Genomic DNA, 57671 nt, shown 5'->3' on the forward strand with positions numbered 1-57671 from the left:
CATCGCCCTTGGTCACGGCATCGCCGGGCGCTTTGAGCCAGGCGACGATCTTGCCCGCGTCCTGCGCCATGCCGAGTTGGGGCATTGTCACATCACGCGGCATCTATCATCTCCCCCGCGCAAAGCCTGCGGGCATTGGCGGCGACAGTTTCGGGGGTGGGCACGGTCACGTCTTCCAGCGCGGGCGAGAACGGGACCGGCACATCCATCGCGCCCATGCGTAGGACGGGTGCGTCCAGATGATAGAATGCCTTTTCATTCAGACGTGACGCGATTTCGGCGGTCACGCCATAGCTTTGGTGGCCTTCGTCGATGACGATGGCGCGGCTGGTCTTGCGCACGCTTTCGATCAGCGTCGCCTCGTCCAGCGGCACGATGGTGCGGGGGTCGATGACCTCTGCGCTGATGCCTTCCTTCGCCAGAATGTCGGCGGCTTTTTCGGCGACCTGCACCATCGATGAGGTGGCGATAAAGGTGATGTCGGTGCCGGTCCGTTTGATATTCGCCACGCCGAAGGGGATCAGATATTCTTCTTCCGGCACCGGGGCCTTGTCCTGATACATCAGCTTGTCTTCGAAGATCACCACCGGGTTGTTGTCGCGGATCGCGGTTTTCATCAGGCCCTTGGCCTCGTAGGCCGATGACGGCATCGCGACCTTCAACCCCGGAATATGCGCGACCAAAGCCTGCAAGGATTGGCTGTGTTGTGCGGCAGATCGGCGGGTAGCGCCCATATTGGTGCGCAGGACCATCGGGACGGAGAGTTTGCCGCCCGACATATAATGCTGTTTGGCTGCCTGATTGCACAGCTGGTCCATGACCAGATAGATGAAATCGCCGAACATCAGATCGACAATCGGGCGCGCGCCGGTCATCGCGGCACCGACGGCGAGGCCGACAAAGCCGGGTTCGGAAATCGGGGTGTCGATGACGCGGGCGGTGCCGAATTCCTCGACCAGACCGGACAGGACCTTGAATGGGGTCCCGGCCTCGGCCACGTCTTCGCCCATGATGAAGACGGTGGGGTCACGGCGCATTTCTTCGGCGATGGCTTCGTTGACGGCTTGGGATAGGGTGATCTCTCTCATGATTGGCTCTCTCCTCAATCCGCGTAAACATGCATGTCCACTTCGGACACATCGGGGTATTTGGCAGCCTCGGCATAGGCGACGGCCTGGGTCGCATCTGCCTCGATCTCGGCGTTCATCGCCTCGATCTCATCCTCCGTGGCGATGCCCTGATCGACCAGCCAGCCCCGGAACCGCACGATAGGATCGCGGTTTTCCTTCCAGTCCTTTTCTTCATCTTTGGACCGGTAATATTCGCGGTTGATGTCGCCGACATGGTGGCCGTGATAGCGATAGGTTTCGAGTTCGATAAAGAACGGCCCTTCGCCCTTGCGACAACGCGCGACCAGCGTCTGGGTCAATTCATTGACGGCCAAAACGTCCTGCCCGTCGACCTTGAACGCTTCGATCCCGAAAGCCTCGGCGCGGGCGGTGATGGACCCGGCGGCGATTTCCTCGGTCTTGGTATATTCGGAATAGCCGTTGTTTTCGCAGGCATAGATCACCGGCAGGTCCCAGAGCGCGGCCATGTTCATGACCTCGTAGAGCAGGCCCTGTGCGGTGGCCCCGTCACCAAAGAAACAGACGGTGACATCGTTCTGGCCCAGCAGTTTCGCGCGCAGGGCCGATCCGGTGGCGATCCCCATGGAGCCGCCGACGATGGCATTGGCACCCAGATTGCCGTGGCTTTGGTCGGCAATATGCATCGACCCGCCCTTGCCGCGGCAATAGCCTTCTTCCTTGCCCAGAAGTTCGCAGAACATTTCCTTGAAATTGGCCCCCTTGGCGACGCAATGGCCGTGGCCACGGTGGGTGGATGTGATGCGGTCGTTGTCGGTCAGCGCCTCGCAGATGCCCACCGCCACGGCCTCTTCGCCGGAATACATATGCGTCAGGCCGGGCATTTGGGCCGACAGGTAAAGCTGGTTGGCGTTATCCTCAAACGTGCGGATGCGGACCATCTGGCGATACATGCGCAGGTAATCTTCGGTGTTGGTTTTGGTCTTGGCCATGGGCATGTCCTTTCGGGGGTGGCGGGGTGAACCCCGTGCCTTAATAACGGTTGGCGATGGGCAATTCTTCGGCCGGAAACAGGCTGATGACCTCGCATCCGGTTTCGGTGACGACCACCTCTTCCTCGATCCTGGCAGCGGAATAGCCGTCGGAGGCGGGGCAATAGGTTTCCAGCGCAAAGACCATGCCGGTCTTGATCTCCATCGGGTGATCGAGGCTGATCGCGCGGCTGATGATCGGGCGTTCATGCAGCGCCAGCCCCAGACCATGGCCGAATTGCAGACCGAAGGCCTGATCTTCATTCGCAAAGCCAAGGCTTTCGGCGGTGGGCCAGACCTCGGCCACTTTGTCGGTGGTCACCCCCGGTTTGATCATCGCGATCGAGGCGTCGATCCATTCGCGCGCTTTGACATAGGCGTCGTTTTGCGACGGTGTCGCGCGGCCCACGTTGAAGGTGCGGTAATAGCAGGTGCGATAGCCCTGATAGCTTTGCAGGATATCGAAAAACGCCTGATCGCCGGGGCGGATCAGCCTGTCGGTGAAATTATGCGGATGCGGGTTGCAGCGTTCGCCGGAAATCGCGTTGATCGCTTCGACGTCATCCGATCCCATTTCGTAAAGCATCTTGTTGGACAGAGCGACGATATCGTTTTCACGCACACCCGGTTTCAACTCTTCATAGATCATGTGGTAGACGCCATCGACCATGGCGGCGGCCTGGGTCAGAAGCTGGATTTCATCCCAGTTCTTGATCTCGCGCGCCGCCAGCATGATCTGCTGGCCGTCGACCACGTTGATGCCGGCTTCTTTCAGCGCGTGGAACATGGCGGTTTCGGCGTAATCCACGCCAACCGGCATCCCGGCCATCCCGGCATCCTTGATCATCTGTGCGATCATTTTTGCGTATTTCTGCATCAGGCCGAAATCGGGCGGGATCGTGCCCCGCATGCCGACAACACCGGCAAGGCAATGGTCGGGTTCGAGCCAGTCGGAATGGCGTTTGTGATGCACGGCGGCAGAGCCGAAATCCCAGACATAGGGCGAATCGTCGCCGGTCAGCAGGCAGAAACGACACATCTTGTCGCGTTCCCATTCACCGATCTTGGTGGCGGTCACATAGCGGATATTGTTGATGTCGAACAACAAGAGCGAGCCTGCCTGCGAGTTCTGAAGCGACTGGCGGGTGCGGGCCAGACGGTAGCGCCGCAGGCGGTCATGGTCGATCCGGCGTTCGAAATCGACCGACATATGACCCCAGGCGGGAATACGTTCGCGCCATTCCCAATTCGGTTCAAGATCTTTTGGCGTCAGCAGGTTGGGCATCAATGCGCGGGACATGGCTTACTCCTTTTCGGTGCGGGCTGCGCACCAAATCATGTGAAAATATCGTAGGAAAATCAGGCTATTGGATGCACCAACCGCCATCGACATGGATCATCTGGCCTGTCATGTAATCGCTGTCGTCACTGACCAGGAAAGACGCGGTGCCGGTGATATCCTTGGGGTAGGAGACGCGTTTGATCTGCAGCGCATCGCGGACGATATCGTCATAGGCCTGACCTTCCTTTTCCTTGAAGCCGATCTCGACCAGATCTTTGTCAAGCTGTTCCCAAAGCGGGGTGACCACCACGCCCGGCGCATAGCCGTTGACGGTGATGTTGTGTTCGGACAGGCCAATCGCGCCGCAATGGGTCAGCGCAAGGCAGCCGTATTTCGAGGTGCAATAGACCGTCACATCGACCAGCGGCTTTCGCGAGGCGATGGAGCCGACGTTGATCAGCTTATAAGGATGATCCGGCATCGGGCCTTGCGCGATCATCTGGCGGGCGGTTTCCTGCATGCCCAGCCACATCGCCTTGGTATTGACGTTCATGATCAGGTCCCAGTTGTCTTCATCGATATCCATGAAGAAACGGGGTTTGTTCAGACCGGCGTTGAACACGCCGACATTGATCGATCCGAAGGCTTCCACGGTCGCAGCGACTGCTGCGGCATTGTCTTCGCGCTTGGTGACATCCATCCGCACAGCAATCGCCTTGCCATTGCCTGCAGCGTTGATTTTGGCGGCGACCTCTTGTGCCGCCTCTAGATCCAAATCGCCAAGGCAGACATTCGCGCCTTGCGCGGCGAAGCTTTCGGCATTGGCAGCCCCCATGCCGCGTGCGGCACCGGTGATCAGGATATTCTTGCCGTTCAGGCGATTGGTGTCCATGGTTTCCTCCCTTAGGTGTTCTCATGTCGTAAGATGACTTCGGCCCGGGCCTGTACCCGGTTGAGTGCGTCACGCGGGCTGATGATCCCGCGCAGCATGTCGTGAAGCTCGTGGCCGCAGATATTGATGATCTTGGAAATCTGCGGGATCGGTGGGCGCGGCCAGAATTGCAGCTCGTCACGCCATGACATTTCGTCCAGCAGGCCAAAGATGGGCGAAAGCCGCCGCACTTCAGGGTCCGCGCCGACGGAATAGCGCGGCTCGGTGCGGCTTCCGTTCTGGGCATAAAGCTTTTGCGCGCCAGGTGATGTGAATGTCACCAGTGCCTCGATCGTATCGTCCAGCCTTTCTTCGGGCAGGTTGGTCGGGATGCAGAGAACATAGCCACCGACAGGCGCAATCGGCGCACCTTGTGGGCCGTGCGGATGCGGCACATAGCCGGTATTGCCATGCGCCGGGCTGTTGGGGTCCAGTTCGAAATACGGCGCCAGCAGCGTATAGCCATAGGCCATTGCAACCTGACCCGCACCATAAGGGCGCACCCGTTCATACCAGGACATCGAAAGAATATCAGGCGGCGAATAGGCCAGCAATTGCATCAGGTAATCCGCCGCTTCCAGCGCGCGGTCGGTGTTCAATGTGGGCGTAAAGCCGCCCTGCGCCAGCTTGTCGGTGTCAAAGCCGCCTGCGATGCGCGGAATGTCGATGATCGGCTGACCAAAGGCGGCGCAGGTCATCATGAAAGTATGGCCAAGTGCGGTGCCGCGCGCCGCATTCCACGCCACACCGTAGCGCCCGCGCTGCGGGTTGTGGAAATGGCGGGCCGCCTCGATCACAGTGGTGGTCGTGGTCGGCGGGACCAGATTGTCGTTGGCGAACCAATCCTTGCGGTAGAACAAAAGTTCCGGCGTGGTCTGGCTCGGTACGCCATATGGCCGCCCGCCCCAATGCGCGGCGCGCCAGCCGGCTGTGTGGAAATCTGCCGGATCCAGTCGGGCGACATCCATCACCGCATCCAAAGGTCGGATGGCTCCTTTTTCAACGAATTCACCAACCCAAGGCAGATCGATGGCGATCAGATCATAGCGGCTTTTGGGGCGCTCGGCGTTGCGCAAAGCCTCTTCACGCAGCCGGTCGATCGAGAAGGCGCGCTGATGGATATTCGTGCCGACGATCTGTTCGAACTGCCGCTTCAACCCTTCCATCACCATGAAGGTCGGATCGCCATGCACCAGAATCCGAAGACCACCGGCCAGCTTTAACGGCTGCGACAGCGCGCTTAGCGGCGGGATCGCGGCGCGCCCGGGCTGATAGGACCCGCCAAAGTAATAATCGGTCGTTTCGGGCGATGGTGCTGCCACTTCAAAAGACGTGCGCACCAGCCGGTCGATCCGGTCAGCCAGTTGGCTGAACCCTTCGAGCAGATCAGTGCTCGGGTGCAGCGAATAGGTCTTGCCGGTTTTGGTCCGCGCACGGCGCTCGATCAGCCCGGCCTCGTGAATTTCCGCGAGTTTGCGGGTCGCTGTCGCATAGGGAACGCCTGAGGCAGACACCATCGAAGACGGCGACACGATACGCCCCTCTGCATGGCTTTGCAGCAAATGCAGCACCATGTTAAGATGTGGATTGGGGGTGTTGGGTTCCAGCGCGTTGTCAATTTCCATGGTCAGGCTGTTCAGAAACTGCACGACCCGGTCCAGGTCAGGTGCCGCCATCATTGCAGACAGTTTCGCAAGGCCCTTTGGCCCTGCCTGTCCGGAATGAATATTTTGAGCGACAGCTTGTTGCATTGAACCTGATTTTTTGGGGGCGGCGATGTGCCGACGGTGCAGTTTCATGATCTTCCCTTGCAAATTAGCCAAAATGGTAGCTGGCAAATATTGTCATAAAATTCATTATGAACAAAATTATATCCATATCGGACAATTATACGGCGTCATTTTTGACGGGAATCGCGCCAGTTAACGGGGTCGATTGCATCGGGCGCAAGTCCATGGCTGGGAGGCTGCCTGCAATCGCTCCAGATTAATCCACGGGAGGAAATTATAATGAAAATAACAATGACAGCGGCACTTGCCTGCACCACCGCCATGTTCGGTGTTGCGGCATCGGCGCAAACAATGACCATCGGCATCACGCAGAACAACGTCGGCGTGGACAGCTATCAGACCACCTATGAACGCGCCTTTATCGCAGCGGCAGAGGCCAACCCCGATGTGAATGCGGTTGTGCTGGACGCCGGGGGCGACGTCGCCCGCCAGCTCGCGCAGATGGAGGATCTGATCCAGCAGGAAGTCGATGCCATCATCATCTGGCCCACCAATGGCGAGGCAGTGATCCCTGCGGTGCGACGCGCCCATTCCGCTGGTATTCCGGTCGTCGTGACCAATTCCAACATTGCCGAACAGGGCTTTGACTTCATCACGTCCTTCTCTGGCCCTGATAACGTCACGCAAGGGTCCCGGTCTGCCGAGATCATGTGCGAACGGTTTACCGAACTGGGCATTCAGGACGAAGCGCGCGTGGTGCAGATTTCCGGCCAGCCCGGCTACACCACCGCGATTGAACGCCAGCAAGGCTTTGACGAGCGCCTGCCAGAGGTTTGCCCGAACGTGACCCTGGTTGAAACCCAGCCTGGTGACTGGAGCCGTGAAAAGTCGCAGCAGGTCATGGAAGCCTTCCTGGTCAAATACGACGACATCGACGGCGTCTATTCCGGCGATGATAATATGGGCATCGGTGCGCTGAATGCTGCCCGTTCCGCCGGACGTGAAGGGATTGTCTTTGTCGGTGCCACCAACTTTGCCGTGGGTTACGACGCAATGGCCGAAGGCGATTACTGGGGCTCGATCTATCAATCCCCTGTCGATGACGCCGAAGCCGCGTTGCAGACCGCCATCGACATCCTGAACGGCGAAGAGGTGCCGTTCCTGAACTATTTCGACACGCCCAAGATTACACAAGACAACATGGAAGAATTCACCAAACCGGTGTTCTGATTTCCTCCCCCGAAAGGCGGCGCGGGGCAGGTCCGCCTGCCCTGCGCTTTTGAGGCATGATTTGATATTTTCGGCAGCGGCCAGATCCGCGTCGGTGCCGATACGATCTCCGGACCAACCAGTCCGGCACCACAAGGGAGGGGAACATGATGTCCGTATTGACGCGGCAGAAAATGGCGCCATTTCTGGCAAAGCAGGGGATTTTGATCGCCTTTGTGCTGTTCATGGTCGGTTTTGCCATGGTGAACCAGCGGTTCATCGCAATCGACAACATCTCTGGCGTGATCCGGTCATCGGCTATTTTGGGGGTGATTGCCATCGGCGTCACCTTCGTGGTGATCGGCGGCAATCTGGACCTGTCGGTCGGATCGATGATGTCATTCTCGACCATCGTCGTCCTTGATCTGCATGACAAGATCGGGCCCGGTCTGGCGATCCCTGCGATGTTTGCGCTGACGCTGTTGCTGGGTGCTTTCATCGGCTTTCTGGTCGGTTATCTGAAGCTCAATTCGCTGATCGTCACGCTGGGCATGCTGTCGGCCATTCACGGGCTGACCCTGACATGGTCCGGTGGCAAGAACATGGATATCGCCGATAAATCCGGCACCTGGTTTTCATTCTTCGGACAGGACCGCATTCTGGGTATCCCCGTGCCGATCCTGATTTTCGCCCTGCTGGCGGCGGTGCTTGCCATGGTGCTGTCGCGCACGTCCTTTGGCCGCAAGGTCTATGCCGTGGGTGGCAACGGGCAGGCCGCGACCTTTTCCGGCATCCCGCGCGCACGGATTGTATTCATGACTTACCTGGTATCCGCGTTTTGCGTGGCGGTGGCCGGGTTATTGCAGGCCAGTCGCAGTCTTGGCAGCCAGAACACCGTCGGGCAAGGGCTGGAACTGCAAGTGCTGGCCGCGGTCATTCTGGGCGGTGCGTCGCTTTTGGGCGGCTCCGGCACAGTGTTCAAGACGGTGATCGGCGTGCTGATCCTCGGCTTTATCCAGAATGGACTGCTCCTGGCCGGTCTCGATTTCTACGTTCAATACATGGTGACATGGGCGATCATCATTCTGGCCGTCTGGCTGGATATTGCCGCAAAGCGGGGCCATCTTTGGTCCCCCATCGCCTGAGGAGTGGCCATGATGGCAATGCACAATCGCAAAGACATGATCAAACAAGGCGGCATCTGGGTTTTTATCCTGGCGGAGCTGGTGTTCTTTTCCATCGCCGGGCATTTTTGGTCCGCCTCGAACCAAGCCTTCATGGACCCCGGCAACATGCTGCTGTTGCTGAAACAATCCGCCCCCATCGGGATCATTGCGCTTGGCATGACCATCATCATGATCAACGGCAATATCGACCTCAGCGTCGGTGCGATCTTTGCGCTCTCGGCAGTTGTGTTGCTCGACAGTCTGAGCTGGCCGTTCATGGTGGCGCTGGGTGACTGGGCGCTGCCTTTGGCCTGGGGACTTGCCTTGCTGACGGGGGTGACACTGGGGGCGATCAACGGGTTGATCGTGTGGAAAACCGGCATCGATGCTTTCATTGTCACGCTGGGGTCAATGCTGGGCTTTCGCGGGCTGGTGTTCATGTATAACGGCGAACAACCGACCAGTAACCTGAACTGGACCCTTGTCGATTTCGCCGAAGCGCAGGTGCTGGGCCTGCACACGGCAAGCTGGTTCCTGCTTGGCACAGCTTTGGTGCTGTGGTTCGTCACCACGCGCACCAACCATGGCCGCAACGCCTATGCAATCGGGAACAACCGCGATGCCGCGGTGAACGCGGGTATCCGTGTCGGGCCACATTTCATCTGGAATTTTATGCTGATCGGGTTTCTGGCCGCCCTCTCTGCTGTGGTGTTCTATTCTGAAAGCGGATCGGTCAATCCAAATGACGGGATGCTCTATGAACTCTGGGCCATTACCGCCGTCGTGCTGGGTGGCACAAAACTTGCTGGCGGCTATGGCTCGATCATCGGCACGCTGGGCGGTGTCATTGCGATCCAGCTTTTGCGCAAAGGTCTTGGGCATATCGGCGCAGATACCCAGACCGTCAACCTGGTCATCGGTCTGATCCTGATCGCCGTTTTGTTCCTTGACCGCCAACTGACCCGCAAAGGCAAAGAGGAGTTGAAGATATGACCGATCTGCCCCCTGTTCTGCGCTTGGAAAACATTGTCAAAACCTTTCCGGGCGTGCGCGCGCTGGATGGCGTGTCTTTCGATCTGCGCCCCGGCGAGGTTCATGCCCTGATGGGTGAAAACGGCGCTGGCAAATCGACTTTGATGAAGGTGCTGGGCGGCGTGCTGGCCCCAAATGCAGGGCAAATCTTTGTCGCGGAAAAACCTGTGAGCATGACAAACCCGCAAGCGGCCAAGGCTTTGGGGGTGGTGTTTATCCATCAGGAGCTCAGCCTTGCAGGCGAATTGACCGTCGCGGAAAACATCTTCCTTGGGGAACTGCCGCTGAAATCCTTTGGCCGTGTCGATTGGAAAAAGCTATATGCCGATACTGACAAGATCCTGAAAACCTTAAACGTCAGTTTCAACGCCCAAACCCGTGTCGGTGATCTGTCCATCGCCAATCAGCAAATGGTCGAAATCGGGCGCGCCCTCACGGTGGACCCCCGCGCGGTGATCTTTGACGAACCGACCGCATCACTGACCGATGCAGAAAAAGTCGTGCTGTTCGATGTGATCAGCGATCTGCAGGCACGTGGTGTGGGAATCATCTATATCTCTCACCGGATGGAAGAGATTTTCAAAATCACCGACCGGATCAGCGTTCTGCGCGACGGGCAATATCGCGGCACGCTGAACACTTCTGAGACGGATGAAGATAAAGTAACGCAACTGATGATCGGCCGCAGCCTCGATCTGTCGCGCAACGCAAGCCACCACACAATGGGCGATACCGCGCTCGAGGTGCGCGGGCTGAGCTGTGGTCGCCTGTTCGAAGATGTCAGTTTCGCCCTGCGCAAAGGCGAGGTGCTTGGGTTCTACGGCCTTGTCGGTGCAGGCCGGACCGAGATTGCCGAAACGATCTTTGGCCTGCGCACGCCCTCTGCGGGGCAGATCCTGCTGAACGGGCAAGAAGTGCAGATCAATTCCCCGATTGAGGCGATCAAGCGTGGCATTTCGCTGGTGCCGGAAGATCGCAAGGACCAGGGGCTGGTGCTGGGCATGAATTGCAAAGACAACATGACCCTTCCGCAGATCGGCAGGCTGCGCAACGGCCCCTTTATCAGCAACCGCGCCGAATTGGCGATCTTCGACAAATACCGCGACAAACTGGATATCCGCACGCCGGGGTGGCGGCAGGCCGTGGGCAATCTGTCAGGCGGCAACCAGCAGAAAATCGTGATCGGCAAATGGCTGTCGATGCATCCCGAGGTGTTGATCGTCGATGAACCGACACGCGGCATCGACGTGGGCTCCAAATCCGAAATCTACAACCTGATCCGCGATCTGGCCGCCCAAGGCTTTGCCGTGATCGTCATCAGTTCCGAAATGCCCGAGGTGCTGCATGTATCGGACCGGATCATCGCGATGTTCGCCGGTCGCGTGATGCGCGAATTCACCGCAGAGGAAGTGACGGAAGACAATCTGATACAGGCCATTTCCGGCATTGCCGTTGACACAGAACATCATGCGCGTTGATAGGCCCCTGTCATCAGTGTCGAAAATCATCCCGCTCCCATTTTGTTGCTTAAGTCGATTTTGAATTGTGTCGCAGTGGGCAGTTCCCGCAGATATCCACGCCACTGCGTTTCCGTGAGCTTCGTTCAGTGACAACCAGACATAGCACTGCGTGTTCGGTGCGATGCGCGAGCCCTGCTTGTCCGAAATTTGGAAAAAATAAAAAAAGCTGGAACGTTTAGAAGACCTTCCTGTTCCAGTTACAAACTATGGAAGGGAATCTCATGGTCGCGCCTCGTTCATCACATTCGTCTGCTTCTACCTTTAGTGTCTGGTGGTCCCGGATTATCGCCGCGATCCTGCTGATTTTTGGTCTGCCACTTTTCGCGGGCGGTGTTTGGCTGATTACATTGGGCGGGTCATGGTATTACTTGCCAGCGGGCCTTGGGTTGCTTCTGACAGCGTATTTATTGTTTAAACGCAGCTCGATGGCGGTCTGGGTTTATGGCGCAACCTATATCGGGACTGTCATCTGGGCCCTCTGGGAAGCTGGCCTTGATCCCTGGGCGCAGGTGCCGAGGCTGATTGCACCTACGATCGTGCTCATTTTGGTTTTAACAGCACTTCCCGCCCTGCGCGGACCGGCGCGCCGCAGCGCTGCGATGGTCGGTGTCGGGGTGCTGGTCTCGGCGACAAGCATTCTTGGTCTTGCCACGCAACGTATAAGCCCGGCGATGGCACAAGTCGTCGAAGATCCGACAAGCGAACCTGAGGCACCAAATACCGAGGCGTCTGAAAGCCCATCACAAGACCAGATCGCCGCCACGCCCGCTGCGGATGGATCGGCCTATCTCGATCTCGAGACTGGGGCAGACTGGCCGGCCTATGGTGGGACACATCATGCAATGCGCTACTCGCCTCTGACACAGATCACGACGGAAAATGTCGGCCAACTCGAAAAGTTATGGGAGTTCCGAACCGGTGATCTTCCGGAAGACGACGAGCCGTTCGGAAACCAGAACACGCCGGTCAAGGTCGGTGATCGGCTCTATCTCTGTTCGGCGATGAACATGATTACCGCGCTGGATGCAGCGACGGGTACGGAACACTGGACATTTGATCCGGAGACACCGGCAGATGCGATTGGGTATAACGCTTCGTGTCGGGGGCTTATATATTTTCAAGATCCGAATGCTGAACAAGGTGAGAATTGCGCGACCCGCGTCGTGAACCTGACCCATGACGCTCGCATGATTGCACTCGACACACAGACCGGACAGCTTTGCCAGGATTTCGGCGAGGGTGGTATTGTCGATCTGATGCAAGGTCTGGGCGATTATCCTCCGGGGTTCTATGCGCCTACATCACCGCCCACTCTGGTGCGGGACGTTTTGGTTGTGGGCAGTCAGGTCAGCGATGGACACACGCTTGAAGCGCCGTCCGGGGTAATCCGCGGCTATAATGTTGTGAGCGGAGAGCTTGATTGGGCATGGGATATGGGACGCCCTGGCGAGACCGGCCTGCCGCCGGAAGGTGAAACCTACACCCAAGGTACACCGAATATGTGGACGATTGCGTCAGGCGACAGCGAACTTGGGCTTGTCTATATGCCGATGGGTAACTCGGCTGTTGATTACTGGGGTGGTGACCGTTCAGATGCCGAGAATACATATTCCACTGCGATCGTGGCGCTCGACGTGGAGACGGGCGAGGTCGCTTGGGACTATCAAACGGTGCATTACGACGTCTGGGATTATGATCTGGGCGGTCAGGGGACGTTGGTTGATTTCCCCACCGATGATGGCCCGGTTCCTGCAATCATTATGCCGTCTAAACAGGCACAATTCTTTATCCTGAACCGTGAAACTGGCGAGCCATTGGTTAACATTGAGGAACGTGATGCCCCCCAGGGTGGGGTAGAGCCGGAACGTCTGTCGCCGACGCAGCCTTTCGTCACTGACTTCCCCAATCTCTTGAAACCGACAATTACTGAGGCCGACATGTGGGGCGCGACCCCGCTTGACCAGCTTTGGTGTCGCATCCAGTTCCGCCAAGCTTCTTATGACGGCGTCTATACGCCCCCTACGGTGGACCGTCCATGGATTCAGTTTCCGGGGTATAACGGTGGCGTTGATTGGGGTGGCGTGGCGGTTGACCCCGAGAACGGCATTATGGTCAGCAATTACAACAACATGCCAAACTACAATCAGCTTGTCCCACGTGAAGAGGTAGATCAGACTGGCGTCCGGTCCATTACCAATCCTGATTATGACCCAGACGCAGGCGGCGGATCGCACGGGTCGATCAACCCGCAGGAAGGTGCGCCTTATGGCATCCGCGTCAATGCAGGTTGGCGCGTGCCCTTCACTGGTCTTCTTTGTTCGCAACCGCCCTATGGTGGGATTGCCGCCATTGATCTGAACACGCGCGAGGTGTTGTGGGATCGCCCCTTCGGCACCGCACGGAAGAACGGTCCCTTCGGCATTCCGTCAATGCTTCCGTTGGAGATTGGCACACCAAATAATGGCGGGGGGGTCATCACGGCTTCGGGCCTTTTCTTTATCGGTGCTGCAACCGACGACCTGTTCCGTGCGATTGATGTCGAAACAGGCGAGCGTCTGTGGGACGTGGCCTTGCCAGCGGGCGGCCAAGCAACGCCCATTACTTACGAAGCCGGTGGGCGGCAGATTGTTTTGATCAATGCGGGAGGTCATAATTTTATGGAAACCCCGGTGGGTGACTATTTCATTGCCTATGCCTTGCCAGAAGATGTCGCAGAAACCAGCGCGGGGGCTAGTGATCTCCCGTAAAAGACAACCGACGCAAGCAATGTCAGCCGAACCTTGGACCAAACTATGCTGGTCGCGAAGGTCACATTAGGGTCAGAAGGCGATCTGCGCGAACGGCTACAGGGACGGGCGCGTTGGTCTGGCTTTTGTCGTCATTCACGTCGTCAGTATTAGACGGCGACAGTAGCAGCAGACTGCGGTCGCAATGTTGCCCGCCCTGCGGTGACGGTTTGCTTGTCGGGGCATGGCGCCCAGACTGACCTCGTGCAACGTCCTGCGGGTCGACAAGATGTTTTTCTGGTGCCCTTGTCGGGCTTGGCTGTTGACTGCTGAAAGAAAAATTTGAGACGCACAGAATCGCCGTTTAATGTTCGTAGCCTCAAGCGCAGGAACTAAGTATGGGCAATCTTGTTCAACAACGCGTGAGCGACATACCCCAGTAGGAAAGGCGAAGCGTTGGAAAGGTCACATGGTGCCAGACTAATAAACAAGGACTTAGAAAAGACCCTGAGGGGCGTCGGCCGTACCTTCGGGGGTGCCTTGATTTTCATGCGGGATCCGCGCCTGTATGAGATCGGTATTCAAGCCGAGTCCTATATCGCACCCTGATATCCGACTGCGGTGTAGCATTAGGTGGTCTGATAGAGCCCCGCCTAGCGGAGGTCGTCACCAACCGGCTGCATCAGGTAAGCCAGCAGCATATCGGCGGCATCCTCTGCGCGGCGGTCAAGCCATGGCTGGTCAATCGGCAGCCGGAACACCGCGCGCAGGGTATGCATGTTCGAGATCGGGAAATAGCACAGCGAGGCCATGAAGACATAGAATTCCGCCGGATCAACCCGGCGTCGGAACACGCCTTGCCGGACCCCTTGGGCCAGCACGTCCCCCAGTCTGGTGACCAAGGTGGATTGAATTTCTGATGCATCATGCAGTTTTGCGACCGTGGCACCGCCCAGCAAGTTTTCGGAATTCAGCATCTGGATGAACCAGGGTTTGGCGCGAAAATGGTCCATCGTGAAATGCACCAATTCGCGCACCGCCGCACAGGGATCGTCGGGATCAAGGGCAAGTTCCGCCTCGCCGCGGCGGATCTGGACATAGGCTTCGCGCAGTGCTGCGGCATAGATCGCATCCTTGTCGCCGAAGTAATCATAGATCATCGGCTTGGAGATCCCCGCGCGGGCCGCGATCCGGTCAATCCGTGCGCCGGAATGGCCCATGGTTGAAAATTCTTCCAAGGCCGCCTGCAAGATGTCTTCACGTGTCTGGTCAGCGTCCCGCCGGCGACGGGACGCCGCAGGTTTCGCGGCGAAGCTTTTGGCGGGTTTTTTGGCATCCTGTGTCATGCAACCACATTACAAGCCACGGTCCACCAAAGCCAGCGGTCGCGACCCCCTAGCAGGATGTCCGCCCGCGTGCGACGATTGTTGCCAATACCTCATCCGCGTCGCGCCGCCACCAGTCGCGGTCAGAGAAGATCTCCACTTCGTTCAGGCCGGTGAACCCCTGTGCCGTGACCAGACCGCGCAGATAGGGGATGTCGATCACCCCATCGCCCATCATGCCACGATCGGTCAGCAGATCGCGCGTCGGCACCAGCCAGTCGCAGATATGAAACGCCATCAGCCGGTCAGGCCCTGCACGTTCAATCTGGGCGGGCAGCGTCGGGTCCCACCAGACATGATAGACATCGACAGCGCAGCCGATCCCATCGCCCAGCCGGTCGCAGATATCCAGCGCATGCGCCATCGTGTTTACACAGGCCCGGTCTGCGGCATACATCGGATGCAAAGGTTCAATAGCGATTTTGACACCGGCCTTGCGCGCGTAATCCAGCGTGCGCGACAACCCTTCTTCGACCAGATCCCAGGCGCGGGGCAGGTCTTTTGATCCTTTCGGCAGGCCGCCAACGACCATCACAAGGCAATCTGCGCCGATAGTCGCTGCTTCATCCACGGCGCGGCAATTGTCGTCGATCACCGCCTGATCAACCGCGCCACTTTCGGTAAACCAGCCACCCCGGCACAGTCCCGAAACCCGCAGCCCCGCATCACGGATCGCGCGCGCCGCATGATCGACGCCCATGTCATGCAGCTTGTCGCGCCAGGGCGAGATGCCCGCGATCCCGTGCCGGGCGCAGCCCTCGATACATTGCGCCAAGTCCCATTGTTCGCGCAATGTCGCCGTGTTCAGCGATAGCTGGTCGGGTCCGATCCCGCTGGTCATGCCGCCACCCCGCGCGCGGCAAAGACCGCCCTTGCCCGCGCTGCGGTACGGTCCGGATCGGTGATCAGGCCCGCGTCATTTGCCAGCCGCAGGATTTCTGCCAGATGCAGGGTAGAGCGTGCGCTTTCCTGTCCGCCAATCATCGTGAAATGGTCCTGATGACCATTCAGATAGGCCAGAAACACCACGCCCGTTTTGTAAAACCGTGTCGGCGCGCGGAAGATATGGCGCGACAGCGGCACGGTGGGTGCAAAAGTCGCGTGATAGGCGTCAGTATCGCCTGCGGCCAGTTCCGACAATGCCTTCGCCGCGACACCGGCGATGGGGTCGAAAATACCCAGCAAAGCATGGGAATGGCCCTGATCATCGCCCGCGATCAGATCGGGATAGTTGAAATCATCGCCGGTATACATCACCACGCCTTCGGGCAGGCGGCGGCGCATCGCGATTTCCTTTTCCGCCGACAGCAAACTGATCTTGATCCCATTGACCTTGGCGGCATTTTCCGCGATGATCGACAGGCAGGTATCCATGGCGGTCATGTGATCGCCTGACCCCCAATAGCCTTGCAGCGCGGGATCAAACATTTCACCCAGCCAATGTAGGATCGCAGGGCGTTCCAGCCCGGACAGAACCCGTGCATAGACGCGGGCGTAGTCGTCAGGGCCGGTCGCCGCCACTGCCAAGGCGCGCGACGCCATCAGGATGACGCGCGATCCTGCCGCCTCGACCGCTTCGCATTGTTCCTCATAGGCGCGGATCACATCGTCGATGGTGACATCCGGGCCGGGGGTCAGGTGATCGGTGCCCGCACCTGAGGCGATCAGATGGCCATGGCCGCGCGCCAGATCGGTTGATCTGCGGATCAGTTCAAGCGACGTCGGCCAGTCAAGCCCCATGCCGCGTTGGGCGGTGTCCATCGCCTCGGCCACGCCGAAACCTAAGCCCCACAGATGTTCGCGAAAAGCCAGGGTGCGGTCCCAATCGACCGCAGCCTCCATCCATGGATCAGCCTCGGCCAAAGGGTCGCAGACGACATGGGCCGCGGCATAGGCAATGCGGTTCCAGTCGCCAGATGCCTGTATGGCAGGGCCAGCGCGCAGGGCAACGGACCCGCCGGGAAGGTTGAGTATATTGCTCACAGGTCCAGATCCTCCAGATCGATCCAGCGCCGTTCTTTGGACGATTGATATCCTGCTTCGGCCAGTTGTACGCCTTTGGCCCCTTCGGCCAATGAATAGGACCACGGCCCATCTTCGGCGACATGGCGCAGGAAATCTTCCCATTGCACCTTGAACCCGTTGTCGAACACGCGGTTATCCGGCACCCGGTCCCAGCCTGCATAAAAATCAAGCTCTTGCGGCTGATCAGGGTTCCAGACTGGCTTTGGCGTATTGACGCGGTGCTGTGACCAGCATTCATGCAGCCCCGCCACCGCAGATCCATGGGTGCCGTCGATCTGGAAGGTCACCAGATCATCGCGGCGGACACGGGTACACCAGCTGGAATTGATATGGGCGACAATGTCACCGTCCGGGCCATCCAGCAGGAATGTCGCATAGGCCGCGTCATCGGCAGTGGCTTTGAACCGCTTGCCTTTCTCGTCCAGACGGCTGTCGATATGGGTCATGCCCAGACAGCTGACCGATTTGACCGGCGCGATCACGTTGTCCAGCACATAGCGCCAATGGCACAGCATGTCGGAAATCATGCCGCCGCCATCCTCTGCCCGGTAATTCCAGGACGGGCGCTGGGGCGGCAGATCATCGCCGGTGAAGACCCAATAGCCGAATTCACCCTTCACGCTGAGGATCTTGCCAAAAAACCCCTGATCGCGCAGGCGCTTGAGCTTCACCAGACCCGGCAGGTCCAGCTTGTCGTGGACAATCCCGTTCTTGACGCCTTTCTCGCGGGCATGGCGGGCAAGCGCGACAGCTTCTGCCAGGCTTTCGCTGACGGGCTTTTCCGAATAGACATGTTTGCCCGCATCAATCGCCTTGCGCAAAAGGCCGGGCCGCATCTGGGTCGAGGCGGCGTCGAAAAAGATCGTATCCTTGGGGTCCGCCAAAGCGGCATCCAGATCTGTGGTGAACCTTTCCACCCCATGCGCGCGTGCGAGTTCAGCGATCTTGTCGCCGTTGCGTCCGACGATAATCGGATCAGGCACCAGCCGTCGTCCGTCCGATAGCACCACACCACCCTGATCACGGATCGCCAGCACCGATCTGATCAGATGCTGGTTCATCCCCATCCGGCCGGTGACGCCGTGCATGATAATCCCGATACGTTCCTGTTTCACTGCGCAGATCCTCCCTGATGCGTTTGGAGAATCTATAACCTACTAACTGGTAGGTTCAAGAATTTATTGTGGCTTGGATGAAATTTTGTGCCAGCCAGCCCTGTGTCAGGCCACAAGGCGCGTTTCATCGCGCCCGGCGGCGGTCAGCAGGATATTGTCTGCTCTAACCTCCAGCAGCGTCGGCACAGGATCAGCGGCCGCACGCCGCCGATGTGCCGTTCGCCCTACGATCCCAAGGTCTTTTTCAAGTCGCTGAGAGATGAAGAACGCCTGTCTGGCGTCCTCCAAAGCGCGGGAATTGCCAATTGGCAACTTTCACATAAGCATTTTGATAACATGGACTTATGGAAGAATGTCGCACTGTAGCGGCGCCAACCTGACTGAACCTTACGGGCTGGCAGGGGTGCCTTCGGGCAGCAGCGACAGGGTCGCCGCGATGAAAGCGGCGGCAATGCGGACCTCATTTCCGGTGCCGCCCCAGAAACAGACCGACCCGGCAACGCTGTCATGGCAGGGGCCGTTCTCGGGGTTCCAGCCGTCAGTGCCGGTCAGCATGATCAGATCATTGCCATTAGTGAATTGCGCGCGCGGCGCACCGCCTTCGCGTCCTGCCTGGTGAACCCACCAGCCTCTCGGCAGTTCCACCGCCAGCCCGGCCTGCGGAAGGTCGAACCGGCAGGCTGATTGCGCACAGGGCGCGTCAGCGTCAGGATCGGTTGTCGCCTGATCGTCCAGGATTAGCAGTGATGGCGCTAGAATTTGCGCTGCCGCCGCCGTGCCGTCGGCAGCATCGAAGAACCAGCAGAGCGCGCCCGCATCAGTGCCTATGCAGGGACCGTTCGAGACAAGCCATTGATGCGGGTTCAACCGCAGCTGCTGGCCGGGTATAGGGCCATAGAACGCAGTCATCGGAAATTCGGTCGGGAGGTTGTCGCCCACAGCCGAGTAGAAAAGCGGCTCGTTCATCGCCCATCCCTCTGGCAGCAATGCCATCAGCCGTCCTTGCGTGACGCTGCATCCGCCGGATTCATCACAACGGGCGACGATTTCCACATCCGACGGAATACCTTGCGGCGGTTGCGGCGCATGCCCGTGAATCACGATCTGCAGCGCGACAAGGTCGGGCAAGGGCTGGCTGTCAGGCCAGAACACCACCGGCTCGACGTTCTGACCCGAGGTCATCGTGCCGGAATAGCCGTGCTCGCCCAAAGGCCCAAGCGCGATCTGTAACGGGTCGGGCGACAGGTCAGGTTGTGAAAAGTGAAGGTACAGATAGCCTTTTTCGTGGATGACACGGTCGAGAACGCCACCGGCAATCTGCGGTCCGCCCATTGCCTCTGCCGGGGTGAAACTGCCGCCATATCCATCAGCCCCTGGGGTCAAGGTCACCCGCATCATCGGGATCGCCTCCTTGGGTGCTTCAGGGGGAGCATCATAAGGCGGAATGGTCAGGACCTGCCAGTTCCCCTGCAATCGCGGCACCGATCCATGGTCATCTTCGTTGGTCGCGGTCAGCGGCCGCATGAAGTCATTGCTCTGAGCGGGAAAGGTTTCGACCTGAGCAGAGAATATGGTCTCGCCCGGGGCGCGTTCGGCATGGGCGGGTGTGATTACGAGAATAAGAGCGGCCAGTTTGGGCAACAAGTGTGTCATGCAAATGCTCCGGCAGGCGGCACGGGACCTGATCCCGAGCGATGAAGGCCCGCTACGGGACAGACGCCGTAAACAGGCACAAAAACCTAGACCTGCAGTGGCGCATCGCTCAATATCTGTAAATCCTTAGATTGTGGTCCTGCCGCGGCTGTTTTACCGGATAGTACCAAGGGCATGCCTAAATTGATGTTTCGGCCCGGATGATCGCCTTATTGCTTTGCGGCCATCGGTAAGAATTCCCACATCGCCCATCTCAAACACCTGTACCTGTCCGCGCGACCGACGCTCGTTCTGCGACAGGAAGGCCACTGCGATCTCCCGATTCAGTTGATCGTCGCGCGGATCCTGATTGTTGCGGTCTGGCCGGCGGCTATGGCCCCGTCCTGCACCCGGATCGCGCAATCATCGCCAGCGCAGCCCGGCGCGGGTGTGATCAACTGGCTTTCGGTCTGCCAATTGGCACCCAGAGCCGCAGCTTCAAAGGTCAGGTCCTCGGGCAGCAGATCGGTCAGATCGATATCCTGTGCTGTCGCAGCCCCTTCGTTGACGACGCTGATCAGGTATTCGATACAGGCACCGGGGATCGCTGCAGGCAAGGCGGGCAGGACGGGAGGGGTGGCCGTCAGATCGTCGCAGCCAGAGCCATCCTCGGAAAACACTGCCACGGCTTTCGCAGCCACCAGCACGGCAAGGGCCTGCAAGGTGATTGTGACATCACTGACTGAGACAAGGTCAAACGCATCGGTCACCGTCAAACGGAAGGTGAGATCCTCGCGCGGCCCGTCGAGCGGTTGGGTAGCTGTAAAGCTGGCTTGTGCAGTCTCCGCCCCGGTCAGGGTGACGGGGGTCCCGGCAATCTGTTCCCACCTGTAGCTGCTGATATTCCCGTCAGGATCGGTCGAGCCGGTGCCGTCCAGATTGACCGGCTGCCCCGCCTCGACCACCGTATCGGCACCGGCATCGCCTGTCGGGCCGGTATTGATCACATAGCGCAGGATCACCAAGCCCGACCCGCCCGCGCCGCCGCGCGATTCCAGCCCATTCTCATCAACCCGGCCACCCGCGCCGCCACCGCCAAGGTTGTTCACCCCGTTTTCGCCCGCAGCCTGATTGTTGCGTGACGCGCCACCGCCGCCCTGACCACCCACATTCGGGGCGGCACCATTGCTGATGCGGACATCGCCACCGCCCGCACCGCCGCCAGCATAGACAACCGCAGTCCCGGTGATATCGGACGTCACACCATTGCCGCCACGCCCGGCACGCGCGGTGGAACCGGGCTGTCCGACCTCTGCCGCGCCACCACCGCCACCGCCGGAGGATGTACCAAAGCCGACCGTGCCGCGCGCACCGTCCCGGCCCTGCCCGCTGGTGCCGCTGCCGCCCGCAGCGCTATGTGATCCGCCGCCGCCGGAACCGCCGCTGCGTCCGGACCATTGATTATTGCCAATGTTGTAGGTCCCACCACCACCGCCGCCCTGCGCCGTGATGCCAATCGCGCTGCTCGGCTGGCCATTGTCGCCGCCGGGCACGTTACTGGTGGGCCAGTTGAAGCGCGCATCACCGCTGCCACCGGCACCGATTGTGACGGGAAAAGTCCCCGTCTGTAGCGCTGTATCGCCGGCCCGCACCCCGCCGCCACCGCCGCCGCCGCCGGCAAAAGCACCGCCGCCACCGCCACCACCGACGATCAGATAATCGACCGGACCGTTGCCAACGAAGTTGAACGTCCCGCTGCTGCGAAAGACATGCAGCCGCAGCGTCCGGTTATTCTCCAGATCATTGAATTGCGTCACTTCGTTGCCGCCAGCACCGTAATTCGGCGGATTGTTCGGCGATGACACGCTGATACTGACCTGATCGCGGGATGTTATGCCAAAAGCATCGGTTACCGTCAGTTCAAACACCAGCGTGGCGAAGCCGCTCGCCAGCGCTGCCGGTGTCACGCTGGGCTGGGCGGTCGTGGCATTGGTCAGACCAGCCGTCGGGCCGCTGATCTGGGTCCAGCGATAGGTCGTGATATTGCCTTCAGCATCCGTGGAGCCGGTCCCGTCTAGCGTGACAGCCGTGCCTGCAACCGTCGTCACGTCCGGCCCGGCATTGGCACTGGGCGGGGTATTGGCACGGTAGCGTACGATGACGACCCCGGACCCGCCGTTCCCGCCGTTATGCCCACTAAACGTAGGACCGCCAGTCGCACCGCCGCCGCCGCCGCCAGTACCAGCCTGTCCGCTATTTCCCGAACCGATCGAGGCCGGTGCAGTGCCGCCACCGCCGATGCCGCCGCTGCCGCCGGGCTGGCGATAGCCGCCGCCTGCACCACCGCCGGCATAAAATACCGGTATGCCGGTGATGCTGTTGCTCACCCCCGCACCGCCATTGCCGCCCCGCCCCGATGCATCAGACGCGCCCGCCGCCCCAGCGCCACCGCCGCCGGAGCCGGAATAGTACAAGCTCGGCCCAGGCGCGCCGGGATTGCCCTGACCCGGTCGCCCGGCGCCGCCTGTCGCATACCAGACCCACCGCCCGCCACCGCCGGACCCGCCATCCGCGCCATTATTCTGACCCGCATAGGCGCCGTGGCCACCACCTTGGGCAATGATGCCACCAAACCGGGACTCGCCGCCATTCAGCCCCGGATTACAAAAATTCGACCCACAGAACGCGCCTTGTCCGCCCGCACCGACCGCAACACCATAAGACTCGCCTTGCAGGACACGGCCCTGCGCCGCAATATAGCCGCCTGCGCCGCCACCGCCGCCGCCAGGCTGGTTGCCCGGCGTGATGCCACCCCCGCCACCGCCGCCGCCAACAACAAGATAGTCGAGTGTGATCTCTCGCCGCGCTGTGAATGTCCCGTTGCCGCCAAAACGGTGGACACAATATTGCGCGTTATTGATCGTGATCACGCTGACCGCACCGCCAGTGGCATAGGCGCTTTCACAGGCCGCAGGGGTCGCATAGGCCGGGCTGGACAAGGAAAGCAGCAGCCCAAGCGGGGCAACAACTGCGGTCAGGACTGCCCAGATCCACCTCACCGGAACATCCCCCGCAGGCTGTCGGCATCGAATTTCAGCCGGAACTGCGCGAAAGCGCCCTTGTCGGTGTGGCCAAGGGTAGAGAAATCAGGATCGTCAAAGCCTATAAAGTTGTAACCGACCGACAGCCAGCCATTCTCAAACGGCGTCAGCCCCAGCGATATGCCAAGGCTTTGGCGGGTGCGCCCGCTGCGCGCCGCATAGATCGCGGACCCATGAAACCCGATATCGACCAGCTCGGTCAGGTCGCGGCGATATTCCGCGCCGATCAGGGTCAGCACATCATCCACCGCCCCGGTCCGCAATTCTGCCTGATCATATTTCACGCCCAACCGCAGGTTCAGAAATTCCGTATCGGACAGATATTGCGACCGGTAGAGCGATGAGATCGCGGTCAGGCTGTCCACCTCGCCTTCGTTGCGCTGGCGCAATGCGGCCTGCAGCAAGGTGATCGGATCGCGCGGCCCGGCGCGATGCGCGGCGCTGGCTTCAAGCCGCAGTTCCTGCTTTGCCACTTCGGCCCGGTCGCGGGTCAGGCCCAGAAACGCCTCTGCGCCCGCGCTCCATGTTTCAGAAAGTTCTCCGTCGATACGAAGCCGCAGATTGCCGGTTTCGGACGTGCGGCTGCGTTGTGCCTCGACATCGACGCCAGTGCCCCAGCCTTCAGCCTCATAGCGCAGGCCCGCGCGGACTGTGGCAAAGCTGTCGGCGATATAAGGATTACCGATCGATTGCCCGATCGGCACATCAGCGGCACCCATATCCCATTGCACATCGCTGCCCAAAGTTGCGCTGACCCCCTCACGCAGAGTGTAGGCATGATCAGCGCCGAGGAACAATGCCTGCCCGCCATCCGCATCATTGCCCGCCATCGACAGGGCACCGCGATAGATGCGGCCTTCGCGCGGCGTGTAATCAGCGCCAAGGGTAAAACGGCGCGCCTCGGTATCTGCATTGCGCAGGCTTTCCAGCTCGAAGGTGCTGAACAGGCTCCATTCTTCGGTCAACCCGAAGCCCAGACCAAAGGTCAGCTGATCCGCCGCACGCGCCCCATCCGGGCGCAGCGAGGATTGCAGTTCCGCAGATTTGCTATAGCGCTCATCTTCCGAGATTTCCGTGCCGCGCGTGACCAGCCGGACATCATCGCCGTCGGTCTGACGCAGGCCACGGAAACCGATGGACTGGCTCGTAAAATCGCGCTCTCGGGTCAGCAAAATCTCGCCATCGGCGCGGCGTTGCGCCCCGGCCATGTCATTTTCGGCCAAGAGCCCGCCTTCGACCAGCCAGCGGTTGAGCGTGTCACCCCGCGTTGCCGAAAGCTGATGGCGAAAGGTCAGCCCGGCGATGGTGGTGTCGATGTCACGGCGGTCAGCGCTGAGCGCGACATTGCCGGTCTGGCGGCGCAGATAGGCCGCGAATTGCGTGGTGTCGCGTTCAAATTCGGCACGTATTTCGCTGCGCAGGCCGGTATCGGTGAAGGTCGCGAAATTGCGCCGTGCCACCAGCACGTCCGCGCTAAAGGATAATGCATCGGTTGCCTGATAGGTCACATCGATCCCGCCCAGCGTGACCGAAACATCCTGCCCATCCACACGGCGCGCATAGACGCCTGTCGCGCCCATGCGCAGCCGCGCGCTGATTTCGCGTTCGGCGCGGATACCCGCGATCAGAGCGTTGCGCAGATCGGCATCGGCCTCATAATCAATCACCAGCACGTTGCGGTCCAGATCGGCGGTAAAGGCCGGGATCGGGCGGCGTAGGAAAAACTGGCCGGTCGTATAGCTGACAACGTAATCCACCCCCGCGACCAGCGTGCGGCTGCTCAGTTCTTCAGAGGCATCAAAGCGCGACACGGTGACCAGCCGGATCGTCTGCGAATTGGGGATCACATCAGCTTGGGACAGCGCATAAGGCCCGATTGTGCCGTTGAGCGGAATACGATCCTCGACCAGCCGGTTGCTGCCTTGCGCGGCAAAGGCCATGACGCGGAAACGCTCATCCTCGAATACCGCGCGCGCGCCGGTGACGTTCTGATTGATCGTCACGCCGCCGTCATTCAGATCGGTGTTGAAATCGCCGACCAGATATTCCGCGCCTTCCTTGCGCAGCCGCAGATACAAGGGAAAGCGGCTTTGCGTGGCATTGCCTTGCACTGATCTGTCGCCATAGACGATATAATCAGCATCCGGATCGATGCCATAGAATTCATCGCCGTCCTGCGCGCTGTCATAGCGCAGGGTCAGCAGCCATTCGCCGCGAATGACACCTTCGGCGAACAGCGACACACGGCCTGACAAAGCATTGCCGATCTCGCCTTCGCGGCGCATATGGGCACGGACCTGATCATGGGCCAGCGTGCCTTCGGCCAGACCAACCAGCACCCAAGGGCGGTTGGCCGCCGAAATCGGCACCGACAGCGTCAGATCGTGATCGGTCGAGGGGATCCGTAGCCGCGCAGTGCCGCCTTCCAGCACCGGGGCCAGAGTCAGGGCCACCGTGCCATCCTGCCCGATTGTCTCGGTGATCCGGCTTTGGCCGCCACGGCTTGATCCGGGTTGCGACCGGCGCGCGGGGTCGGAAGGGCTGAAGCCAAAAGGCGCGTCGATCATCACCGTCACCTGCGTGCCGGGGCGGATCGGGATGCCGTCGCTGTCGGTCAGCCGCAACGTGATCTGCGGATGGCTGCGCCCGTCGCTTTCCAACACGCTGGCGGAACGGATCAACGCCATCTGCGCCGGACGCAGACCGTAAAGCACATCGCGGTTGTCGCGGCGCAGGACCTGCCCGTCGGCTCCGGTGATCACCAGCGACAGAGCATTGCGGCCCGCCTCAATCCGCACCGCGCGATAGCGGATCATTTCCCATTTCCCATCGGATGACCGGATCGCCGGTTCGCGGCGGATCGCTGGCACTTCTTCATCATTGACCGTCAGATCAGATGTCGCACCGACCGGGCGCAGATAGACCAGATCAATCGCTGTAGACCGCGGCATGAAACCATCGGCAGGGGCCAGAAACCCGGCACCGTGGCTGGCACCATTGGCATCCAGCCAGTCGCGGTCAAACCGGACCAGCGGCGATGACTCTGGCGTGGCAGCCGGGATTGCGTCAGGTGCCGGTGCTGTAGCGGCTTCAGCCACCTCCGGAATATCGTCAAATGCGAGGTAGAATTCGACACGGCCCATCATGCCGGGGCGCAATGCGACGAATTGTGAAATCGCGCTGCCCGCGCTGCGGGTCCCGGCGTAGCACAAGACCGGGCGGGTGCCTGTGGGCAAAGTGGTGACATCCATCTGCACAACGCGCGGGCGGCGATAGATATCGCGGAAGGTAAAGCGGCCGTCGCTGTCCGTCATGGCGAATTCGCCGTTTTCCAGCAGGACGCGGATACCTGACAGATCGTAGTCAGTCTCTGCCATCCCGCAGCCACCGGCGCTGATCTGACCCAGGATCGCAACCTGATCGAGGCCCAAAGCATCACGGATGCGCAGGTCATGTTCGTCCTCTGCCCGGCGCAGCCCATCTGTGGCGAGCGTGCTGGTTGATCGCAGAACCTGACCGGCCCGCGCGGGCGCTGTGATCTGCGCACCATAAGTGATGGTCGTCACTTCACCGGCATTCTGGGCCGGGACATTATAGGTCAGCCTGCGCCCATTGTCGGTGACTTGCGGCACGACGGGCGCGCCATTGACCAGCATCGTGCCGGGCAGGAAGACGACAGCATCGGGCAGGACATCCTCAACCGTGATGGCAACGGCGTCATCCACGGTGACCGTCACGGCATATTCGATGAATTCACCAATCGCGGCCTCGCTCTGTGACGCGCTGCGGGTGATCATCGTCATTGCCAGCGGGTCCATCGGAATATCCAGCCGCAAATCCATGCCGGGCACGACCGCGAAAGGTTCCAGCAAGGACCCTGTGCGCAGCACGAAAGGTGCACCCGGGACGTCCTGCAACGCATCCGCGCCCCGCCTGCTGGGCGCGATATAGCCATAGTCATCGGAAGGCGTGACGACGATCCGGTAGGTCCCGGGCATGACAAAAGGAAAGCGATAAGCACCGGGTTCCATCTGATAACGGCGGCCCGATGCATCGGTGACTTGACCGCCAGTGACCAGCGTCGACGGATAACGCGCGACCATGTCATCGCCCAGCACCACGGCAGGCTGGCCCGTGGCAGTATCGATCAATGTGATCTCGATACCTGACACAGGCGCGCCGGTCCGGCTGTCGAAGATGACACCGGATGGATCAATCGGCCCGACCATCACCGCGATTGCAAGGTCATTGATCGCGTTGGTCGCATCTTCATATTTTGCCGTGATCATGGATAAAGGCGCAGTCGACAATTGCCCGTCGCCCGGCGCTGACTGGGTCGCGGTATTGAGCCAGCCGGAAAACACGCCGGTATCGGGTCCGGTTTCGTAGAAACGCAATTCTTCGCGGTCGCCGGTCACGGAATCCGTCACAACGACAACGGCCGTATCTATCTGTGCCGGGTCACGGTTCAGACCGGAATCCTCTAGCGTGAAGAACAAAGGCACACCCAGCCGGATCCGCTCGGCCCGGACCACGGGCAAAGGGGCGGTACGGTCAATCGGGTTGGGATTGCCGGTCAGGGCAGAGCTGTCTACCGGTTCCGGCATCGGCACAAATGGGTTGCGGCGGTAATCAGCAGCGGCAAAGGTGATCAGCTGTGGCGCGAGCGCGGACGTGCCTTGGTCTCGCTCCCATGCCGTCAGAACCCCATCAGATGGCGGGCGCGCCACGACGAACCGCGCCTGCGGCGTCAGTATCTGGACATTTTCCATGCCCTCCATCTGCCAGGTGACCTGTGCGGTATTGACCACTTCGGTCCCGGGGACAGTCTGGGCAAGCGCCATCGCCGCACCGCAACCCAAAGCAAGGGCGGCTGCGCCAAACAGGCTCAGTGCAGACGACAGACGGGGGTGCATTGAAAAATCCGAACACAACAGGAACTTAAAAATGACGATGGGCGCGCAGCATCACAGCCGCGCACCCGCGTTCGGCTTTATTCAGTCAACGATGGCGCGGATGGTGAAGGATGCATCTTCATCAGCTGGAAGATTTGCCAGCGTTGCCGTGATCGTGCCGCCGGATTCTGTCACTGTTGTGAAGTCGCCAACGGTGACACCTGCATAGCTGATTTCATCAGGCAGTTCATCGGTGATGACGATATCAGTCGCAGCAGTGCCACTGTCGGAGTTGTTTGTCACCGTGATCGTGTATTGGATGCAAGCACCGGGGATCGCGGCAAGAGGTGATGACGGAACAGCTCCACCGGTCGCACAAGCGAATGTGGTGCCCGGCAGACCTTCATGTAGAACGACGGCTGTTTTGGTCGCGGCGATAACCGGGGCCGTCAAAAGGATCCGCGTTTCATCGGAATCCGACCCATTGAACGCGGCATTGATCTGGTTACCTGTCCGCGTTGACAATGATGCAGCATCAGCAAAGACCGTGTTTACCCCGGCCAGACCTTGGTTGCGATCTTGTACGACGGGCGTATTTGAATTTGCGTTCGTGGCCAAGGCTGTGACAACAAAGTCAGCGAATTGCGCATCGGCGGCATCAATCGGCACATTGGCCACAACGAGCACGTAATAGTCATCACCCGCCGCGATATCACCGGCGTTCAGTGAGGTATCGACGTTGTAAACGACACCGTCATCGACCGAGGTGGTATCGCTGATCATCACATAATAGCTGCCCTCAGCATCCGTTACTGTCGGGCTATAGGTCAGATCATCTGCGCCCACAGACCCATCCGTCGCAACATCAACGATCAGGCCCTGCGTATCGTTGCCGTTGTTTTCGACCAGAAACGAAAGAACGACCGTCTCCTGCCCCGGAACGACGGAAACGGACCCGTTATCCGCATCCGCAGTGACAAGCACGTCGATCTTGCGGTCAACGCGGAATGCGACACTTGCGGCATCGTCCTGTGTCACAGTCGGCGTGTCGGCGCCGCTGTTATATGTCAGATCGATGCTGTTGGTGACCAGAACGTTGGGCGCGGTCTGTGCAAAGGCAGCACCGCTCAGTGAAAGGGTCAGTGCCGCGCCAAAGGCGACGGACTGGATAGATTGGCGAAACATGATTTAGTCCTCGGGTGAATGAAAGTCGCGGAAGTCAGCGAAGTGTGATGAGATAGGTGACGTTGAACTGTTCGGTCGGGGCCAGTTCCGGCAGCGTCAGCTGCAGGCTGCGCAAGGTTTCCAGATCGGCGGTCATAACTTCTTCGCCGTCGATCTGTTCGAAAACGGGACGAAAAACATCTGGCGTTTCTGCATCAGCCCAGGCGATCTCCAGCCCGTCCGGGCCGGTAAAGCTGAACGGATCCAGTTCCACTTCGGCGGCAACCTGCGCGCCAAGCTGGACATCTGTTGCGGGTTCTTCTGTCGGGTTATCCAAAGTGATCACGTAAAGCACCTGATCACCCGGTGTGACCACGCTTTCGGCAAGCGGCACACGGATCATGACCGGGTCGCCATTGTCATCAAAAACAGGCTCACCTTCCTCGGACACTTCCTGTGCGAGGGTAAACCCTTCCAAGGTGACCTGTACGGCAGCGGGCACGTCTTCGGCGGCGGTGGCCGGTTCAGGGGCGGCGCCATCTTGCGCAATGCTGGTGGCAGGAGCCAGCGCCAGCGCCAGTATAAGGCCAGTGATCCGCCCAGCATGCCCTAAAAGGGCAGCAAAATGCGTTTTGGCGGCGGCTTGAAGCCACCGCAAGAATACTCTGTTAATCATTATTAAACTCTCGCGTTTGTGTTGACACTCCTACCGTAAAACCGTCACTGTTGCTATCGCTGAAACATTTCGCACCTTGCGCCGGGGATGATTGTGTGCATTGCGTAACAGCGACAATTTGTCGCACATTTTTCATTTTTTTGTTGTCTGCCGGGATCTTTGCAGGCACAGTTGCAAACGTTTACGCACAGCCTACCCTGCGTTTCGAGGCAAATGACGTTGCGTTCTTAAACCTGATGGGTGACCTGGAAGGGTCGCGCGGGTTCGGCACAATCACTGACTTTGCCCCGCTTCTACCCGAATCAGTCCTGACCGACATGACCTTGGCCGAGGTGCTCGATTATCAGCGTCAAATCCGCAGCTTGGGTACGGTATCCTCAGCAGTGGGGCGGTATCAGTTCATCTATCCGACTTTGCTCGCGCTGGTTGAAGAGCGCAACATCACCGATAGCCTGATCTTTGATTCTGAGGTGCAGACCTATCTGGCCCGGTTCCTGATGCATGATTGCGGGTTCTATGACGCTGACACCGATCTGCTGGCGCTTGGCAATTGCCTTGCCTCTGTCTGGGCCGCCTTGCCGCTGGTCAGCGGGCCGCAGCGCGGGCAATCGGCCTATGCAGGCGACGGGGTCAATCGTGCCTTCGTGACGCCGGATGTCGTGTTGGAGGTCTTGCGGAGAAGATTTGACTGGTGACCACGTTGTGAAGATCAGCTTCATGACTTGTTAATTTTTCAGCAAGGACAGCGCAGGCATTTGCGGCTAAATTCCAGTCGTGCCGGAGCGAGGAGATCTGCCGGCGCTGGAGGACACCAATGACACAAACACTCACCGCACTGCGCGGTTCCAACGTTTCGTTGGAGCGCCGGGCTTGGAACATCCGCCGCAAGGCCTTGCTGATGGGCGAAGTTCAGGGCCAGGGCTATATTGGCCAAGCGCTCGGCATCGCCGATGTGCTGGCCACATCCTATTTTCACGCCATGACCTATCGCGCCGATGAACCCGAATGGGACGGCCGCGACCGGTTCCTTTTGTCCATCGGCCATTATGCGATCGCGCTTTACGCGGTGCTGATGGAGGCAGGTATCCTGCCCGAGGATGAGCTGGAAACCTATGGCATGGATGACAGCCGCATGCCGATGTCAGGCATGGCATCATACACACCGGGGATGGAAATCACCGGCGGGTCGCTGGGGCAGGGGCTGGGGATCGGCGTCGGCATGGCGCTTGGGCTCAAGCGCAAAAAATCAGACGCCTTCATCTATAACCTGATGTCGGACGGCGAATTGGGCGAAGGCTCGACTTGGGAAGCAGCGATGTCAGCGGCGCATCACAAGCTCGACAATCTGATCTGTCTGGTGGATTTCAACGACCAGCAGGCCGATGACAAATCCAATGCGGTGATGAGCGCCGAACCGGTGGGCGATAAATTCGCCGCCTTCGGCTGGCATGTGCAGCGCGTCAACGGCAACGATTTGGCGGCGGTTGTTGCGGCTTTTGATGCCGCCCGCAACCTGACTGCCCCCAAACCGCGCGCGATCATTTTTGACACGACGATGTGCAAAGGTGTGCCTTTCCTTGAAAGCCGCGAGATCACGCATTTCGTGCGCGTCGAAGCTGATGAATGGGGCAAGGCCCTTGCCGTTCTGGATGAAGGAAAGCCGCAATGACCATCGCCTCGATGAAGCGCAAATATGAACCGCGTCCGGTTCCAAAGGAAAAGGTCGCAACCACCGCAATGATCGCGTCACTGGCTGCAGAAGGCTATGAGACAGTCTCGGCCCCCTTTGGCCATGCTTTGGTCGAAGCCGCGCGCAAGGATGACAAGATCGTCGGCCTGTCCGCCGATCTGGCCAAATACACCGATCTGCATATTTTCGCCAAGGAAATGCCGGACCGTTTCTATCAGATGGGCATGGCCGAACAATTGTTGATGTCGGCGGCGGCGGGTCTTGCCCGCGAAGGGTTCAACCCCTTTGCCACGACCTATGCTGTCTTTGCCTCGCGCCGGGCCTATGATTTCATCGCCATGGCGATCGCCGAGGAAAACCTGCCGGTCAAGATCATCTGCGCCCTGCCCGGCCTGACAACCGGCTATGGCCCCAGCCATCAGGCGACCGAGGATCTGGCGATTTTCCGGGGCCTGCCGAACATGACGATCATCGATCCCTGCGATGCAGATGACATCATGGGCATGGTGCCGCAGCTGGCAGCCCATGATGGCCCGGTCTATTCCCGCCTGCCGCGTGGCAAGGTGCCGCGCGTTCTGACCCGCCACAAGCCCGATTACAAATTCGAACTTGGCCGCGCCCAGATGATCCGCGAGGGCAAGGATGTGCTGGTGATCTCGACCGGGTTCATGACCATGCGCTCGCTTGATGCGGCGGAAAAGCTGGCGGCAGACAATGTCGATGTGGCCGTGTTGCATGTGCCGACGATCAAACCGCTGGATGTCGCCACGATCCTTGCCGAGGCGGGCAAAGGCGGGCGGCTGGTCGTGACGGCCGAAAACCACACCATCGTCGGTGGGCTGGGCGAGGCTGTGGCGCGGACGCTGCTGACCAACGGGGTCACCCCGACATTCCGCATGATCGGTCTGCCGGATGCATTTCTGGAAGCAGGCGGTCTGCCGACCTTGCACGATATGTATGGTCTGTCGGTCCACAAAGTGGCGGCACAGATCAAAGGCTGGCTCTGAGACGCCTGCCCAGACCAAGATTCAACCAATTTTAAGGGAGGACGGGGACCATGGGGTTACTCGACGGAAAATTTGCAGTCATCACCGGGGCGGCGTCGCCGCGCGGTCTGGGCAAAGCGACAGCGCAGCTTTTCGCTGAACACGGCGCGAAGGTCGCGATCCTTGATCTGGATCTGGATCAGGCCAAGGCCGCTGCCGCCGATCTGGGCGAAGGCCATGTCGGCATTGCCTGCAATGTCACCGACAAAGCCGCCTGTGATGCAGCGATGGCCGAACTGATCGGCCTTTGGGGCAAGGTGGATATTCTGGTCAATAATGCCGGGATCACCCAACCGCTGAAGATCATGGATATCAAAGGCGAAAACTACGATGCCGTGCTCGACGTCAACCTGCGCGGCACGCTCTACATGAGTCAGGCTGTTATCCCGACTATGCGCGACCACACATCCGGCAGTATCGTCAACCTCAGCTCGGTTTCGGCCCAGCGTGGCGGTGGGATCTTTGGCGGCCCGCATTATTCAGCGGCCAAGGCAGGCGTGCTGGGCCTGACCAAGGCGATGGCCCGCGAACTGGCCCCGGCCAATGTGCGCGTCAATGCGATCTGCCCCGGGTTCATCGCGACCGATATCACCGCCGGGAAACTGACACCGGAAATGAACGCGACAATTCTGGCCGGCATCCCGATGGGCCGCGCGGGCGATGCATCGGATGTGGCCGGCTGTGCCTTGTTCCTCGCCTCCGCACTTTCGGCATATTGTACGGGTACAGAGGTCGATGTGAACGGCGGTTCCTTGATCCATTAAACCACCTTGCCGCAATGGGAGGACCCTGCGGCAAGCCCACCATCACCACGATAAATTCGAGGAGGAGACCCGAATGAAATTCCTGATTATTGGCCTGATGGCCACGACAACCATCGCAGGTGCCGCGCAGGCGGATCAGATCATCTTTGCGCATGGCGCCAACCCCGGCAACCCACGCTATGAAGCGGCAGAGATGTTCGCGAACCTTGTCGCCGCATGCACGGCAGGCGACACCACCGTCAATGTCGCGGGCTCCGCGACGATGGGCGATGATGTGGAAATGCTGACCTCGACCATCGCGGGGGTCATTAACATCACCGCAAACAGCCAAGGTGCGATGTCTCAGATCGTCCCCGAAATCGCGACGATCGGTCTGCCCTTCCTGTTCTCTGATCTTGGGACTGCCTTTGAAGTGCTGGACGGCGATGTCGGCGCGCTGCTTGATGAACGCGCGCAGAACTCAGGTCTCAAGATTCTGGGCTTCTGGGACAATGGCATCCGCCATGTCAGCCATACGACCAAACATGTGCCGACACCTGCGGATGTCGCGGGCATGCAGATCCGCACACCGCCTGATCAGATGACGATCACGATCTTTACCGCACTTGGGGCCGCCCCCGCGCCGCTGGCGTTTTCGGAATTGCCCACCGCGCTGCAATCGGGTGTGTTCGACGGGCAGGAAAACCCGTTGACCAATATCTACACCTCCAAGATCCACGAAATCACCCCCTTCATCACGCTGACTGGCCATAAATATGAAACCACGCCGGTTGTGGCTGGCCTTGGCTGGTGGTCGGGTCTGGATGAGGCCACGCAGACCTGCCTGACCGATGCGACGGCAGAGGCGGGCGCATTCCAGCGCGGCATTTCGCTGGAACAGAACGAAAGCCTGCGCGCGACGATGGAAGCCGAAGGTGCAACCTTCGCCGAGATTGACCGCGAGGCTTATATTGCGGCCACTGCTGCGGTTTACGAACAATATGCATCGCAATTCCCCGAACTCGTCGAGGCGCTGCGCCAAGCGGCGGATGAGTGATGCGCCCGGATACAACGCCGGAACATGACGGAAACGGGGGGTGGCAACGCCCCCTCATCCGGCTGACGGGCTGGATCGAGAAACTGCTTGATCTGTCAGGACGCGTTATCGCGGTGAGTTGCCTTGCCGCCATGTTTGTCGCGCTGCTGCTCAACGTGATTTTGCGCTATATTTTCGGGTCTGGCATCGCCTGGGCCTATGAAATCCATGCGCTGCTTTTGCCATGGCTTGTCGCGGGGGGCATCGTCGTCGCCGCCGCGCAAAAGCGCAATATCGCAATCACACTGCTGCCTGAACTGGCGGGACCGCAGGCTCGCCGGATCATCCTGATCGCGATTGAGGTCGCTATCGTGGTGATTTCCATCAGCGTCGTCTGGTCAAGCCAGCCGATCCTGAAAGCGGCACAATTCCAGACGCTTTCGACACTCGGGATCACACAGATCTGGGGCTATTCCAGCCTGATCTTCGCTTTCTCTGCCATGGCAGTGATCGCCATCGTCAATATCGCAAGGCTCTTGGTTGGCGGGGTCGCTTATAATCCCACTCCCGGCAGTGCGAGCCTCAGCTAGAAAGGATGCGAAGATGACACCCGCCATGATCTGGATTTTTCTTGGCCTGCTCGCCCTTGCGGTGCCGGTCGCCTATGCGATGCTGGGCGGCGTGGCCGCGGCTTTGTGGCTGGAAGGACGGCCCATGGCCGTGATTGCACAGCGGCTTTATACCCCGACGCAAAGCTTTCCCATGCTGGCGATCCCGTTTTTCATCTGGGCAGGCAGCCTGATGATGTCCGGGCGCTTTGGGGTTTACCTCGTGAACATTGCACGCCTGCTGGTCGGGCGGATGAAAGGCGGCCTTGGTCAGGTCTCCATCATTGGTTCGGTGATGTTCGGCGGTGTCTCGGGCTCTGCGGTGGCGGATGCTTCGGCGCTGGGGAATGCGCTGATCCCGGTGCAGATCAAGCAAGGCTATCCGGCCGGATTTGCAGCGGCGATCAATGCGGCCTCCTCGACCGTGTCGGTGCTGATCCCGCCGTCCATCCCGCTGATCCTGTTCGGCCTTGTGTCCAATGTGTCGATCATCGATCTGTTCATTGCGGGTATATTGCCCGGTGTCATGCTGGGCGGGGGTATGTTTGCCACCGTCTGGTGGGTCGCACGCCGCCAGAATCTGCCGCGCTCCCCGCTGGAAGGTGGGTTCCGTGCCTTCAGACCGCAGATTGTCGCCGCCATTCCCGCCCTGCTGATGCCTGTTTTCATCATCGGCACCCTGCGTTTCGGTGTCGCGACCCCGACCGAGGTCAGCGTGATGGCCGTGGCCTATGCGCTGATCGTCAGCGGGCTGATCTACCGCGATCTGACCCTGCGCAATCTGTGGTCCTCGGCGGTGGAAACGGTGATGATGACCGGGGCCGTCATGCTGATCATCATGGCCTCGTCCACAATCCAGTGGATCCTGACGGCAGAGGCCGTGCCACAGACACTGACCACCTGGCTGACCGCGACCTTGTCCGAACCCTGGATGGTGATCCTTGCGCTGAATGTCGTGATGCTGATCATCGGCGCATTTCTTGATCTGCCTGCAGCGGTGCTGTTGCTCGGTCCGATCTTTGTGACCATCGGTCAGGCCATCGGGCTGGATCCCGTGCAACTGGGGCTGATGATGGTCGTCAACCTGTCGATCGGGCTTTACACCCCGCCGGTCGGCACGACGCTGTTCATCTCTGCCGCCATCGCAAGAGCCGGGATCGGCGAGGTGACCCGCGCCTTGCTGCCATTCTACGCGGTCGCGATCATCGTGTTGTTGCTGATATCCTACGTGCCGGCGCTGACGATCTACTAACGTTCGGTGCTGACTTCCCAGATCGCAGCCATCAGGTCCGAGCTTTCCTCGGGCCTGATATGACATCCGAGCCGGTCCAGACATTGCCTCGCCTCAAGGTCATGGGCCTTGCACACCCCTTCAATCCAGTCAGCAAAGCGGCGCACGATCCGGCGGCTGTGGTGGCGTGGCGGGCAAACGAACCAATAGGCGGGGAATTTCACCACCGGGATCGCCGGGGCAAAGGGCACTAATTCGCCATCTAACAGGTTCGGCAAACACAGCGTCGCGCTTTCGAGCGCGATCCCGCCACCTTGCTTGGCCAGTTCAATCGACATTGATGACCGATCAAACCGGGCCGGATAATCCAGTGCGGGCAGTTCAATCCCATTGCTCGCCAGCCAGACATCCCAGCGATACAGCATCTTGACGCTGTCGATCAGCCGCGCGTTGGCAAGCTGGGTTGCGATATCATCCGCACCTGCCCGCAGCATCGCGGCATAGGACGGGCTGCACACCGGCAGCACCAGATCATCCAACAGGCAATCCGCATGCAGGCCCGGCCAGCTTCCCAGCCCATAGCGGATATCGAAATCGACCGCTTCAGTTTCAAAGGACGTGAAATCGGGCGTGGCATCGACCCTGATCCGCCATTCGGGGTTTTCGACCAGAAAGCCCGACAGTTTCGGCCCGAGCCAACGCACCCCGAAACTGGGACTGACCCGCAGCGCCAGATCGCGGGTTTCACGCTGGCGAGTGATCGCACTTCTGGCATTGCGGATCGCGCGGAAGGCTTGGTTCGTCGTATGGTAAAGCCGGTCACCATCCAGCGTCAGCACCAGCCGTTGCTTTTCCCGCCGGAACAGCCGGACGCCAAATTGTGTCTCAAGCTGGCGCAATTGCTGGCTGACGGCAGAGGGTGACACACCAAGCTCTGCCGCGGCTTTCGTGACCGAGGTCAGCCGCGCCACAGCCTCGAAATATTCCATGGATTTAAGATTGATGTCCCGCATTTTTCAGCAGCTTGCCAACCTATCTTTCGTTCAGCGCGGCCAGATTGACGCCGGGGAACATATCGAGCGCTTGTTCCACCTGCGCGCGCTCCAGCATGGAGATCAGAGAGACGGCGGCCTTATTCACCAGCACAAGCCGCTCTTTTGTCTGGAGCGGAAAGAAGGGCCGGGCGTCGCAAAGCATGTCGATCACACGCTGCTCCTGCCGGACATAAACGACGCCCAGCAAATCTGCTGTCTCTCCCATGATGCTGACCCGCACCGGAAGGCCGTATTTCGGGATGCGATCCAACTGGCCACTCCTTCTCAACTGATTGGCTGCAAGATGGCGATAGCTACGTTGCCGGGCGGCACCATGACACAATGTCGCGGCTTCACGCAGGGGTGTCAACGGCAGAGCTTTGATGGACAGGTCTAAGCAGCGACCATCTGGGCACGTCCATTCGCTTTTGCCCGGTAAAGTGCTTCATCTGTTTTCTCGATCCAGCCTTCCTTGGTCTGAATCTCATCCGCGATTGATGTGTAGCCAATGCTGGCGCTGATTTTTATATCTGGGATATCCGGCAATGATATTTTGGATATTTCTGTGTGAATGCGCGCAAGAATCGTACGTGCGGTGACCGGTGTCACGCCGCGAAGCAGTATTCCGAACTCATCGCCACCCAGACGACCAATAAGATCATCTGACCGCAGATTGTCCGAGCATGCAGTCGCAAATGCCTGAAGGATTCTGTCCCCGACCGGATGGCCATAGCCGTCATTCGCGTCTTTGAACCTGTCGACATCCAGAATAGCCAGAGTCGCGCAGACACCTTTCTGGTGATAGGCTTTGATGACGCCATCAATCTGGTCGAGAAAGGCACCGCGCGACATCGTATGCGTGAGATGGTCCAGGTTTGCGGACTGCCGCAGTTCCAGCTGTGACACAACAAGATCGCCGAAGCTTGCGAGGATAGAGGCTTCATCCGCCGAGAAGTCCCTAGGGTCTGTTCCGATCACACATAAAGATCCGATATTCTGACCATCAGAGGTTTTCAGTGGCGTGCCCATATAGCACTTCACGCCTGCATCGGTGACAAAAGGATTGTCTGCGAAACGTTCATCCGCTTTCGCATCGGGCACAACCATCACCGCATCATTGCGAATGGTGTAATCACAAAATGCGACGTCTCTTGGTGTTTCGCTCGCTTCAAGACCGCGACTTGCCTTGAACCACTGGCGATCCGTGTCGATGAAGCTGATGGCCGCCATCGGCACCTTAAACGTCGACTGGACCAAGGATATGATATTCTCAAACTCTGTTTCAGGCGCCGTGTCCAGGATATTGTACCGACGCAGAGCACTGATCCGTGTCGCTTCATCAATGTTTGACATCATGCTCTCCTGAAGAATCTCGTTGCTCAAAAAATCACTTGCTGACCTTCATACCCCGTCCGAGTTCCTTCTGATAGATATCAAGAAGATGATCGGCGTGATGATCAAGAAAACCGGCGTCTCAGTTCGACGCGCAACGGGCTTTCGCCGTCAAGCAGGCGGTTTACATAGTCTGCTGTGATCAACTCATTCTCGTTCGCCGCAAGCCTCCAAGGGATTTCACGTTTACCCGTCGATCCGAGATTCTGGGTTGGCCAGCAAGTGGTTCATGTCGGACATGGCTTTGAGGAACAAGTCGTCGGATGCGCATGTATTTATGGCAAGTCGCACTGCATTTGGCGCATTACAATGCGGCAAGGCAAATTCATCGGCGGGCTTGATCAGAATATCACGTTTTTCGCAGGCCATGGCAAAGCCGGATGCGCGCCATCCCTGCGGCATGTTCAGGTAGACGAAAGGTGCATCTTCTCGCCAGCGCAAATCCCAGGCACCCAGTGCGTTGACGGCCAGTCGTGCCCGGATTGCAGTCTCTGCAACAACACGGTCGCGGATTTCAGACGCGGCCCCGCTGGTGATCAACGCGTGGCACAAATCCAGAATGGGTTGCGCCACCCCATAGAACGAGCTTTGCGCGACTTGCCTTAGTTCCTTCTCGCGCCCAACGGGGGCTATGGCATAGCCAAACCGCAATGCCCCGCTGACCGATTTCGTCAGTGACGAAACAAGATAGCTCTGGTCGGGCAGTATGGATCGATAGCTGGGAATGTCGCTTTGAGCTGTCGTATGGCAATCATCTTCGATGATTGTGATGTCCAACTGACGTGCGATTTGCGCTATTTCCTGTTTGCGCGCCAGGCTGGTACGGATTGTGGTCGGGCTATGCACTTCGGCCGAAGTCAACAGAATGCGACCCCCATGATCACGGCAGGCCTGCCTGAAAAATTCCGGCAGAATACCCTCATCATCCATCGGCAGGCCGACGGTCTGTGCGCGCAGCAAGCGTGCAGCATGACGCGCGCCGGGATAGCCAAGCTCCTCTGTCATGATGATCGGGTTCTGACCGCTCAGTTCGGCCTGAAGGGCCAGGATGCAACAATTTTGTGCGCCATTTCCCAAGACGACATTCTCGGGCCCGACCCCGCCCGATCGCTCTTGGTCAATCCAGGAAACGACGGCCATACGTGCTTCGAGGTCGGTTTCCGCAGTCGGATAGTTGATGTGACGCCGCCGGTGGCTTTCGCCCAGCTTGATCAGGGCCGCATCTATGATCTGACCCTGTCCAACATCAGGCACACGGCTGCTTCTGAAATCTGCAACCGCATCAACGGGCAAATTCACCAGAGGGGTTGCCCCCTCGGTACGAGCCACGCGTCCGGCAGCAACGAAGGTGCCGCGGCCCACCTCTGCCCGAAGACGCCCCTCTTCGGTCAGCAGCGTATAGGCCCGCGCGACAGTGCCCGGCGTCACCTTCACGCGAAAGGCAAGATCGCGTACGGGCGGTAATTTCGTTCCGGGCGCAAGATGACCCATCGCGATACCTTCGCGAATGGCTTGTGCCAAGGCCTTGTATTTGGATTTCCCGGAAACCGGCAGCTCAGGATGCCAAATTGTATCGGGCACAATCATTTTCTGTCCTTCGCCGGCACACTTTTGTATTCATCGATTGTACTAATTTTTCATATTGTGTCAATACAATATAAGGGATGCCCCATGTCACCATCGCCTCACGCAGCACAACTTGCGCATCTCAACGACCAAGCGCACCTTCCGTCAGTGGCGCATCTCTTGATCACCACGGCAATCATAGTGACAAAGTGGGACCGGTACCGGCGCACGCGCAAAGCCTTGAATCGTCTTGAACAGCATCTTCTGGCGGATGTCGGCCTCAGCCGGGATGCCGCCTACAAAGAAGCGAGAAAGCCCTTCTGGAAAGACTAAAGGGTTCTGTGCCAGTTTGGTTGCCTTGGACTTAGTCTTGCGGCGCAAATCACCTGACGAGATGGAACAGCGGTCTGTCACCCTGTATCATAGCAGATGTAGCTTAATTCGCTGGCAGTGATTGTCGTGTCATAGTAAACTTACTGTATTCTGATATGGCGCTGCCGCCATCTGCACGGCGATTTCGGTGACCATTTCAATGGCCAATGTATCCGGGCTTTCCAGCCAGCTGGCGCAGAACGACAAGGGCGGCATGGCAAGGTCGGTTGTGATCAGTTCAAGTTTGCCATCTTGCAGCTCCACCTCGACAAGCTCGTGCGGGATTACGGCGATTCCGATGCCTTCGATAGCAAGGTGGACAACTGTCGCCATCGATGCGCTGGCATGCAATTTGATGGGCGGCAGATAGGGCCGGTTGAACAGCGATTTAACCTGTTCATAGGGTTGGGTCTTGCGGGCGAAGGTGATCAGAGGAAAAGTAGCCAGATCTCCCACACTGGCAGGGTTGGGAACTTTCAGCGCCGGGCTTGCGATAAAATTCACCTGATATTCGCACAAAAGCCGGTTGCGCAGCAGCGGCGCGGATAATGGCCCCAGCAGAAAGGCGATATCAATTTCCTGCGCCAACAGACGCGCGCGCAAGGAGGGGGAAATATCTACTTCGATCTCGATCGTCAGATTGGGATAGATCCGATGCACTTCTTTGATAAAACTCGGCAGCCACGTATGGACAATGGTTTCGGCGACGCCCAGCCGGATCACACCGCGCACCGCCTCGGTATCGCGCAGGCTGGCGAGCATCTCGGCCCGCATGGCAAGAATCTTTTCGGCATAGACCAACAATTGCCGTCCCCGCAAAGTTGGCGTTACCTTGCGGCTTTCACGGTTCAGCAGCTTGGCACCTACCTCTTCTTCCAGCTGGGCGATGCGGTGAGAAATGGCGGGTTGGGTAGCGTTCAGCTTTTGCGCTGCACCCCGAAAACTGCCAAGGGCGGCGACCCATGAAAATGTCTCTAGCCCTTTGAAATCTACCATAGGTGCAATCCGATACTGAAAGTCCAAGCCGCAGCGGGCACCCTGCGGCGTGTCATGTCAAGCCCGCTGCGCCCGCCGCATCAGCAACAGCGTGATCAGAACCGACATGCTCAGGGCGAGGATAAAAGAGGGAAGCGCGGCCATCTGCCCCATCAACAGCGCAAGGCACAGGCAAAACCCCGCAAGGCTGTAAAGCCCGTTCAGCCCGGCATAGGCGGTCTGGCCCGCAAAATGCCCGCCGTGATCCAGATGCAGCGATATGCCGATCACGGTAAAGCCGATGGGAAAGGCCATGATAGCCCCGGAAAAGGCAGGCCCTATTGCAGTGGCCCCTAAGGTAACCATGCCCACAAGCAGCCCTGCCAGTAACCCGCGCAGAACCAACAGCCGCCATTTTGTACCGCTGACTTGTGCTGTTTGGCCGACCGCCCATTGCTGCCCAATCTTGCGTGCTATGATCGTGACGGCGATGAAAAGTCCCGCGCCGATGACGGGATGATGCGGCATTATGCTGAGAGGCAGAGCCAGAAGCGCCCAGATCGCCGCAGCGCCTCCGACAGAAAAAGCCGGGCCTGAACTGCGGGAAATGGCAAAAAAGACCAGCAGGAAAATCTGCGTCGCCGCGAGAGAGAATAGCGCCCCGGCTGCCGCCTGCGCGACAAAATCAGACGAATGATCCAGCAGCATAAAGCCAAAACCCGGCGCAAGCACGATCGGCAATCCCACGACAATGCCACCCACTTTCGGCCCCATGCGTGCAGCGATCCATGATATCGCCACCACGACAAAACCCGTCCCCGCCACACGGGCAAGGAAAGCCGCCCAGATCAACGTCCCAGTCAAGATTGCAGCAACGCTTCGATCCGTTCTGCGGCATCCAGCACCTGCCAGTCATGTCCGGCAGGCGCAAAGATCATCAGACCGGTGGCCAACCTTTGCGCTTGCTGCATTGGCACTGTCGCCGCGCAGCCATCCAGAAAATTCACAGCCGACGGGTTACGCAGCATCAAGGCGTTGAGCCGGTCAAAATCCGCCTCAACCTCCGCAATCAATGGCGCAATTGTGGGAAGGGTCGGCACGATCAACGCGTCATAGTCCTGCGCAAGGCTCTCAAAGGCGGCAATCGCCCGCGCGCGTTGCGCCAGTTTGTCGGCGTAGTCCGTAGGTGCAAAACTCTCCGCCGCCATGATCCGGCGCAGCACTCGTGGATCGCCCTTGGTGCGCAGGTCGGCCAGGTGATGGGCATGGATATCATGCGCCTCGGTCGCGACGATGATCCGGTTGGCATCGCCGAAACCATCGAGTTCGGGCAATGCAACCTCGGATACCTCATGACCATCAGCGCGCAAGGCGGCCAACGCTGCCTCAAAATCCGTCGCGACCCGCGCGTCCAACCCTTGCATCAAAGGACCTTGCAGGACGGCGAATTTCAGCGGGCCGGTCGTGGCCGCGGGCGCAGAGGTGCCCGACAGAACCGCGTGCACCGCCGCACAGGTCGCGATCCGCAAGGCGAGCGGTCCGATACTGTCAAAGGATTGCGACAGCGGAAACGCCCCATCTAGCGGCACAGCGGCTTGCGTCGGCTTGAACCCCGCCAGCCCGTTCAGCGCCGCCGGGATACGCACCGACCCGCCCGTATCGGTGCCCAAGGCGACATCGGCAAGGCCAAGCGCCACCGTCAACGCACCGCCCGAAGTCGACCCGCCCGATATGCGCGTCGCGTCGCGCGCATTGCCGGGGTTGCCGGTATGCGGATTCAGACCCACTCCGGAATAGGCAAATTCCGACATGGCCGTGCGCCCGCAAGGCACCATCCCCGCCACCTTGAGCCGCGCAACCGCAACCGCATCAGATTTTGCGGGTGCAGCTTTGCGCAGAACCTGCGATCCGGCGGCGGTCACCTGCCCTGCTTCATCGAATAGGTCTTTGACCGAAACCATCAGCCCCGCCAAAGCGCCGCTGCGGCGAACAGCATCCTGATCAAGCGCCTGCGCCGCTGCCATGATCTGCGAGGCGTCAAACTGCGTGTAGATTTCCGACATGACCGCAGCAGGCATATCCATCGCCCGGTCGATAACATGGCGCGCGCGATCCTCGGCACGATAGGTGATGCGACCGCAGGGCGATGTCAGGGGGGATCGGGTCATGGGATATCCTCAGGCGATAACAGGCAGGCTGACCATCTTGTAGCTGTGTTCGATGCGACGGCCCAGACGGTCATCAATCATTTCCATCCGGAATTCCGCCGCGGGGCGCACCCCGCCTGACAACACGGCAAAGGTGCCACACATCATCGCCGTGCCGGGCGCGAGGCGCGTGCTGCCTTTGGCCACAGGCGATGCGGCCACCAGATCGGCCAGAGGGCGTATACCAGCCAAGGTCCCATCCTGATAGGCGATCCAATCGCCACCTTCACGGATAAAAGAAAGGATGCGGATATCGTCCAGATGCCCGGCCACGTCGTCATAATCCCACAAGACAGGGGCCATCGGTTTCGGGCAGATCTGTTTGGAATGTGCGACGGAATAGGCTTCCAGCTTGCGATCCGTGTGATCGGACCCCAGCCCGAGATAAAGCCTGTTGCCGTCATCAATCAGCATCGGTTCAGCCTCACCCGATGATGTGTCATCAAGGCATTGGATTTCCGCCGCCGTGGTGAACATCAGGTCCGACACGCGGTAAAACAGCGGTACACTCGATGGTGCAGGCACGCCGATTTCAGCAAGTTCCGCGATATGATGCGCCACTGCATCGGCGTTGCGTCCAGTCCAGCCAGCGATTACGCCATTGGTGATCTCGATCTCCAGCGGCCCATGGCCAGCCCGTTCAAAGGCGATAGGTTTGCCCATCAGATATCCTCCCGTTTCATTTAAATTGATGCCCGCGTCAGGACGGCGCGAAGAGTAAGGCAATTGTCGGGAAGGCGATTAACAGACCCACCATCAACAGCATTACGAATACGAACGGTATCGCACCGATCATCACATCGCTCAGCCGCCCTTCCTTGCGCGCGCCTTGCACGACGTAAAGGTTCAGGCCCACTGGCGGTGTGATCAGCGCCATCTCGATCAACACGATCAGCAGGATGCCGAACCAGACCTTGTCAAAGCCCAGACCAATGACGATCGGCACGACAATCGGGATTGTCGCGATCATCAGCGCCAGCGTTTCGATAAAAAAACCAAGCACGATATACATCAGCACGATGATCATCAGCATGCCGTAGGGGCCAAGACCGAAGCTTTCCAGAAATCCCGACAGCGCACGGTTCAAGCCCGTCGCCCCCAGTGCAAAGTTCAGGAAATAGGCGCCGACGATCACGAACATCACCATCGATGTCGTGCGGATCGTGCCAAGCAAGGCGGCACGCATATTCTCGACCGTGACGGCACCGTAAAAGGCCGCGATACACAGCGCCATGACAACGCCGATGGCCGCAGCCTCGGTCGGGGTGGCCCAGCCGGTATAGATCGACCCGATGATGACGGCGAAAACCAAAAGCACGGGGATCAGATGCTGCAATCCGTTCAGCCGTTCGGCCCAGGTAAAGCTGCGGCTTGGTCCGCCCCAGGCCGGTTTGATCGTGCAAATGATCGCGGTGATGATCATGAATCCCAGCGCCATCAACAGCCCCGGCACGATCCCCGCCATGAAGAGTTGCGGCACCGAGGTCTGGGTCAGAAAACCATAGACGATCAGGTTGATCGAGGGTGGCAACAAAATTCCCAGCGCCCCACCCGCCGCAATCGCGCCTGCGAACAGCCGCTGATCATAGCCTTGCTTGCGGGCTTGCGGCATGGCCACCGTCGCCACTGTTGCGGCTGTCGCGACAGACGATCCGGATGTGGCGGAAAACATCGTGGCCGTGGCGATATTGGCATGGACCAACCCGCCCGGCAGCCATGAAAACCATGTGTCCAGCGTAGCATAGGTGCGTTCGGCGATCCCGGCGCGCACAAGGATTTCACCCAGCAGGACGAACAGTGGAATGGCGATCAGCAGGAAACTGTCGGAGGACGAATAGACCATCTGCCCCAGCCCGCGCATCAGCGGCATTGGTGAAAAGAACTGATCAAGCCCAAAGCCAAGGATGAACAGCGCAGCACCAACCGGCACAGACAGGGCAAGCAGCACAGCAAGCCCGATTGAGACATACCAGATCATTGAATTTCTCCTGTCTCCACCGGAATTGCGGCGATATCTTCGACCAGTTCAAACCGGCGCAAGGCTGTCAGAAAGACGCTTACCGCCAGCAACAGGCCAGAGGTGATCACCATCCAGGCCCAGCCGCCAAACCAGACGACCTGTGGCATCCAGAGCGGCACCCCCAGCGTCGTATTCGACCGCGAACCGCGCGTCAGTGACGTGTCCAACACGCCATAGGCGTAAACTGCGACCATCACCGCGACCAATAGAACGCTGGCCAGCGCGATGATATCCAGCGCAGCCCGGCCCGCAGCGGGCAGACGGGCATGCAACAGGTCAATGCGCACATGCGCCCGTTCCATGAGCGCATAGGAAAAGCCCCATGTCGCAATCGCGGCCATCACATAGCCGGATAGTTCATCCGCACCGCCGATGCGCAGGGCTGGGAACTGCCGCCCCAGCACCTCGGTCATGATCAATGCGACCGCCAGCAGCAGCACGATGCCGCAAAGCAGGGCAATCCATCGGTTGGCCGTTCGCAGCAGATGCACCACCTGCATCGCTTGTCCGGCCAGTTTATCCGCATGCGTCATTGCCCCGCTCCTTTTCTAAGGCGTCACGTGTGATGATCAGTTGATGCTGACACCCAATGCGGCACCCACGGTGTCGTTCCAGCGCTGTGCCCAATCACCACCGGCGCGTTCGGCCCAGTCTGGCAGGATCGAGGCTTCAAGAACCTCAATCGCGCGAGCCTGATCCTCTTCCGACAGTTCGACCAAAGTCATCGACGCGGATGGGCCTGCTGCGCATTCACCTGATCCGGTCAGACAGGCGATATCGCGTTCCAGCGCGCCGCCGGCATCAGCCCATGCGGGGTCTTCAAAGCCTGTGATCGCCTGTTCGGTCAGGAATGCCTGCACGGCAGGGTCAAGCGCGTCCCAGGTATCCAGATTGACCGCCGTGATCACCGGGTCCCAACCGCCCAAAGGCAGGTTCACCAGATGGGTCGAAGATTCGTACCAGCCCGAGGCATAGCCCGACCCGGCCCCAGTCACGGCACAATCAATCACGCTGCGCTCCAAAGCACCCGGCACTTCAGAGAATGCCATCGTGATGCCTTCTGCACCCAAAGCCTCAAGGAACAGCGTCGTCATCCGGCCAGAGCCACGGATTTTCTTGCCTTCCAGATCGGCAAGGCTGGTGATTTCGGTATCGCAGAACACGATCTGCGGCGGATAAGGCGCGATGGCCAGCATATGGGAATTGAACCGGTCACGCATGATATCGGCGACCATCGGCTTGGCCGCTTCGGTCATCTGGCGCGCCGTGTCGGCATCAATCGCCAGCAGCGGGACATCCAACCCTTCCAGTTCAGGCGCATCGGCGACGGTGTAGTCACCCACGGTCATGCCCACGTCAAAGACACCATCGCCGAGCATGCGGAACACGTCGCCACCGGCAACACCCATCTGGTCGAATGTTGTCATGTTGACGGTGATGCTGCCGCCGGAGGCTTCAGTGATCGCTTCTTCCCAGAAGGCGCGTTCGAAGTCCTGATAAAGCGGCAGGTTGCTCCAGCTTCCCACAACGGACAGCGTGGTTTCAGGCAGGTCTTGGGCCGTGGCGGTCAAGGCAAGCGGCACAAAGGCGGCAGATGCCAATAAGGAATGAAGGACAGTTTTCATGTATTTTCTCCTTGTTGAGGACAGTTTCTGGTTTTTGGAATGCGCGACATTTGCCGTCACGCATCGGTCGACAGGTCAGTCACCAGCATGTGACCGGGTTCGTGCATGATCGCGATTGCAGGCTTTGCCTTGCGGATCGCGGATTGTGGGGTCACGCCACAGGCCCAGAACACCGGCACGTCACCGGGTCGCAGGATCGGCGCATCGCCGAAATCGGGCGTGTCGATATCGCTGATCCCGATGGCAGCAGGATCGCCGAAATGCACCGGCGCGCCATGCGCCTGCGGCATCTGCGCCGACAGGACCATCGCCCGGATCGCGTCAGGCGTGGAAAACCCACGCATCGACACCACCATCGGCCCGCCAAAGGGACCGGCGGCATAAGTCTGGATATTGGTCAGATACATCGGCACATTGCGCCCGGCATCGATATGGCGCACCGGGATGCCCGCCTGCAGCAATGCTGTTTCAAACGAAAAAGAACAGCCGATCACAAAGCTGACGAAATCATCGCGCCACAGATCATGGATATCGGTCAGTTGTTCTGCCGGCTCTCCATCGCGGAAAACGCGGTAGCGCGGCACATCACTGCGGATATCGAGACCATCGCCCAGATTGGGCAGGCGCGGATCACCGGGTTCCGACACGCCAAGGATCGGCGCAGGTTTCGGGTTCATGACGCAGTAGCGCAGAAAATCCCCCGCCAGATCACGCGGCAGGATCACCACATTGCCCTGCTGAAACCCCGGTGCCTGCCCGCTGGTCGGTGCGGCAAAGCGCCCCTCGCGGCAGGCCAAACGCAATGCGGCTGCAGTTTCAAAAGTCGGTTTGGCTGTGGTCGGTGTATCCAGCATGATATTGTTCTGATCCCATCCGCTTCGGTCCCAAGCGCGACCTTCGCAAGCTATTAGTAAGCACCAACTGGCAAAATTAGTCTAATTTTTAGTTTTCATCAGTCTTGATCAATTTTATTGATCGCCAATCAAAAAATATTCGATCTTTCATATTGAACCGGCCAGCTTGCATTTTGTGCCTTCAGCGCTTGTGCGGCTTTGAGCGGCCAATGCGGATCAGCCAGCAAACCACGCCCCAACAACACCAAATCGGCATCGCCATTGGCAACAATCGCCTCAGCCAGATCGGGCGCATTGATCAACCCGACAGCGCCGGTTGCCAGCCCGGTTTCCGCCCTGATCTGGCGCGCTAAAGGCACCTGATACCCCGGATGGATCGGGATTTGCTGACGGGGATCATTCCCACCAGAGGTGCAATCAATCAGATCAACATCGCCGCGCGTCTGCAGGATCTGACAAAGCCGGACACTGTCCGCGACGCTCCAACCGCCATCGACCCAATCAGTCACGCTGAGCCGCACGAACAATGGCAGGTCCTGTGGCCATTCGCTGCGCATGGCATCCAGCGACGCGATCAGAAAGCGGATACGGTTTTCAAAACTGCCGCCGTATTCATCAACCCGGTCATTGCTCAACGGCGAATAAAACTGATGGATCAGATATCCATGCGCGGCATGCAGCTCGACAATGCGGAACCCTGCCTGATAGGCGCGGCGGGTCGCCTGCGCCAGTGCATCCAGTTCAGCTTGGATCCCTGCCGCATCCAAAGCGCGCGGCGTCGGCCACCCATCAGCATAAGCCTTGGGAGATGCACCAACAGTCGGCCAACCACCGTCCACCTCATGCACAGGATGACTGCCCTCCCACGGTCGCCCGACCGAGGCTTTGCGGCCCGCGTGACCCAATTGGATCGCAGGCACCGCCCCTTGTGATGTGATGAAAGCGGCGATCCGGGCCAGTGCGTCGCGCTGTGTGTCGTTCCAAAGACCAAGATCGTGCTTTGTGATCCGTCCATGCGGCGTGACATGCACAGCCTCGGTGCAGACGATGCCCGCACCACCAGCAGCACGCGCGCCAAGATGCACCAGATGCCAATCATCCGGAACGCCGTCCTGCGCCGAATACTGGCACATCGGTGACAGCACGATCCGGTTGCGCACAGTCACAGACCGGAAACTGATCGGACGGAACAGATGCGGGTTTGGATCACGGCGCAGAATACGGCGGGCATTCTCGCCCGTGACACGGGAATCAGCGGATGGATTGGTCATCATCTCTCCTTCAAGGCTGCTGAGGTTCACGATAGCCTGCGGATGACGAATAAGTCGAATTTTGATATTTTATCCAAGTTGATCAGATTTAGTAATCAGACCCAAAAAGAATTGGCGTCAGCGGGGTCGTGATCGGCGTTTCGGCCCCTGTTTCACCGATAATCACCATCTCACCCAAAGCCGCACCGCCGACACCGGGCAGAAACAAATTCGGATGCAGTTCCAGCACCATCCCCGGCGCGAGAATTCCGCCAGCACCATCGGGCCTTTTCGCAGGGGCTTTAACCCCAAAACTCTGCACGAAAGCATCGGTCAGGATTGGGTCCTCATAGGACATACCCAAACCATGCCCAAAGCGGAAGCGTTGCAGATCATGGCGGTCCAGACTCAGTGTACCGGCGCGGAATGTATCCTCCATCGCATCCACCAGATCGGTCAGCGGCAGGCCGGGGCGCGCATGATCCAGCCCGGCGCGCAAACAGACCGCCACGATATCCAGTAGTCGCGCGTGGTCTGGGCGCATCTGACCGACGGCGCCCATCCTGATGCCATGCGCCCAATGACCGTCCACGGTCAGGGCGATTCCGACCAGCACCTGATCCCCCGCCCCGACAAAGCCTTGCGTTTCTTCCGGCCAGTATCTCGGACGGTCCGCTTGCGGACGTATCGTCAGCCACATCCGGCACGCATCAGCGCCTTGCGACACAGCAAAGCTCTCCAGGTCGCGCTGCGCGTCAGCAACTGATGCCCCAACAGTCAGGACAGAAGGCAGCCGGGCAAAGATAGCATCACAAATCGCAGCCCCGGCGCGGTGCAGTTCAAGGGCGGCAGGTTCCTTGATCACCCGCATCCGGTCCAGCACCGCGCTGGCCGTGTCGTCTTCGCGGATGACGGGATGCAGATGGCGCGCGATGCCCATGGGCAATTCATCCAGCCCGATCAGCTCGACGGTGCCTGCGGGAATGTGGTCACGGATCAGACCCGCCCAGCGATCCGGCGGCAGATAGACAGGGTCCAGCTCCGGCAAGGTTTCAGCGGCAAGCGGCACCATAAACGGGCTGGCGCAAATCAATCTGGCCCCAGTCTGTGTCAGAACAAGAAGCGACGCGGATTCATGCCCATCCCACCCCGTCAGATAGCGCAGCGCGCCATGCGATTTGCTGCCCGCGCCCAAGGCGCTGCCCATCCCGAACACCAGAACCGGCCGCCCCAGTTCGGCCACAAGAGCGTCTCGCCTGCGCTGATAGAGGCCGGGATCATTTTGTCGCAATGTCTGGGTCATCTTGTTCCCTTTGATCTGATCACATGAAGGATCAGCGGCGGGTTAACTTTCGGCAAGACAAAAGCAGTCACTTTGCGATCAAAGTATTCATTTCGATGCGCGTAGGTCAGTAAACCGATTTACGGCAGGTTCATTTAGTCGGACACAGCTGGGACGTGTTTGATGATGGGCCACCACCGCGCAAACACTTTCGCATCGTCATCAAATCAGATCAGTTTGGCCTCCATGCTGATCTCGGCGTTCAGCAGCTTGCTGATCGGGCAACCTTTTTCCGTGGCTTTGGCAAGCTCCATGAATTTCTCTTCCGAGAGACCGGGCACCGTCGCCGTCAGCGCGATATGGGCTTTGGAAACCTTGAAACCACCATCGGCCGGGTCTTTCTCAAGCGAGACAGTCGATTTGACATCGATGTTTTCAGCCTCAAAGTCGTTTTCCGTCAGGTTCAGCGACAGGGCCATCGCAAAACAGGCGGCATGGGCCGCGCCGACAAGCTCTTCCGGGTTTGTGCCTTCGCCGTCCTCAAAGCGCGCTTTGAAACCGTAGGGGTGGTCCTTCAACGCGGCCGTTTCGGTCGAAACAGTGCCTCCGCCGTCCTTGATCGTGCCCTTCCAGTTTGCAGTTCCGAACTTGTCGATCATGGTCATCTCCTTTTACTACCTATGAAACGACCTAAGCCTGATCAGGTTCCTGTAAAGCGGCAAGGTCAGGATTTCTGGAAAGCAAAATCGACGTTCAAATCGCCAGGAACAATACTCACCGAACAAATCTCCCAGATCAAACGTCTTTGCTGATACCGGCAGCCCCGCATCCGCCATCCGCCATCCGCCATCCGCTCGGGGTCCGGCAGATCCTGTAAACACACCAGCCAGAACGCGATCATAAAAGTCTCTGTCGTCACAAAATTGCATGGCTGTCACCCCCGTGTCAGAGCTTTGGCCAAGGCCGGATGCTGCTGCGCAAACACCAGCGGGTCGATGCCCTGCCGGTGGGCCTTGGCGGCCAACCGCAGCGCGGCGACCCCGGCACCCGGACCGTCGGGGTGACCCATGATCCCGCCACCAGCGCAGAACAGGAAATCCTCATTGCCCAAGGCGGCGGCTGTCGGGCCGACCTGCCAGGCGGTCTGGCCTGATAAAAACACGGGCAGCGCCGTCATCTGTGTTCCTTCGCCCAAGGGTGCCTGCAAGGCGCGGGCCGATTCGATCACCGTGGCGTCGGGTTCGGTGAATTTGTTCCCCAGCCCCTTGACATGCAGATGATCCACCCCGGCCAGCCGCCAGAGTTTTTACATGGCCGGAAAGGCAATGCCGATGTCAGGGGACCGCGACAGCAGGCCCCACCCATTCCGATGCCCATGGATCGGCAGCGAAGAGCGGTCGCGCAGCCAGCGCAGCCCGACCAGACCCAGCGATTGCAACGACACCATGGCACAGGTGCCGCCCAGCTGTGCAATCAGGTCAAGGCGTCGGGCCATCTGGTCAATTTCACCAGTGATGTTTAGCGCATACATCACCTTTTTGCCCTGCCGCTCTGTTTGATAGACCTAATCAATTTTAGCATTCTAGTGATCGAAGCATGAGGGGTCTGTCTCCATCGAACATCCACAACCTTATGGAGTTGTCCGTGCTTGTCTCGCGTTTCACTTATCCCGCAGCCCTCGTCGCGCTCGCCCTAACGAACGGCCACGTGATGTGTCCGCCAGCTTTGATGCCCCGCATCGCATTCAATCGTAAAAAACTCTGTGACAGCGGCCCTGTCAGTTCAAGATTCCTGTTGAACCTCTAGCAGCTTGAGGGTGTAGGCCGATCCAAAACCGGGAATCAAGCGGCAGGTCATTCACGTTGAAACTGACATTTCTTCAAGAAACCCATGGGGTGACGGCGCGGCTGACATCCGAGACGGCGCTGATCACCGCATGGGCCGTGGCGCTGGTCGCGACGCTGTCGGTGCTGTTTATCGGCGAGGTCTTGGGCCAGATGCCTTGCCTGCTGTGCTGGTATCAACGCGCTTTCATGTTCCCGCTGCCTGTCGTTCTGGGTCTCGGCCTGTGGTGGCAAGACCGTGGTGTCGGTCGCTACTCTCTGGCGCTCAGCCTTCTCGGCGGGGCCGTCGCGCTTTGGCATATGGGTCTTTACCTCGGTGTCATCCCCGAGCCGATCCGGCCCTGCACCGCCACCGGCCCGTCCTGCACCGATGCCAATCAGTCGATCCTCGGGATACCGATCCCGCTGCTGTCTTTTCTGGCCTTCGCGCTGATCGCGGGCCTGTCCGCCTTTTCCCTCAAGGAGTCTCACCGATGACCCGCCGCCCTTTGATTGTGTCCATTCTTGTTCTGGCTTTGGCCGCCTTTGTCGGGGCGGCGTGGTATGTCACGCGTCCTGCGCCTGTCACAACCGCCGCGCCGCTGCCTTCGGCGCAGAACGACGCGCTGTTGCGCGGCTCTGCACCGATCCTTGGTCCTCAGGATGCGCCGGTGACCATTGTCGAATTTTTCGATCCGGCCTGCGAGGCCTGCCGCGCATTCTATCCGGTGGTGAAGGACATCATGGCCGAACACGGCGATGCGGTGCGCGTTGCGATCCGCTATGCGGCCTTCCACGGGGAAGCCTCGGTTCAGGCGATCCGCCTGCTGGAAGCAGCGCGGATGCAGGACCTTTATGAGCCGGTGATGGCAGCACTTTTGCGCGAACAACCGCGATGGGCCGCGCATGGCGCACCTGATCCGGAGCTATTGTTCGAGATTGCAGCGACGGCCGGGCTCGATGTCGCCGCCGCGCGCAACCAGATGCTGGCGCCGGGCGTCGTGGCGGTCCTGAACCAAGACCGCGCCGACGTAGAGACCCTGGGCATCCGCCAAACCCCGACCTTCTTCGTCAATGGCCGACCGCTTGACCCGTTCGGTGAGGAGGAACTTCGCGCGCGGGTGGCCGCAGCGGTTGCCGCGACTGAATCGTAACTGCGGACTCAACAGAAAGGACAGATGATGCAACACGTAACCCTTGCCGCGATCATGTTTCTCGCCACAACGCTGGTCACACCCGCCCTCGCCGGATCTGAGGATGTGGTGATCGAAGACCCTTGGGCGCGTGCCGCAATCGGGACGGATCGCCCCGGCGCTGCCTATATGTCGGTCCGGAACATCGGCGACGATGCGGTGACGCTGACCGGGCTGAAGACTCCGCTGGCCATGAGGACCGAGATACACCAGACCACCACCGATGCCGCTGGCGTCAGTTCCATGGCCCCTGCGGGTGCGATTGTCATTCCGCCGGGCGACAGCGTCACCCTGAAACCCGGCGGCCTGCATGCAATGCTGATGAAGCTGCAAGCCCCGATGACCGAAGGCGAGATGTTTCCCCTGACGCTAGTCTTTTCGGATGGCGGCGAAGTCACCATCGACGTGCCGGTCCTGAGTGTTGCCGCACGTGGGCCCAGTCACTGATGCAGCGACGAACGTTTCTTGGATATGGCGCAGCAGGTCTTGGCGCATGCGGGCTGACCTTTCTGGCCGGATGGTGGCAAGTGGATGGGCCCGGCGCGCCGGAACAGGCGGCTGAGCGGCCTTTGGCCTTGACGCAGATGGACTTCCGCCTGACGGATCATGAAAACCAGCCAGTGGGCCCCGAGACTCTGGCAGGCCGCACCGCCTTGGTGTTCTTCGGCTTCACCTATTGCCCTGACGTCTGCCCGACGACCTTGGCGGATATTTCCGGCTGGCTTGATGCATTGGGCGCAGATGCCGGGCGGCTGAATGTCGTTTTCATCACCGTCGATCCCGCGCGCGATACGGTCGCAGCGATGGCAGATTATGTCGGCTATTTCCATCCCGCGATCCGTGGCTGGACCGGCCCGCCAGCGCAGATCGCACGCGCCGCCGCAGGCTTTCGCGCGACCTATCAGAAGGTGCCAGCCGATAACGGCGATTACACGATGAACCATACGGCCAGCGTGTTGATGTTCGACGTCACTGGCCGGTTTGCCGGTACAATCGATTATCACGAACCGCGGGAATTCGCGTTGCCCAAGATCCGCCGCGTTTTGCAGACAGAAACCGAGACCCCGACATGAAGCTGACCTACCTCGTAACAGGACTGGTTCTGGCAGGCGCCGTATCCGTCACCACTTTCGCGCTGAGCGGCGCAGGGCGGCAAGACCCGGTTCCGCCACCGCTTGCCGCCGCTGACCTGTGGTTGCCAGCCCCGCTGATATCGCCAGCAACAACACCACCGATCAAGGCAGATTTCACCGGCCCCGACAAACCGCCCGCGTTCATCCTGCCGGTGCCACCCGCTGTCCCGATTGCCGAGACCGCATTGCCCGTCATTGACCCGCCGCGCCGGACATGGTCGCGAGAGATCGCATCCGGCGAGACGCTCGATATGGTTCTGGCAGAGGCCGGAATCGCCGCACCATTGCGTGCCGAAATCGCTTTGGCGCTTGGGGCCGGATATGATCTTAGGCAGCTGCGTCCGGGCCACCGGCTGACTGTCGTTGAAACGCCTGCCGGTGTTGCTCAGACCGTCACGTTGGAAGTCGATGACGGCATCCGGATCGAGGCGGTTTTCGGCGCACAGCCGCAGACGCGCATCGTCACACCCAGGACTGAACTTATCACCCGCGCAGGTGAAACCCGGATCACAAGCTCGGTCTTCGCGGCACTCGACGATGCCGGAATGCCAGCGCGCTTTGCGGTCGATCTGGCGCAGATGCTCGGCAGCACCGTCGATTTCAGGCAGGATCTCTCCGGCGGTGAAACCCTGCGCCTGATCTGGCGGGAAACCCGCGCGGGAGACGAGATGATCGGCCAGCCCGAACTGTCCTTCGCGGCGCTTGATCTGGGGGATATCCTGTTCGAGATTGTCTGGCCCGAAGACGGGTCCGGCCGTGCCACCCTCTACCGCAACGGTGAGGTGATGCGGGTCTTCGCGCTACCGGTCGAGGGCGCGCGGCTCAGCTCGGTCTACGGGCGCAGGACGCATCCGGTCTATGGCGATACGCGCATGCATACCGGCATCGATTTCGCGGCAGCGCGCGGGACGCCGGTCCATGCCACCGCGCCGGGCCGGATCAGCTTTATCGGGCGGCGCGGCGGCTATGGCCGCGTGATCGAGATCGCGCATGGTTCCGTTACGACAACCCTTTATGCCCACCTGAGCGCCACAGCCGACGGGCTTGGCGTTGGCGACACGGTTGCCGCGGGGGATATTATCGGCAGGGTCGGTGCGACGGGCACGGCAACCGGCCCGAACCTGCATTACGAAGTCCGCGTGGACGGTCGCCCCACCGACCCGCTTTCAGACGCCCGGCTTGCCGATGCCGCAGAGCAAAGCGCCGGTGACGACACTGCCCGCGCGATGTTGCGCGACGCCCGCGCCCTGCTCGCAGAGAAACTCGCGGGCAGGCGCGCGCCTGTCGGCAATGAAAGGCTCTGACTCATGAAACGGCCGGACCTTTCGCTGTCCGATATGCAAGTGCTGATACAATCAGGCAAACGACCACCGAAATCATCACCGATGCGCAGCGACAATCCCACCATCCTCCGCCGGATAGAGCACCGCCGTGACGCCGGTTTCAACCTGTTCGTAAAGGTCGTTGATATGCGGCATGACCATGCGCACGCAGCCCGAACTCGCCCGGCTGCCGATCGAGCGCGGCGAAGGTGTGCCGTGAATCCGCAGATAGGTGTCACGGTCCCCGATATAAAGATACAGCGCACGCGACCCCAAGGCATTCTGCGGTCCGGGCTCCATCCCATCCTTGAATTGCGCATAAGTTTCGGGCTCACGTCGGATCATATCTGCCGTCGGCGTCCAATGCGGCCAGGCCACCTTGCGCTGGATCGTGTAGACCCCCGGCTCGTAAAGACCGCCGCGCCCGATCGCCACGCCATAACGCATCGCCGTCCCATTCTTTTCGATATGATAGAGATAGCGCGCCACCGCATCGACATGGATATCACCGGGGACCAGATCGGCACGCGCAGCGACACGTTGCGGCAACAGGCGCGGGTGCAGGCCCCAGGGGTTCGTTGTGGCCGGATCGTAAAACGGCGGCGTCACCTGTGCATCCCATGCCGCTTTCTGGGCCTCGGTCGGCCATGTACTGGCAAAGGCCGCCCCGCTGATCGGTGGCGAGAACAGTGCCGCGGTCGCGGTGATGAAATGGCGTCTGGTCAGCATGAAATCGAACTCCTTTGGTTATGCTGCAATGTCGCAAGGCCGGGGTCTTATGCGCCGAAGATGCCGTCCCATCTGCGGGACAAATCAATGATCCTGGCCGCGTCCCGGAACGTATCCTGCTGCTTGCCGGTTCTGACCCGGTCTGGAAAACCCAATTTCAATCCCATCACCTCATCATGGAGCGACCTGTGACTGACCTTTCCCCCATCATGCTTGGTTTTCTGGGCAGTCTGGCCGCCGGGTCGCTGACGGCCCTTGGCGCGGTTCCGGTGCTGTTCGGGCGCGTTCCCACGCGGGGGATGCGCGATCTGTCGCTGGGTTTCGCGGCTGGCGTCATGCTGGCCGCATCGTTCTTTTCGCTGATCATTCCGGCATTGGACGCCGCAGAGACGCAGTTTACAGCCGCAGCGCTGGCACCCGCCATTGTCTGCATATCGATCCTGCTCGGCATGGGCGCGGTCGCGCTGATGAACGAGAAACTGCCGCATGAACATTTCACCCAGGGGCGCGAGGGTCCGCAAGCCGCCTCGCTCCGGCGGGTCTGGCTTTTCATCATCGCGATCACCATCCACAATTTCCCCGAAGGGCTTGCCGTCGGTGTCGGCTTTGGGTCGGGCGGTGTGGACGGTGGCCTGCCGCTGGCCATCGGGATCGGCCTGCAGAACGCCCCCGAGGGGCTGGCCGTTGCCGTCTCGCTTTTGGGTGAAGGCTATTCCAGATGGCGCGCCTGGGGCATCGCCGCACTGACCGGCATGGTCGAGCCTGTCGGCGGGGTGCTGGGTGCCGGCATCATCACATTGTCCGAACCGCTGCTGCCTTGGGGTCTCGCCTT

At 59.7% G+C, this 57671-nt stretch carries 52 protein-coding genes and 1 pseudogene (2 of these 53 cut by a window edge); 19 read left to right on the forward strand and 34 right to left on the reverse strand.

Going from position 1 to position 57671, the window contains the following annotated elements:
• From VOY09_RS16690 to VOY09_RS16715, 6 genes are all read right to left on the reverse strand, one after another.
• Positions 1–103 carry the 5' portion of a biotin/lipoyl-containing protein gene (locus tag VOY09_RS16690; protein WP_322895495.1) on the reverse strand. It extends 1163 nt beyond the left edge of the window, so only the first 103 of its 1266 coding nucleotides appear in the window; the start codon lies at positions 101–103; its stop codon lies beyond the left edge, outside the window.
• Positions 93–1088 carry an alpha-ketoacid dehydrogenase subunit beta gene (locus tag VOY09_RS16695; RefSeq protein ID WP_322895494.1) on the reverse strand — a complete coding sequence of 332 codons (996 nt, stop codon included), beginning with the start codon at positions 1086–1088 and terminating at the stop codon, positions 93–95. Before VOY09_RS16695 ends, VOY09_RS16690 begins: the two co-directional genes overlap by 11 nt.
• Before the next feature lie 14 nt (positions 1089–1102).
• Positions 1103–2080 (reverse strand): thiamine pyrophosphate-dependent dehydrogenase E1 component subunit alpha, encoded by a 978-nt coding sequence (locus VOY09_RS16700; RefSeq protein WP_322895493.1) that lies wholly within the window; start codon positions 2078–2080, stop codon positions 1103–1105.
• 40 nt (positions 2081–2120) lie between these two features.
• On the reverse strand, positions 2121–3419 hold the full coding sequence (locus VOY09_RS16705; RefSeq protein ID WP_322895492.1) for a Xaa-Pro peptidase family protein: 1299 nt from the start codon (positions 3417–3419) through the stop codon (positions 2121–2123).
• 64 nt (positions 3420–3483) lie between these two features.
• Positions 3484–4293: an SDR family NAD(P)-dependent oxidoreductase gene (locus tag VOY09_RS16710; protein ID WP_322895491.1), complete on the reverse strand. Its 810-nt coding sequence runs from the start codon at positions 4291–4293 to the stop codon at positions 3484–3486.
• Positions 4294–4304: 11 nt separating this feature from the next.
• The gene (locus VOY09_RS16715; protein ID WP_416236772.1) at positions 4305–6083 is read right to left on the reverse strand and encodes an extracellular solute-binding protein; all 1779 of its coding nucleotides are present in this window, start codon (positions 6081–6083) and stop codon (positions 4305–4307) included.
• A 258-nt stretch (positions 6084–6341) separates the two neighbouring features.
• On the opposite strand from VOY09_RS16715, the gene VOY09_RS16720 reads away from it, so the two are divergent.
• From VOY09_RS16720 to VOY09_RS16740, 5 genes are all read left to right on the forward strand, one after another.
• Entirely contained in the window at positions 6342–7292 is a 951-nt protein-coding gene (locus tag VOY09_RS16720; protein WP_322895489.1) for a sugar ABC transporter substrate-binding protein, read from the forward strand.
• Between the two features lie 149 nt (positions 7293–7441).
• Complete coding sequence (locus VOY09_RS16725; RefSeq protein WP_322895620.1) at positions 7442–8416, forward strand: ABC transporter permease; 975 nt, start codon at positions 7442–7444, stop codon at positions 8414–8416.
• Positions 8417–8428: 12 nt separating this feature from the next.
• Positions 8429–9430, forward strand: a complete 1002-nt coding sequence (locus tag VOY09_RS16730) for an ABC transporter permease (protein ID WP_322895488.1) — start codon at positions 8429–8431, stop codon at positions 9428–9430.
• Positions 9427–10947: a sugar ABC transporter ATP-binding protein gene (locus VOY09_RS16735; protein ID WP_322895487.1), complete on the forward strand. Its 1521-nt coding sequence runs from the start codon at positions 9427–9429 to the stop codon at positions 10945–10947. The genes VOY09_RS16730 and VOY09_RS16735 overlap by 4 nt, the downstream gene beginning before the upstream one ends.
• Positions 10948–11210: 263 nt before the next feature.
• Entirely contained in the window at positions 11211–13736 is a 2526-nt protein-coding gene (locus tag VOY09_RS16740) for a membrane-bound PQQ-dependent dehydrogenase, glucose/quinate/shikimate family (protein WP_323811296.1), read from the forward strand.
• 632 nt (positions 13737–14368) lie between these two features.
• On the opposite strand, the gene VOY09_RS16745 is transcribed toward VOY09_RS16740, so the two are convergent.
• The 10 genes from VOY09_RS16745 to VOY09_RS16790 all read right to left on the reverse strand — a co-directional run bounded on the left by VOY09_RS16745 (position 14369) and on the right by VOY09_RS16790 (position 29690).
• Positions 14369–15061: a TetR family transcriptional regulator gene (locus VOY09_RS16745; RefSeq protein ID WP_322895618.1), complete on the reverse strand. Its 693-nt coding sequence runs from the start codon at positions 15059–15061 to the stop codon at positions 14369–14371.
• 49 nt (positions 15062–15110) lie between these two features.
• Positions 15111–15941: a sugar phosphate isomerase/epimerase family protein gene (locus VOY09_RS16750; protein ID WP_322895616.1), complete on the reverse strand. Its 831-nt coding sequence runs from the start codon at positions 15939–15941 to the stop codon at positions 15111–15113.
• Positions 15938–17083: a dihydrodipicolinate synthase family protein gene (locus VOY09_RS16755; RefSeq protein WP_322895613.1), complete on the reverse strand. Its 1146-nt coding sequence runs from the start codon at positions 17081–17083 to the stop codon at positions 15938–15940. The genes VOY09_RS16750 and VOY09_RS16755 overlap by 4 nt, the downstream gene beginning before the upstream one ends.
• Complete coding sequence (locus tag VOY09_RS16760; protein WP_322895611.1) at positions 17080–18240, reverse strand: Gfo/Idh/MocA family oxidoreductase; 1161 nt, start codon at positions 18238–18240, stop codon at positions 17080–17082. Before VOY09_RS16760 ends, VOY09_RS16755 begins: the two co-directional genes overlap by 4 nt.
• Before the next feature lie 105 nt (positions 18241–18345).
• Complete coding sequence (locus tag VOY09_RS16765; protein ID WP_322895609.1) at positions 18346–18552, reverse strand: hypothetical protein; 207 nt, start codon at positions 18550–18552, stop codon at positions 18346–18348.
• A 75-nt stretch (positions 18553–18627) separates the two neighbouring features.
• Positions 18628–19893, reverse strand: coding sequence for a hypothetical protein (locus VOY09_RS16770; RefSeq protein ID WP_322895607.1), 1266 nt, complete (start codon positions 19891–19893; stop codon positions 18628–18630).
• Between the two features lie 323 nt (positions 19894–20216).
• On the reverse strand, positions 20217–22931 hold the full coding sequence (locus VOY09_RS16775) for a glycine-rich domain-containing protein (RefSeq protein ID WP_322895605.1): 2715 nt from the start codon (positions 22929–22931) through the stop codon (positions 20217–20219).
• Positions 22928–27889: a hypothetical protein gene (locus tag VOY09_RS16780; RefSeq protein ID WP_322895603.1), complete on the reverse strand. Its 4962-nt coding sequence runs from the start codon at positions 27887–27889 to the stop codon at positions 22928–22930. Before VOY09_RS16780 ends, VOY09_RS16775 begins: the two co-directional genes overlap by 4 nt.
• 81 nt (positions 27890–27970) lie before the next feature.
• Positions 27971–29053, reverse strand: coding sequence for a hypothetical protein (locus VOY09_RS16785; RefSeq protein ID WP_322895601.1), 1083 nt, complete (start codon positions 29051–29053; stop codon positions 27971–27973).
• A 34-nt stretch (positions 29054–29087) separates the two neighbouring features.
• Positions 29088–29690 carry a hypothetical protein gene (locus tag VOY09_RS16790; RefSeq protein ID WP_322895599.1) on the reverse strand — a complete coding sequence of 201 codons (603 nt, stop codon included), beginning with the start codon at positions 29688–29690 and terminating at the stop codon, positions 29088–29090.
• Between the two features lie 254 nt (positions 29691–29944).
• Between VOY09_RS16790 and VOY09_RS16795 the strand changes: the two genes are divergently transcribed.
• From VOY09_RS16795 to VOY09_RS16825, 7 genes are all read left to right on the forward strand, one after another.
• Positions 29945–30403 carry a hypothetical protein gene (locus VOY09_RS16795; RefSeq protein WP_322895597.1) on the forward strand — a complete coding sequence of 153 codons (459 nt, stop codon included), beginning with the start codon at positions 29945–29947 and terminating at the stop codon, positions 30401–30403.
• 119 nt (positions 30404–30522) lie between these two features.
• Positions 30523–31377: a transketolase gene (locus tag VOY09_RS16800; protein ID WP_322895595.1), complete on the forward strand. Its 855-nt coding sequence runs from the start codon at positions 30523–30525 to the stop codon at positions 31375–31377.
• Positions 31374–32405, forward strand: coding sequence for a transketolase family protein (locus VOY09_RS16805; protein ID WP_322895593.1), 1032 nt, complete (start codon positions 31374–31376; stop codon positions 32403–32405). Before VOY09_RS16800 ends, VOY09_RS16805 begins: the two co-directional genes overlap by 4 nt.
• A gap of 50 nt (positions 32406–32455) precedes the next feature.
• Positions 32456–33208 carry an SDR family NAD(P)-dependent oxidoreductase gene (locus VOY09_RS16810; RefSeq protein WP_322895591.1) on the forward strand — a complete coding sequence of 251 codons (753 nt, stop codon included), beginning with the start codon at positions 32456–32458 and terminating at the stop codon, positions 33206–33208.
• A 73-nt stretch (positions 33209–33281) separates the two neighbouring features.
• On the forward strand, positions 33282–34244 hold the full coding sequence (locus VOY09_RS16815; protein WP_322895589.1) for a TRAP transporter substrate-binding protein: 963 nt from the start codon (positions 33282–33284) through the stop codon (positions 34242–34244).
• On the forward strand, positions 34244–34813 hold the full coding sequence (locus VOY09_RS16820; RefSeq protein WP_322895587.1) for a TRAP transporter small permease: 570 nt from the start codon (positions 34244–34246) through the stop codon (positions 34811–34813). The genes VOY09_RS16815 and VOY09_RS16820 overlap by 1 nt, the downstream gene beginning before the upstream one ends.
• 13 nt (positions 34814–34826) lie before the next feature.
• Positions 34827–36083, forward strand: coding sequence for a TRAP transporter large permease subunit (locus VOY09_RS16825; RefSeq protein ID WP_322895585.1), 1257 nt, complete (start codon positions 34827–34829; stop codon positions 36081–36083).
• Here VOY09_RS16825 and VOY09_RS16830 read toward each other — a convergent pair.
• The 4 genes from VOY09_RS16830 to VOY09_RS16845 all read right to left on the reverse strand — a co-directional run bounded on the left by VOY09_RS16830 (position 36080) and on the right by VOY09_RS16845 (position 40075).
• On the reverse strand, positions 36080–37075 hold the full coding sequence (locus VOY09_RS16830; RefSeq protein ID WP_322895583.1) for a LysR family transcriptional regulator: 996 nt from the start codon (positions 37073–37075) through the stop codon (positions 36080–36082). The genes VOY09_RS16825 and VOY09_RS16830 overlap by 4 nt on opposite strands.
• Positions 37076–37094: 19 nt before the next feature.
• Complete coding sequence (locus VOY09_RS16835; RefSeq protein WP_322895581.1) at positions 37095–37367, reverse strand: hypothetical protein; 273 nt, start codon at positions 37365–37367, stop codon at positions 37095–37097.
• A gap of 122 nt (positions 37368–37489) precedes the next feature.
• Positions 37490–38449 carry a sensor domain-containing diguanylate cyclase gene (locus VOY09_RS16840; RefSeq protein ID WP_322895579.1) on the reverse strand — a complete coding sequence of 320 codons (960 nt, stop codon included), beginning with the start codon at positions 38447–38449 and terminating at the stop codon, positions 37490–37492.
• 225 nt (positions 38450–38674) lie between these two features.
• Positions 38675–40075, reverse strand: coding sequence for a PLP-dependent aminotransferase family protein (locus tag VOY09_RS16845; RefSeq protein ID WP_322895577.1), 1401 nt, complete (start codon positions 40073–40075; stop codon positions 38675–38677).
• Between the two features lie 84 nt (positions 40076–40159).
• Here VOY09_RS16845 and VOY09_RS16850 point away from each other — a divergent pair, with 84 nt between their 5' ends.
• Complete coding sequence (locus VOY09_RS16850; protein WP_322895575.1) at positions 40160–40387, forward strand: DUF1127 domain-containing protein; 228 nt, start codon at positions 40160–40162, stop codon at positions 40385–40387.
• A gap of 129 nt (positions 40388–40516) precedes the next feature.
• Here VOY09_RS16850 and VOY09_RS16855 read toward each other — a convergent pair whose 3' ends face one another.
• The 13 genes and pseudogenes from VOY09_RS16855 to VOY09_RS16915 form a co-directional block, all read right to left on the reverse strand.
• Positions 40517–41422, reverse strand: a complete 906-nt coding sequence (locus VOY09_RS16855) for a LysR family transcriptional regulator (RefSeq protein WP_322895574.1) — start codon at positions 41420–41422, stop codon at positions 40517–40519.
• A 57-nt stretch (positions 41423–41479) separates the two neighbouring features.
• Positions 41480–42265, reverse strand: coding sequence for a hypothetical protein (locus VOY09_RS16860; protein ID WP_322895572.1), 786 nt, complete (start codon positions 42263–42265; stop codon positions 41480–41482).
• Positions 42262–43569 carry an amidase family protein gene (locus tag VOY09_RS16865; RefSeq protein WP_322895570.1) on the reverse strand — a complete coding sequence of 436 codons (1308 nt, stop codon included), beginning with the start codon at positions 43567–43569 and terminating at the stop codon, positions 42262–42264. The genes VOY09_RS16860 and VOY09_RS16865 overlap by 4 nt, the downstream gene beginning before the upstream one ends.
• Before the next feature lie 9 nt (positions 43570–43578).
• Positions 43579–44271 carry a DUF2848 domain-containing protein gene (locus VOY09_RS16870; RefSeq protein WP_322895569.1) on the reverse strand — a complete coding sequence of 231 codons (693 nt, stop codon included), beginning with the start codon at positions 44269–44271 and terminating at the stop codon, positions 43579–43581.
• Between the two features lie 37 nt (positions 44272–44308).
• A complete protein-coding gene (locus tag VOY09_RS16875; RefSeq protein WP_322895568.1) occupies positions 44309–45586 on the reverse strand; it encodes a TRAP transporter large permease in 1278 nt (425 codons plus the stop codon).
• Positions 45583–46161, reverse strand: coding sequence for a TRAP transporter small permease (locus VOY09_RS16880; RefSeq protein ID WP_322895567.1), 579 nt, complete (start codon positions 46159–46161; stop codon positions 45583–45585). The genes VOY09_RS16875 and VOY09_RS16880 overlap by 4 nt, the downstream gene beginning before the upstream one ends.
• 36 nt (positions 46162–46197) lie before the next feature.
• Complete coding sequence (locus VOY09_RS16885) at positions 46198–47253, reverse strand: TRAP transporter substrate-binding protein (protein WP_322895566.1); 1056 nt, start codon at positions 47251–47253, stop codon at positions 46198–46200.
• Between the two features lie 56 nt (positions 47254–47309).
• Entirely contained in the window at positions 47310–48107 is a 798-nt protein-coding gene (locus VOY09_RS16890; protein WP_322895565.1) for a putative hydro-lyase, read from the reverse strand.
• Between the two features lie 128 nt (positions 48108–48235).
• Complete coding sequence (locus VOY09_RS16895; protein ID WP_322895564.1) at positions 48236–49378, reverse strand: NADH:flavin oxidoreductase/NADH oxidase; 1143 nt, start codon at positions 49376–49378, stop codon at positions 48236–48238.
• A gap of 88 nt (positions 49379–49466) precedes the next feature.
• Positions 49467–50660, reverse strand: a complete 1194-nt coding sequence (locus VOY09_RS16900) for a M24 family metallopeptidase (protein ID WP_322895563.1) — start codon at positions 50658–50660, stop codon at positions 49467–49469.
• A gap of 206 nt (positions 50661–50866) precedes the next feature.
• On the reverse strand, positions 50867–51298 hold the full coding sequence (locus VOY09_RS16905) for an OsmC family peroxiredoxin (protein WP_322895562.1): 432 nt from the start codon (positions 51296–51298) through the stop codon (positions 50867–50869).
• 65 nt (positions 51299–51363) lie between these two features.
• A complete protein-coding gene (locus tag VOY09_RS16910) occupies positions 51364–51540 on the reverse strand; it encodes a hypothetical protein (RefSeq protein ID WP_322895561.1) in 177 nt (58 codons plus the stop codon).
• Between the two features lie 33 nt (positions 51541–51573).
• Positions 51574–52170 (reverse strand): annotated as a pseudogene (locus VOY09_RS16915) (RuBisCO large subunit C-terminal-like domain-containing protein).
• 337 nt (positions 52171–52507) lie between these two features.
• Here VOY09_RS16915 and VOY09_RS16920 point away from each other — a divergent pair.
• Genes VOY09_RS16920 through VOY09_RS16940 form a run of 5 tightly spaced genes read left to right on the forward strand, consistent with a single transcriptional unit; the run spans position 52508 to position 56092 of the window.
• A complete protein-coding gene (locus tag VOY09_RS16920; RefSeq protein WP_322895626.1) occupies positions 52508–52960 on the forward strand; it encodes a disulfide bond formation protein B in 453 nt (150 codons plus the stop codon).
• Entirely contained in the window at positions 52957–53616 is a 660-nt protein-coding gene (locus VOY09_RS16925; RefSeq protein WP_322895560.1) for a DsbA family protein, read from the forward strand. The genes VOY09_RS16920 and VOY09_RS16925 overlap by 4 nt, the downstream gene beginning before the upstream one ends.
• Positions 53617–53643: 27 nt before the next feature.
• Positions 53644–54102: a copper chaperone PCu(A)C gene (locus tag VOY09_RS16930; protein WP_416236771.1), complete on the forward strand. Its 459-nt coding sequence runs from the start codon at positions 53644–53646 to the stop codon at positions 54100–54102.
• A complete protein-coding gene (locus VOY09_RS16935; protein ID WP_322895558.1) occupies positions 54102–54728 on the forward strand; it encodes an SCO family protein in 627 nt (208 codons plus the stop codon). Before VOY09_RS16930 ends, VOY09_RS16935 begins: the two co-directional genes overlap by 1 nt.
• Positions 54725–56092, forward strand: coding sequence for a M23 family metallopeptidase (locus VOY09_RS16940; protein WP_322895557.1), 1368 nt, complete (start codon positions 54725–54727; stop codon positions 56090–56092). The genes VOY09_RS16935 and VOY09_RS16940 overlap by 4 nt, the downstream gene beginning before the upstream one ends.
• A 75-nt stretch (positions 56093–56167) precedes the next feature.
• On the opposite strand, the gene VOY09_RS16945 is transcribed toward VOY09_RS16940, so the two are convergent.
• On the reverse strand, positions 56168–56839 hold the full coding sequence (locus VOY09_RS16945; protein ID WP_322895556.1) for a L,D-transpeptidase: 672 nt from the start codon (positions 56837–56839) through the stop codon (positions 56168–56170).
• Positions 56840–57027: 188 nt separating this feature from the next.
• Here VOY09_RS16945 and VOY09_RS16950 point away from each other — a divergent pair, with 188 nt between their 5' ends.
• Positions 57028–57671, forward strand: partial view of a ZIP family metal transporter gene (locus VOY09_RS16950; RefSeq protein ID WP_322895555.1) — the 5' portion only. Its footprint extends 139 nt past the window's final position; 644 of the gene's 783 nt are visible here — the first part of the coding sequence; it begins with the start codon at positions 57028–57030; the stop codon falls past the right edge of the window.

Source organism: Yoonia sp. 67-2 (assembly GCF_035117555.1).
In the GTDB taxonomy this organism is placed as follows: Bacteria; Pseudomonadota; Alphaproteobacteria; order Rhodobacterales; family Rhodobacteraceae; genus Yoonia.

What these genes read in the sequence shown, in the direction of transcription:
- VOY09_RS16695 (WP_322895494.1), bottom strand. Translation starts at nt 1,088, where the DNA reads ATGAGAGAGATCACCCTATCCCAAGCCGTCAACGAAGCCATCGCCGAA.
- VOY09_RS16700 (WP_322895493.1), bottom strand. Translation starts at nt 2,080, where the DNA reads ATGGCCAAGACCAAAACCAACACCGAAGATTACCTGCGCATGTATCGC.
- VOY09_RS16705 (WP_322895492.1), bottom strand. Translation starts at nt 3,419, where the DNA reads ATGTCCCGCGCATTGATGCCCAACCTGCTGACGCCAAAAGATCTTGAA.
- VOY09_RS16710 (WP_322895491.1), bottom strand. Translation starts at nt 4,293, where the DNA reads ATGGACACCAATCGCCTGAACGGCAAGAATATCCTGATCACCGGTGCC.
- VOY09_RS16715 (WP_416236772.1), bottom strand. Translation starts at nt 6,083, where the DNA reads ATGCAACAAGCTGTCGCTCAAAATATTCATTCCGGACAGGCAGGGCCA.
- VOY09_RS16720 (WP_322895489.1), top strand. Translation starts at nt 6,342, where the DNA reads ATGAAAATAACAATGACAGCGGCACTTGCCTGCACCACCGCCATGTTC.
- VOY09_RS16725 (WP_322895620.1), top strand. Translation starts at nt 7,442, where the DNA reads ATGTCCGTATTGACGCGGCAGAAAATGGCGCCATTTCTGGCAAAGCAG.
- VOY09_RS16730 (WP_322895488.1), top strand. Translation starts at nt 8,429, where the DNA reads ATGGCAATGCACAATCGCAAAGACATGATCAAACAAGGCGGCATCTGG.
- VOY09_RS16735 (WP_322895487.1), top strand. Translation starts at nt 9,427, where the DNA reads ATGACCGATCTGCCCCCTGTTCTGCGCTTGGAAAACATTGTCAAAACC.
- VOY09_RS16740 (WP_323811296.1), top strand. Translation starts at nt 11,211, where the DNA reads ATGGTCGCGCCTCGTTCATCACATTCGTCTGCTTCTACCTTTAGTGTC.
- VOY09_RS16745 (WP_322895618.1), bottom strand. Translation starts at nt 15,061, where the DNA reads ATGACACAGGATGCCAAAAAACCCGCCAAAAGCTTCGCCGCGAAACCT.
- VOY09_RS16750 (WP_322895616.1), bottom strand. Translation starts at nt 15,941, where the DNA reads ATGACCAGCGGGATCGGACCCGACCAGCTATCGCTGAACACGGCGACA.
- VOY09_RS16770 (WP_322895607.1), bottom strand. Translation starts at nt 19,893, where the DNA reads ATGACACACTTGTTGCCCAAACTGGCCGCTCTTATTCTCGTAATCACA.
- VOY09_RS16780 (WP_322895603.1), bottom strand. Translation starts at nt 27,889, where the DNA reads ATGCACCCCCGTCTGTCGTCTGCACTGAGCCTGTTTGGCGCAGCCGCC.
- VOY09_RS16785 (WP_322895601.1), bottom strand. Translation starts at nt 29,053, where the DNA reads ATGTTTCGCCAATCTATCCAGTCCGTCGCCTTTGGCGCGGCACTGACC.
- VOY09_RS16795 (WP_322895597.1), top strand. Translation starts at nt 29,945, where the DNA reads ATGGGTGACCTGGAAGGGTCGCGCGGGTTCGGCACAATCACTGACTTT.
- VOY09_RS16800 (WP_322895595.1), top strand. Translation starts at nt 30,523, where the DNA reads ATGACACAAACACTCACCGCACTGCGCGGTTCCAACGTTTCGTTGGAG.
- VOY09_RS16805 (WP_322895593.1), top strand. Translation starts at nt 31,374, where the DNA reads ATGACCATCGCCTCGATGAAGCGCAAATATGAACCGCGTCCGGTTCCA.
- VOY09_RS16810 (WP_322895591.1), top strand. Translation starts at nt 32,456, where the DNA reads ATGGGGTTACTCGACGGAAAATTTGCAGTCATCACCGGGGCGGCGTCG.
- VOY09_RS16815 (WP_322895589.1), top strand. Translation starts at nt 33,282, where the DNA reads ATGAAATTCCTGATTATTGGCCTGATGGCCACGACAACCATCGCAGGT.
- VOY09_RS16820 (WP_322895587.1), top strand. Translation starts at nt 34,244, where the DNA reads ATGCGCCCGGATACAACGCCGGAACATGACGGAAACGGGGGGTGGCAA.
- VOY09_RS16825 (WP_322895585.1), top strand. Translation starts at nt 34,827, where the DNA reads ATGACACCCGCCATGATCTGGATTTTTCTTGGCCTGCTCGCCCTTGCG.
- VOY09_RS16830 (WP_322895583.1), bottom strand. Translation starts at nt 37,075, where the DNA reads ATGCGGGACATCAATCTTAAATCCATGGAATATTTCGAGGCTGTGGCG.
- VOY09_RS16840 (WP_322895579.1), bottom strand. Translation starts at nt 38,449, where the DNA reads ATGTCAAACATTGATGAAGCGACACGGATCAGTGCTCTGCGTCGGTAC.
- VOY09_RS16845 (WP_322895577.1), bottom strand. Translation starts at nt 40,075, where the DNA reads ATGATTGTGCCCGATACAATTTGGCATCCTGAGCTGCCGGTTTCCGGG.
- VOY09_RS16850 (WP_322895575.1), top strand. Translation starts at nt 40,160, where the DNA reads ATGTCACCATCGCCTCACGCAGCACAACTTGCGCATCTCAACGACCAA.
- VOY09_RS16855 (WP_322895574.1), bottom strand. Translation starts at nt 41,422, where the DNA reads ATGGTAGATTTCAAAGGGCTAGAGACATTTTCATGGGTCGCCGCCCTT.
- VOY09_RS16865 (WP_322895570.1), bottom strand. Translation starts at nt 43,569, where the DNA reads ATGACCCGATCCCCCCTGACATCGCCCTGCGGTCGCATCACCTATCGT.
- VOY09_RS16870 (WP_322895569.1), bottom strand. Translation starts at nt 44,271, where the DNA reads ATGGGCAAACCTATCGCCTTTGAACGGGCTGGCCATGGGCCGCTGGAG.
- VOY09_RS16875 (WP_322895568.1), bottom strand. Translation starts at nt 45,586, where the DNA reads ATGATCTGGTATGTCTCAATCGGGCTTGCTGTGCTGCTTGCCCTGTCT.
- VOY09_RS16880 (WP_322895567.1), bottom strand. Translation starts at nt 46,161, where the DNA reads ATGACGCATGCGGATAAACTGGCCGGACAAGCGATGCAGGTGGTGCAT.
- VOY09_RS16885 (WP_322895566.1), bottom strand. Translation starts at nt 47,253, where the DNA reads ATGAAAACTGTCCTTCATTCCTTATTGGCATCTGCCGCCTTTGTGCCG.
- VOY09_RS16890 (WP_322895565.1), bottom strand. Translation starts at nt 48,107, where the DNA reads ATGCTGGATACACCGACCACAGCCAAACCGACTTTTGAAACTGCAGCC.
- VOY09_RS16895 (WP_322895564.1), bottom strand. Translation starts at nt 49,378, where the DNA reads ATGACCAATCCATCCGCTGATTCCCGTGTCACGGGCGAGAATGCCCGC.
- VOY09_RS16900 (WP_322895563.1), bottom strand. Translation starts at nt 50,660, where the DNA reads ATGACCCAGACATTGCGACAAAATGATCCCGGCCTCTATCAGCGCAGG.
- VOY09_RS16905 (WP_322895562.1), bottom strand. Translation starts at nt 51,298, where the DNA reads ATGATCGACAAGTTCGGAACTGCAAACTGGAAGGGCACGATCAAGGAC.
- VOY09_RS16910 (WP_322895561.1), bottom strand. Translation starts at nt 51,540, where the DNA reads ATGATCGCGTTCTGGCTGGTGTGTTTACAGGATCTGCCGGACCCCGAG.
- VOY09_RS16925 (WP_322895560.1), top strand. Translation starts at nt 52,957, where the DNA reads ATGACCCGCCGCCCTTTGATTGTGTCCATTCTTGTTCTGGCTTTGGCC.
- VOY09_RS16930 (WP_416236771.1), top strand. Translation starts at nt 53,644, where the DNA reads ATGCAACACGTAACCCTTGCCGCGATCATGTTTCTCGCCACAACGCTG.
- VOY09_RS16935 (WP_322895558.1), top strand. Translation starts at nt 54,102, where the DNA reads ATGCAGCGACGAACGTTTCTTGGATATGGCGCAGCAGGTCTTGGCGCA.
- VOY09_RS16940 (WP_322895557.1), top strand. Translation starts at nt 54,725, where the DNA reads ATGAAGCTGACCTACCTCGTAACAGGACTGGTTCTGGCAGGCGCCGTA.
- VOY09_RS16945 (WP_322895556.1), bottom strand. Translation starts at nt 56,839, where the DNA reads ATGCTGACCAGACGCCATTTCATCACCGCGACCGCGGCACTGTTCTCG.